General features: G+C 61.4%; 45 protein-coding genes and 3 pseudogenes. 22 read left to right on the top strand and 26 right to left on the bottom strand.

Annotation, left to right across the window (positions count from 1 at the left end; all coding sequences use genetic code 11):
- Positions 1-27: 27 nt before the first annotated feature.
- Positions 28-429: an IS3 family transposase gene (locus RCH11_RS16910; protein ID WP_327058194.1), complete on the bottom strand. Its 402-nt coding sequence runs from the start codon at positions 427-429 to the stop codon at positions 28-30.
- Between RCH11_RS16910 and RCH11_RS16905 the strand changes: the two are divergent.
- A pseudogene (locus RCH11_RS16905) lies at positions 338-532 on the top strand (IS3 family transposase); the annotation flags it as partial. The gene RCH11_RS16910 and the pseudogene RCH11_RS16905 sit on opposite strands and share 92 nt — an antisense overlap.
- A 164-nt stretch (positions 533-696) precedes the next feature.
- Here the strand turns inward: RCH11_RS16905 and RCH11_RS16900 are convergent.
- Positions 697-1,644, bottom strand: coding sequence for an MBL fold metallo-hydrolase (locus RCH11_RS16900; protein ID WP_327058193.1), 948 nt, complete (start codon positions 1,642-1,644; stop codon positions 697-699).
- Positions 1,645-1,759: 115 nt separating this feature from the next.
- On the opposite strand from RCH11_RS16900, the gene RCH11_RS16895 reads away from it, so the two are divergent.
- From RCH11_RS16895 to RCH11_RS16875, 5 genes are read left to right on the top strand one after another with little or no spacing between them, the layout of a single operon-like run.
- Positions 1,760-2,512, top strand: a complete 753-nt coding sequence (locus tag RCH11_RS16895; protein ID WP_327058192.1) for a PIG-L deacetylase family protein — start codon at positions 1,760-1,762, stop codon at positions 2,510-2,512.
- 2 nt (positions 2,513-2,514) lie between these two features.
- On the top strand, positions 2,515-3,210 hold the full coding sequence (locus RCH11_RS16890) for a 4-carboxy-4-hydroxy-2-oxoadipate aldolase/oxaloacetate decarboxylase (protein ID WP_327058191.1): 696 nt from the start codon (positions 2,515-2,517) through the stop codon (positions 3,208-3,210).
- Positions 3,210-3,998, top strand: coding sequence for an NAD(P)-dependent oxidoreductase (locus tag RCH11_RS16885; RefSeq protein ID WP_327058189.1), 789 nt, complete (start codon positions 3,210-3,212; stop codon positions 3,996-3,998). The genes RCH11_RS16890 and RCH11_RS16885 overlap by 1 nt, the downstream gene beginning before the upstream one ends.
- Complete coding sequence (locus tag RCH11_RS16880; protein ID WP_327058188.1) at positions 3,995-5,092, top strand: 4-oxalomesaconate tautomerase; 1,098 nt, start codon at positions 3,995-3,997, stop codon at positions 5,090-5,092. Before RCH11_RS16885 ends, RCH11_RS16880 begins: the two co-directional genes overlap by 4 nt.
- Positions 5,085-6,071, top strand: coding sequence for a VOC family protein (locus tag RCH11_RS16875; RefSeq protein WP_327058187.1), 987 nt, complete (start codon positions 5,085-5,087; stop codon positions 6,069-6,071). The genes RCH11_RS16880 and RCH11_RS16875 overlap by 8 nt, the downstream gene beginning before the upstream one ends.
- 39 nt (positions 6,072-6,110) lie before the next feature.
- On the opposite strand, the gene RCH11_RS16870 is transcribed toward RCH11_RS16875, so the two are convergent.
- Positions 6,111-6,767 carry a GntR family transcriptional regulator gene (locus tag RCH11_RS16870; RefSeq protein WP_327058186.1) on the bottom strand — a complete coding sequence of 219 codons (657 nt, stop codon included), beginning with the start codon at positions 6,765-6,767 and terminating at the stop codon, positions 6,111-6,113.
- A 371-nt stretch (positions 6,768-7,138) separates the two neighbouring features.
- Between RCH11_RS16870 and RCH11_RS16865 the strand changes: the two genes are divergently transcribed.
- Positions 7,139-8,686: an acyl-CoA synthetase gene (locus RCH11_RS16865; RefSeq protein ID WP_327058185.1), complete on the top strand. Its 1,548-nt coding sequence runs from the start codon at positions 7,139-7,141 to the stop codon at positions 8,684-8,686.
- Between the two features lie 10 nt (positions 8,687-8,696).
- Here RCH11_RS16865 and RCH11_RS16860 read toward each other — a convergent pair whose 3' ends face one another.
- From RCH11_RS16860 to RCH11_RS16830, 7 genes are all read right to left on the bottom strand, one after another.
- A complete protein-coding gene (locus tag RCH11_RS16860) occupies positions 8,697-9,155 on the bottom strand; it encodes a MarR family winged helix-turn-helix transcriptional regulator (RefSeq protein WP_327058184.1) in 459 nt (152 codons plus the stop codon).
- A complete protein-coding gene (locus RCH11_RS16855) occupies positions 9,148-10,158 on the bottom strand; it encodes a branched-chain amino acid ABC transporter permease (protein WP_327058183.1) in 1,011 nt (336 codons plus the stop codon). The genes RCH11_RS16860 and RCH11_RS16855 overlap by 8 nt, the downstream gene beginning before the upstream one ends.
- Positions 10,155-11,009: a branched-chain amino acid ABC transporter permease gene (locus RCH11_RS16850; protein ID WP_327058182.1), complete on the bottom strand. Its 855-nt coding sequence runs from the start codon at positions 11,007-11,009 to the stop codon at positions 10,155-10,157. Before RCH11_RS16850 ends, RCH11_RS16855 begins: the two co-directional genes overlap by 4 nt.
- On the bottom strand, positions 11,006-11,689 hold the full coding sequence (locus tag RCH11_RS16845; protein ID WP_327058181.1) for an ABC transporter ATP-binding protein: 684 nt from the start codon (positions 11,687-11,689) through the stop codon (positions 11,006-11,008). Before RCH11_RS16845 ends, RCH11_RS16850 begins: the two co-directional genes overlap by 4 nt.
- Complete coding sequence (locus RCH11_RS16840) at positions 11,676-12,446, bottom strand: ABC transporter ATP-binding protein (RefSeq protein ID WP_327058180.1); 771 nt, start codon at positions 12,444-12,446, stop codon at positions 11,676-11,678. Before RCH11_RS16840 ends, RCH11_RS16845 begins: the two co-directional genes overlap by 14 nt.
- Positions 12,447-12,479: 33 nt before the next feature.
- Positions 12,480-13,691, bottom strand: a complete 1,212-nt coding sequence (locus tag RCH11_RS16835) for an ABC transporter substrate-binding protein (RefSeq protein ID WP_327058179.1) — start codon at positions 13,689-13,691, stop codon at positions 12,480-12,482.
- Positions 13,692-13,903: 212 nt separating this feature from the next.
- Positions 13,904-14,404, bottom strand: coding sequence for a MarR family winged helix-turn-helix transcriptional regulator (locus RCH11_RS16830; protein ID WP_327058178.1), 501 nt, complete (start codon positions 14,402-14,404; stop codon positions 13,904-13,906).
- A gap of 159 nt (positions 14,405-14,563) precedes the next feature.
- On the opposite strand from RCH11_RS16830, the gene RCH11_RS16825 reads away from it, so the two are divergent.
- The 3 genes from RCH11_RS16825 to RCH11_RS16815 are packed head-to-tail and all read left to right on the top strand — an operon-like array spanning position 14,564 to position 16,871.
- Positions 14,564-15,490 (top strand): SDR family NAD(P)-dependent oxidoreductase, encoded by a 927-nt coding sequence (locus RCH11_RS16825; protein WP_327058177.1) that lies wholly within the window; start codon positions 14,564-14,566, stop codon positions 15,488-15,490.
- Position 15,491: 1 nt separating this feature from the next.
- Positions 15,492-16,385 carry an amidohydrolase family protein gene (locus RCH11_RS16820; RefSeq protein ID WP_327058176.1) on the top strand — a complete coding sequence of 298 codons (894 nt, stop codon included), beginning with the start codon at positions 15,492-15,494 and terminating at the stop codon, positions 16,383-16,385.
- 30 nt (positions 16,386-16,415) lie between these two features.
- Positions 16,416-16,871: a MaoC family dehydratase gene (locus RCH11_RS16815; RefSeq protein ID WP_327058175.1), complete on the top strand. Its 456-nt coding sequence runs from the start codon at positions 16,416-16,418 to the stop codon at positions 16,869-16,871.
- A gap of 85 nt (positions 16,872-16,956) precedes the next feature.
- Here the strand turns inward: RCH11_RS16815 and RCH11_RS16810 are convergent, their stop codons facing one another.
- The 5 genes from RCH11_RS16810 to RCH11_RS16790 form a co-directional block, all read right to left on the bottom strand.
- Positions 16,957-18,426, bottom strand: coding sequence for an aldehyde dehydrogenase family protein (locus tag RCH11_RS16810; RefSeq protein ID WP_327058174.1), 1,470 nt, complete (start codon positions 18,424-18,426; stop codon positions 16,957-16,959).
- 17 nt (positions 18,427-18,443) lie between these two features.
- On the bottom strand, positions 18,444-19,427 hold the full coding sequence (locus RCH11_RS16805; RefSeq protein ID WP_327058173.1) for an amidohydrolase family protein: 984 nt from the start codon (positions 19,425-19,427) through the stop codon (positions 18,444-18,446).
- A gap of 18 nt (positions 19,428-19,445) precedes the next feature.
- Positions 19,446-20,078: a quercetin 2,3-dioxygenase gene (locus RCH11_RS16800; protein ID WP_327058172.1), complete on the bottom strand. Its 633-nt coding sequence runs from the start codon at positions 20,076-20,078 to the stop codon at positions 19,446-19,448.
- Positions 20,079-20,113: 35 nt separating this feature from the next.
- Positions 20,114-21,154 (bottom strand): carboxymuconolactone decarboxylase family protein, encoded by a 1,041-nt coding sequence (locus RCH11_RS16795; protein WP_327058171.1) that lies wholly within the window; start codon positions 21,152-21,154, stop codon positions 20,114-20,116.
- Between the two features lie 61 nt (positions 21,155-21,215).
- On the bottom strand, positions 21,216-22,301 hold the full coding sequence (locus tag RCH11_RS16790) for a HoxN/HupN/NixA family nickel/cobalt transporter (RefSeq protein ID WP_327058170.1): 1,086 nt from the start codon (positions 22,299-22,301) through the stop codon (positions 21,216-21,218).
- Positions 22,302-22,493: 192 nt separating this feature from the next.
- Between RCH11_RS16790 and RCH11_RS16785 the strand changes: the two genes are divergently transcribed.
- The 4 genes from RCH11_RS16785 to RCH11_RS16770 all read left to right on the top strand — a co-directional run bounded on the left by RCH11_RS16785 (position 22,494) and on the right by RCH11_RS16770 (position 25,251).
- Entirely contained in the window at positions 22,494-22,760 is a 267-nt protein-coding gene (locus RCH11_RS16785) for a hypothetical protein (RefSeq protein ID WP_327058169.1), read from the top strand.
- Positions 22,723-23,787 (top strand): integrase catalytic domain-containing protein, encoded by a 1,065-nt coding sequence (locus RCH11_RS16780; RefSeq protein WP_327058168.1) that lies wholly within the window; start codon positions 22,723-22,725, stop codon positions 23,785-23,787. Before RCH11_RS16785 ends, RCH11_RS16780 begins: the two co-directional genes overlap by 38 nt.
- A gap of 140 nt (positions 23,788-23,927) precedes the next feature.
- Entirely contained in the window at positions 23,928-24,278 is a 351-nt protein-coding gene (locus RCH11_RS16775; RefSeq protein ID WP_327058167.1) for a hypothetical protein, read from the top strand.
- Positions 24,279-24,933: 655 nt separating this feature from the next.
- On the top strand, positions 24,934-25,251 hold the full coding sequence (locus RCH11_RS16770) for a YnfA family protein (protein WP_442789063.1): 318 nt from the start codon (positions 24,934-24,936) through the stop codon (positions 25,249-25,251).
- A gap of 10 nt (positions 25,252-25,261) precedes the next feature.
- On the opposite strand, the gene RCH11_RS16765 is transcribed toward RCH11_RS16770, so the two are convergent.
- Positions 25,262-26,791 (bottom strand): alpha/beta hydrolase fold domain-containing protein, encoded by a 1,530-nt coding sequence (locus tag RCH11_RS16765; RefSeq protein WP_327058166.1) that lies wholly within the window; start codon positions 26,789-26,791, stop codon positions 25,262-25,264.
- Positions 26,792-26,991: 200 nt separating this feature from the next.
- Here RCH11_RS16765 and RCH11_RS16760 point away from each other — a divergent pair, with 200 nt between their 5' ends.
- The 5 genes from RCH11_RS16760 (at position 26,992) to RCH11_RS16740 (ending at position 32,349) form a co-directional block, all read left to right on the top strand.
- Positions 26,992-27,969, top strand: a complete 978-nt coding sequence (locus RCH11_RS16760; protein WP_327058165.1) for an alpha/beta hydrolase — start codon at positions 26,992-26,994, stop codon at positions 27,967-27,969.
- Positions 27,947-28,966 (top strand): ABC transporter permease, encoded by a 1,020-nt coding sequence (locus RCH11_RS16755; protein WP_327058164.1) that lies wholly within the window; start codon positions 27,947-27,949, stop codon positions 28,964-28,966. The genes RCH11_RS16760 and RCH11_RS16755 overlap by 23 nt, the downstream gene beginning before the upstream one ends.
- Before the next feature lie 66 nt (positions 28,967-29,032).
- Positions 29,033-30,130, top strand: coding sequence for a sugar ABC transporter substrate-binding protein (locus RCH11_RS16750; RefSeq protein ID WP_327058163.1), 1,098 nt, complete (start codon positions 29,033-29,035; stop codon positions 30,128-30,130).
- A gap of 11 nt (positions 30,131-30,141) precedes the next feature.
- Positions 30,142-31,683, top strand: coding sequence for a sugar ABC transporter ATP-binding protein (locus RCH11_RS16745; protein WP_327058162.1), 1,542 nt, complete (start codon positions 30,142-30,144; stop codon positions 31,681-31,683).
- Positions 31,684-32,064: 381 nt separating this feature from the next.
- Entirely contained in the window at positions 32,065-32,349 is a 285-nt protein-coding gene (locus RCH11_RS16740; RefSeq protein WP_327058161.1) for a hypothetical protein, read from the top strand.
- Between the two features lie 501 nt (positions 32,350-32,850).
- Here RCH11_RS16740 and RCH11_RS16735 read toward each other — a convergent pair.
- From RCH11_RS16735 to RCH11_RS16705, 7 genes and pseudogenes are all read right to left on the bottom strand, one after another.
- Positions 32,851-33,117, bottom strand: a pseudogene (locus RCH11_RS16735) (transposase); the annotation flags it as partial.
- Between the two features lie 29 nt (positions 33,118-33,146).
- Positions 33,147-34,133: a glycoside hydrolase family 43 protein gene (locus RCH11_RS16730; RefSeq protein ID WP_327058159.1), complete on the bottom strand. Its 987-nt coding sequence runs from the start codon at positions 34,131-34,133 to the stop codon at positions 33,147-33,149.
- The gene (locus tag RCH11_RS16725) at positions 34,130-35,452 is read right to left on the bottom strand and encodes a family 1 glycosylhydrolase (RefSeq protein ID WP_327058158.1); all 1,323 of its coding nucleotides are present in this window, start codon (positions 35,450-35,452) and stop codon (positions 34,130-34,132) included. The genes RCH11_RS16730 and RCH11_RS16725 overlap by 4 nt, the downstream gene beginning before the upstream one ends.
- Complete coding sequence (locus RCH11_RS16720; protein ID WP_327058157.1) at positions 35,449-36,234, bottom strand: carbohydrate ABC transporter permease; 786 nt, start codon at positions 36,232-36,234, stop codon at positions 35,449-35,451. Before RCH11_RS16720 ends, RCH11_RS16725 begins: the two co-directional genes overlap by 4 nt.
- A gap of 76 nt (positions 36,235-36,310) precedes the next feature.
- On the bottom strand, positions 36,311-37,249 hold the full coding sequence (locus RCH11_RS16715) for a carbohydrate ABC transporter permease (RefSeq protein WP_327058156.1): 939 nt from the start codon (positions 37,247-37,249) through the stop codon (positions 36,311-36,313).
- Positions 37,249-38,391 (bottom strand): extracellular solute-binding protein, encoded by a 1,143-nt coding sequence (locus RCH11_RS16710; RefSeq protein WP_327058195.1) that lies wholly within the window; start codon positions 38,389-38,391, stop codon positions 37,249-37,251. The genes RCH11_RS16715 and RCH11_RS16710 overlap by 1 nt, the downstream gene beginning before the upstream one ends.
- A 181-nt stretch (positions 38,392-38,572) precedes the next feature.
- Positions 38,573-39,580, bottom strand: a complete 1,008-nt coding sequence (locus tag RCH11_RS16705) for a LacI family DNA-binding transcriptional regulator (RefSeq protein WP_327058155.1) — start codon at positions 39,578-39,580, stop codon at positions 38,573-38,575.
- Between the two features lie 357 nt (positions 39,581-39,937).
- Here RCH11_RS16705 and RCH11_RS16700 point away from each other — a divergent pair, with 357 nt between their 5' ends.
- Entirely contained in the window at positions 39,938-40,606 is a 669-nt protein-coding gene (locus tag RCH11_RS16700; RefSeq protein ID WP_327058154.1) for an arabinofuranosidase catalytic domain-containing protein, read from the top strand.
- A 475-nt stretch (positions 40,607-41,081) separates the two neighbouring features.
- Positions 41,082-41,156, top strand: a pseudogene (locus RCH11_RS16695) (hypothetical protein); the annotation flags it as partial.
- Positions 41,157-41,204: 48 nt separating this feature from the next.
- On the opposite strand, the gene RCH11_RS16690 reads toward RCH11_RS16695, so the two are convergent.
- Both RCH11_RS16690 and RCH11_RS16685 read right to left on the bottom strand, forming a co-directional pair.
- Entirely contained in the window at positions 41,205-41,438 is a 234-nt protein-coding gene (locus RCH11_RS16690; protein WP_327058153.1) for a putative immunity protein, read from the bottom strand.
- Between the two features lie 195 nt (positions 41,439-41,633).
- Complete coding sequence (locus RCH11_RS16685) at positions 41,634-42,230, bottom strand: TetR family transcriptional regulator (RefSeq protein ID WP_327058152.1); 597 nt, start codon at positions 42,228-42,230, stop codon at positions 41,634-41,636.
- Positions 42,231-42,317: 87 nt separating this feature from the next.
- On the opposite strand from RCH11_RS16685, the gene RCH11_RS16680 reads away from it, so the two are divergent.
- Positions 42,318-43,076 (top strand): SDR family NAD(P)-dependent oxidoreductase, encoded by a 759-nt coding sequence (locus RCH11_RS16680; RefSeq protein ID WP_327058151.1) that lies wholly within the window; start codon positions 42,318-42,320, stop codon positions 43,074-43,076.
- A gap of 136 nt (positions 43,077-43,212) precedes the next feature.
- On the opposite strand, the gene RCH11_RS16675 is transcribed toward RCH11_RS16680, so the two are convergent.
- Positions 43,213-43,920: a mycothiol-dependent nitroreductase Rv2466c family protein gene (locus RCH11_RS16675; protein ID WP_327058150.1), complete on the bottom strand. Its 708-nt coding sequence runs from the start codon at positions 43,918-43,920 to the stop codon at positions 43,213-43,215.
- Positions 43,921-44,342: the final 422 nt, after the last annotated feature.

Here is a 44,342-nt window from a genome sequence, read left to right as displayed (position 1 = left end):
GGAAATACTCGGTGGCCCCACACCGCGCTACTGACCAGATCGACCAGTGGCCCCGAACGTCAATATCGGTGGCCCCCAAAAGCTCAAATACTCAGGTTTGGTGGAGGCTTCCGTTGACCCGTTCTCTCGGTCGAGGGACGGGGTTTGTGAGTAGTGGATGTCCTCTTTCTCGATAGGTGTGTTGTGGCCGAATTCGCCGTGGAGGCGGCGGCGGTTGAACAAGTCGATGTACTCGGCGACAGCGATCTCGAGATCGTCGATGCCTTTCCACTGGCCACGGTTACGGATCAGTTCGGCTTTGAAGAGCGAGTTGACAACTTTAGGAGCATCAATGCCACAATCGTTCTCCAGCCCGCTGCAGAAGAACCCCCTGGACCGCCGCTCCTGGGCAACCCAGGAGAAGTTGCGAATTGCAATCGTGACCTGCATCGAACGGACCTACCACCGACGCCGCAGGCAGGCCAGACTCGGCCGGTTTACCCCGATCGAATTCGAGGCCATCATGAACACGAAAGCCGCACTGGGTGCGTGACTAAAAGCCGTCCGCAACCCGTGCAGCAGACCCAAGGGATACGTCAGCGCAGCGACCTACACGACATTCAAGGAGAAAGGTCCCAAAGCTAATCACTTGACGTTGCACATATATATAGCGGTCAAAATATGTTGATCAAAGGGTATTGAGAAAGCGGAATGCTTTCATTCGCGGACATGGTCCAAATGTGAGACAAAATGCGCCAGCTGGGTCAGTGCGACACGTCGATGCCGCGAATCCAGTTCTATCCATGGACGACGCCAGCTGAGGGTGGCCGCCCGGTGCCACAGGGATATGGTCGGAGCATGATCGAGCGACGACCGAACCTCAGCCAGCCTGCGCAACAGGTGGGCGCGCTCTACTGCGATGCGCTCCTCGACCTCTATAAAAGGACGGCCATGACCGGGGGCGATCATCGCTGGCCCGATATTGCGCAGGCGCTCAAGCGAGGCCAATTGGTCGCCGAGTGGGTCGATTCCGAAGTCCGCGCCAATTCCAACTCCCACGTGCCGATGGGCGAGAAGATGGTCCCCGGACAGAAGCAACGAGTCGGCGGCAGCCAATAGCGCGAGCGACCCGGCGGTGTGTCCTGGCACACCGACTACCTGGAAGCGCTCATTTGAGAACGGCAGGAACTCGCCGTCGGTTACAAATAAAAGCTTTACGTCCTGCCAGTCCGGAAGCAGGTGAGGAGATCCGAGCATCGCCTTCGCCTGGTCCGTCGGCACGCCCCACTCGCGAAGCTTTCGACTCCTCTGCATTCGCCAGCTGTCGTCTCGAGAAGCCTTGATTTCGGCCGACTCCGCCGGATGGATGATGACTGGCACGTCGTACCTGCGCGCTAAAGCCGGGGCTCCCGCGGCGTGATCGCGGTGGGCATGTGTGACGAAGATCGAGGCGACTGCTGGCGAGCCTGCTGAGGTGAGGGCGCAGTCAACAGCGCCCCGGGCGAGAGAGGATGACTCGCCAGGATCCACGATCGTGACGCTGTCGTTCGCGTGCCGCAGTAGGTATCCACTCGTCTCCGGCTCCGAGCCATCGGTTATCGGGATGCGGATTCGCGTCACTCCGGAAGACAGTAGCGTCCGTCCTGGTTCCAGTTGAGATGCCATTATGGCGTCAACCCTAACGACTCGTGCCGATTTATAAGCATATTGTTGACAATGCTGTCGACATTGTTTAGCGTTACGAAGAACTCTTAGGCGTGTCAATGAGGAGACTTTCGAGATGAGCGGTCCACAAACAACACTCGCAATAACAGCTCACCCGGGAGACTTTGTGTGGCGGGCCGGTGGCGCGATCGCGCTTGCTGTCTCGCGAGGCGAACGCGCGCTCGTAGCGTGCCTGAGTTTCGGAGAACAGGGCGAATCTGCCTCTCAGTGGCTCGCAGGAAAAACCCTTGACGAGGTCAAGGCGGTGCGCCGTGCAGAAGGTGAAGCTGCCGCGGCTGCGTTAGGCGCCGAAATCCGCTTCTTCGATGCCGGCGACTACCCGCTGGAAGAAACGCCGCAGCTTTTGTCCAGCCTGGTCGATCTCTACCGGGAGCTCCAGCCGACGGTCGTACTCACTCACGCTCCGTTTGATCCCTACAATACCGACCACGGTCCGGCGGGTGATATCGCCCGCAAGGCCCGGATCCTGGCCCAAGCTGCCGGTGTGCCGAATAGCGACCGCAGCCTTCCGACCAAAGATGGCGTGCTTGCTGCTCCCCCGGTGTTCTGCTTCGAGCCGCACCAGAGCGAAGTAAGCCTGTTCAAGCCGGACGTGCTCCTCGACATCAGCCCCGTCTGGGACAAGAAGGTCGCAGCGATGAACGCCATGGGTGCACAGGGCCATCTCGTCGACTACTACACGGATCTTGGCAAGCGTCGCGGCAGCCAGGCGAAACGAAACAGCGGGCTCAATCTGGGTCTACCATCCAACACCTTCGGGGAAGCGTATATGCGCGTATACCCACAGGTCACCGACAGGCTGGACTAACGGTGGCCCGAAACATAGTCGTTCGCAACATTGTTCGCGCATCCCCCGAGGTCATCGCGGGCCTTCGCGAAGCCGGAGTCGCGACTGTGCACGAAGCGGCGGGACGGATCGGCCTGCTCGGAACGCGGATCGTACCAAGGATGCCCGGATCAACGATCGCTGGTAGCGCCGTGACCGTTTTGTCGCACCCGGGCGACAACCTGATGATCCACGCTGCCGTGGAGGTCTGCCAGCCCGGGGACATCCTCGTCGTGACCACGACAGCAGACTCCGAGCACGGGATGTTCGGCGACCTTCTCGCCACCTCCCTCAAAGCACGTGGTGTCATTGGCATGGTGACTGACGCGGGGGTGCGCGACATTGCGACGCTACGTCAGATGGATTTCCCGATCTGGTCACGTGCCGTCCATTCGCAGGGTACCGTCAAGGCGACTGCGGGCTCGGTGAACGTCCCGGTGATTGCCGCCAGCCAGTTGGTGAATGCGGGAGACGTGATCATTGCCGATGATGATGGTGTCGTAGCGATCCCCGTCTCCCTCGCCTCCCACGTTTTGGATGCCGCGACAAAACGCATAGCCAACGAGGAAGCAAAACGCGCGCAGTTCGAGCGGGGTGAGCTCGGCCTCGATCTGTATGACCTCCGCCCGCTGCTCGACCAGCTCGGCGTCGTCTACGTGGACGACATCGAGTCTGCCTGATGCCGCGGGTCGCTGTCCTCGGACTGGGCGAGGCGGGGTGCATCTATGCCACCGACCTCGCCAAGAACGCGGACGTGGTCGGATTCGACCCCGCGTGGAGGGGCGAGCCAGACGGTTTCAGCGTGGTTGCGACGGCGGCCGAGGCTGTCAGGGAATCGGACATCATTCTGGTCCTGACTTCCGGGCAGATCGCCATGCGGGTGTTCGACGACGTGGCTGAAAGCGTCCCCGCTGATGCGATATTCGCCGACCTTTCAAGTTCGAGTCCGATGCAAAAACTGGCGCTCTCCCGGCGGGCCGCTGATCTGGGATTTCGGTTCGCGGACGTGACTCTTCTCGCTCCGGTGCCGCGTGCACGACTCTCGACTCCGGCGCAAGCCTCGGGAACAGGAGCGGCGGACGCCGCTAAAATCCTCGCGCCGCTCGGCATGAAGATCGAGGCCGTCGGTGAAATCGCCGGCCAAGCGGCTGCACGCAAGCTCCTGCGAAGCATCGTCGTCAAGGGTATGACCGCGCTGCTTATCGAGGGGATGCGCACGGCGGAATCCCTTGAACTCGGCGACTGGTTCTCCGATCACATCGACGAGACCCTGACGCACCTCGATACGGCTTTCCTCCGCCGTCTTATTGAGGGGACCTCCGCACACAGCGAACGGCGGGTGCACGAGATGCTGGCCACGGTCGAGATGATCGAGGCAACGGGTGGTCGACCGATCATGGCCGAAGCCACAATCAGGGTGCTCGAGACGGTGAGCGAAGGCATCCCGCGCGGGGAAAGATTCCGATGACCCAGTTCGGCATCGACGGAGTAGCCAGCATGATGATGCGTGGCGGCACGTCAAAGGGGCTGTACTTCCTGAGCGAGGATCTTCCGCCGGACGAGGCCGAGAGAGACGACTTTCTCCTTCGCGTCATGGGGTCGCCAGATGACCGGCAGATCGATGGGCTCGGTGGCGCGCACCCACTCACCAGCAAGGTCGCCATTGTGGCGGCCTCGACCGAGCCCGGGTTCGACGTAGATTACCTCTTTCTGCAGGTGCAGGTCGACAAGCCCCTGGTGAGCAGCAACCAGACCTGCGGCAATCTGCTCGCCGGTGTCGGACCGTTCGCCATCGAGCGCGGAATCATCGCGGCGACGGGCGACACGACGGACGTTCGCATCCGCACGCTCAATCCCTCCGGCGGACTCACCATTGCGCGCGTCCCGACCCCGGGCCGGCGCGTCGACTACTCGGGCGATGCGATGATCTCAGGGGTCCCGTTCGCGGCAGCGGCGATACCGCTCGAATCGCCGACGCCCGAAGTGCAGCTGCTACCGACCGGCGCCGCACGCGATACCTTCGACGGCATCGAGGTCACCTGCGTGAACGCTGGGATGCCCGTCGTGCTCGTGCGAGCAGATACAGTCGGGATCACCGGCCTCGAGTCCCCGGCCGACCTGGAAACGGACGAAACCCTCAAGCGAATCATCGAGGGTATCCGGCTGAAGGCTGGTGTGGCGATGGGGCTCGGAGATGTAACGGACGACACGGTTCCGAAGATCTCAATTGTCGCGGCGCCCACCGAAGGGGGCAACCTCTCGACGCGAACATTCATCCCGCACCGAGTACACACCTCGATCGGTGTCGTCGGGGCGATCTCGGTTGCTGCCGGAGCGCTTATACCCGGCTCGGTCGCCGCCGACCTGCTCGAATTACCCGACGGTGAAACTCGCGTTCGTATCGAGCACCCGACCGGTTTCTTCGACGTCGACGTGGAACTCGACACCGCCATCAATCCACCGATCGTGCGTCGCAGCGCGGTCGTCCGCACCGTCCGCAAACTGTTCGACGGTCTCGTGTGGCCACGAACGACAACGGAAACGGAAGAACGCAATGACTGAACCCAACGTTGAGCCCGACAACCCGCCCATCGACTGGCCTCGCGATATCGCGCACGTCGGCCCTGTAGAGCTGTTCACGCCCACGCTCGAGGAGACTCGCGACTTTTTCGTCGACCTCATGGCGCTCAGTGAGGTCGGCAGGGACGACAGCAGCATCTACCTGCACAGCTGGGACGACTACGAGTCGTTCACGATCCGTATCATCGCTCGAGAAAAGGCGGGCATCGGACGAACCTACTTACGGGCCGCAAGTCCCCCCGCACTCGAGCGACTGGTATTACGCATTGTGGCCAGCGGCTACGGCGAGGGCTGGGTCGATGACATCCGCGGCCTCGGCGCCACGTTCCTGTTCACCGATCCTGACGGACACGCGATGGGCGTGTACTGGGAGGTCGAGCGATTCGTCGCAGATGACAGCAACCGGCCTGCTCTGAAGAACCAAGCGGCACGGTATCCGGGCCGCGGCGCGAACATCCGCCGACTCGATCACGTCAATTACCTCACCGGTGATGTTCCGTCGACCTCAGCCTTCTTGGTGAATGTGCTCGGCGCATGCTGCACCGAGCGCATCGCGAAAGCGGACGGGAGCGGATACTCGGGAGTGTGGTACTCCGTGACGAACAAGTCGTACGACCTCGTCTACACGGAGGACTGGGCAGGCGCCAACGGGCGCCTCCACCACCTCGCGTTCGCGACCGACAGCCGCGACGATATCCTCCGAGCGGCCGACGTGTTCCTCGAGGCAGGCGTGCACATCGAGACCGGCCCGCACAAGCACGCCATCCAGCAGACCTTCTTCCTGTACGTGTGGGAGCCCGGCGGAAACCGGATCGAGCTATGCAACGCCGGCGCTCGCCTCATCCTCGAACCCGACTGGAAAACCATTACCTGGACAGCCGAGGAGCGGGCGAAAGGGCAGGCCTGGGGCCTCCAGACCATCTCCACGTTCCACACCCATGGAACCCCGACTCTCGACTAATGCCACCTGTCAAGATGTGCCGTCGATCGGCTGGTCAATCTACCGGCGCTGCTGATTGAGCACTTCCGGCGGAAGCGGTAGCCGCAGGGTCGCAATAACGAACTCGAGGTGTGTGCGCATCAGTTGTTCCGCACGATCCGGATCGTGCGCGGCGATGGCATCGACGATCGCCCGATGCTCCTCGAACGACTTGCGGGGTCTGTCGGGTTGAAGGATGGTCCGGTAGTGATAGCGCACAAGGTGCGTATTGAGCCCACCGACCAGGCGCTCTGCAGTCGAATGCCGGGCGATCCGGATGATCGTCGAGTGCAGCTCGGCGTTGAGATCCGACGCTTCAATGAGATCTCCGGCATCCAACTTCTGCTGGATTGCGCCGAGCAGTTCGCGCAGGTGTTCGACATCCGTTTCTGTGCAAACGATTGCGGCTTTGCGGGCTGCGAGGCCTTCGAGCACGGCCCGGGTCTCGTAGATCTCCGTTGCCTCCAGTTCGCCGATGAGCCGAACCTTCGCGCCGTGGTTACGCTTGTGTTCGACGAGCCCCTCCTGCTCAAGCCGTACCAGCGCAGTTCGCACGGCGGTTCGGCTCGCGCCGAACCGAGCGGAGAGATCCGCCTCGACCAGCCGCTCGTTCGGATGCATCTCCCCACCGGCGATCGCGGCGCGAATCTGCTCGTACGCTACATCCTCGATAGCCAACTGGGTCCCCTCAGGCAGGTTTCGGCGACGATCCAATCTCAGCGACGCCGATAGATCACAAACTACCAATGCTCGTAGCCGAGGAGCAGGAAGTGAGCCGCATTTCGTCAGCGCGCTGCGCCACAAGCACCATGCGCATCATCATCGCGGTGTTCTCGGGTGGAACCACAAATGGTTGAGGCGTTGGTAGTGTCGCAACTGCGGCGCGACTGACCCGCTTGTACCTTCTCGGATCCAGAACGCAAGGGAATCACAACAGTTGGACAAATTAACTAAATCCCGTAATCTGAATACACTCGGTGTACCTTTTCCCGAGAACAATGACGTTCGAAGTTGCCTACGTGGTGCGCAGGTGAAGGGTGGCCGTTTCAATGCTGAACAACGGGATCGGTTCGTGGATCCATCGACGAGTTCTGGGATCCGGCGCTAAGCCAGCGGTCATCTTCGAAGGCCGCGCGCTGTCCTACCGTGAGTTGGACACCCGGATAACCGGGCTTGCGAATGCATTGCGCGAGCGCGGCATTCAGCAGGGCGACCGCATCGCCTATCTTGGCGACAACCATCCCGCTTTCCTGGAAACGCTCTTTGCGGCCGGGACACTTGGATGCGTTTTCGTGCCGATCAACACCCGGCTTGCCGAACCCGAGATTCGCCTCGCGCTTGCCGATTCAGGCTCCGTAGCGTTCCTTTTCTCTGAGGCTCTCGGCAATATCTCCCGGAAGGCTGCAGCTGGCGTCGGCGTCCAACTGCTGATCGAGATCGGCGGCCACCGTTCGCCCCTAGACAACGTGGTCGGCTACGAAAAACTCGTGTCCGTGGCGTCCACCTCCGTTGTTGACGTCGAGGTTGGCCTGGATGACGACGCTATGATCCTGTACACCTCCGGTACCACTGGGCGCCCGAAGGGCGCAGTCATTTCGCACGGTAACATGACATGGAGCTGCCTCAACGTCCTCGCCGAATACGACCTGGTCAGCAGCGATGTAGCTCTCATGATCTCGCCGCTGTTCCACGTCGCGTCACTAGGCATGGGTACCCTTCCCGCATTCCTCAAAGGTGCGACGGTCGTTCTGGAGTCCCGCTTCGACCCCGGCGTCGCCCTCGAACTGATTGAGCGTCACCGAGCTACGTGGATTAGTGGCGTGCCCACGACATTTCAGATGATGGCCGAGCATCCTGACTGGGCTCGACGTGACATCAGCTCCCTGCAGAAGCTCACCTGCGGGGGCTCGCCCGTTCCGCTGCGTGTCATCGATGCCTACCAAGATCGGGGCCTCTCCTTTACGGGTGGCTACGGGATGACAGAGGCCGGCCCCGGCGTGACCACTCTTCATCCGGAATGGACGCGCGAAAAAATCGGTTCGTCAGGGGTCCAACACTTCTTCACCCAGATGCGCATCGTCAACGACACCAGCGAACCTGTCGGCATCGGCGAGATGGGCGAGATTCAGATTTCCGGCCCCAACGTCATCCGACGGTACTGGGGCTTCCCCCAGCTCCCTCTCGAGTCGATCACCCCCGATGGCTGGTTCCGTACCGGCGACATGGGTTATCAGGACAGCGACGGATTCCTGTTTATCTCCGATCGACTGAAAGACATGATTATCTCCGGTGGCGAGAACGTCTATCCAGCAGAAGTCGAGAAGCTCATCATCGAGTTGCCCCAGGTCGGATCCGTTGCCGTCATTGGTGTTCCCGACGACAAATGGGGCGAGGTGCCCGTCGCGGTTGTCACTGCGCGTGACGGCGCAGTGGTGACGGCGGAAGATGTTCAACGCCACCTGGCGGGGAAGATCGCACGCTACAAGACACCGAAGTCGATCATCATCGTCGAGGAGCTTCCGCGGACAGCGAGCGGTAAGGTCCGCAAAGCCGTCCTGCGCGCCCAGTACAGTTCGCTGAGCACGCCCGCGAATTGACCGAAAGCAGTCAGCGCGGGCCGGTTCCGGTCAGCGCAACGCGACAGGCATGGAGACTGTGTCGAAGTCCCTCGATGTCCTGCTGCGAGAGCACGGAGATCATCTTGTCTTCGACCCCCGCAACCGGTTCACGCACCCCATCCAAAACTTTCTGCCCCTCCGAGGTGAGTGAGATCAGAACCTGTCGTCGATTGTTGGGGTCACGATCGCGATGGATGAGGCCCTGCTCTTCGAGCCCGGTGACGAGTTGAGCCATGGACTGTGCACGAACGAAGGAATTCCGTGCCAGTTCGGCCGCCGTTATCCCTGGGCGTCGCTCAAGGACCGTCAGGGAGGTGTACTGCGGAAGTGTCAGCCCCGCCGCGTTCACGACACCATCCATCTGGGAGCGGACAGCCGACTCGACCTGCTTAATCAGGTAAACGAGAGTTACGGCAGATGCTGCCGCCTCGGTGCGATCTTCAGGCATGCTGATCAGAATAGTCAGCTTGACTGCCTTTTACTCGCTTCGCCAGTCGCCGTTTCACGGCATCGCCCACCGTCGGCCATAGGCCGCGGGGCATGTAGAGCAGAAATAGAATGAGGATTATTGCATAGGCCGCGTACTGAAGGATCGTGCCGACGATGGGCGGCGTGCCCGGAACGTTGCTGATGGTGTTGAGCGCCTGGACGAGAACGGACACGAGGACCGTTCCGACCACACCGCCCCACAGCGTCCCGAGGCCTCCGATGACGGCCATGATCACGTAGGTAAACGACATGGACGGCGGGAACGATTCTGCGCTTACGTAGGGGATGAAGAACGCAGTGATGCCGCCAACGAGCCCCGCGCACCCCCCGGCGAGGGCGAAGACGGCGAGCTTGGTCCGAAGGACCGGAACACCGGATGACGCTGCTGCTGACTCGCTGCCCGCGACTGCTCGCACCCCGCGCCCGAACCTGCTCGAGATGACGTTGTGCGAGACGACCATTGTGATGGCGAGCACTGCGAGGGCAAGGTAGGCGAAGAACAGCTGGCCAGTCACTACGAGACTCCCGATGCCGAGACTAGGGATGCCGACGATACCCGCGCCGCCGCCCAGGATGGGGACCCCGCCCATCAAGGCGCCGACGAGCAGCAATACGGCGAGCGTTCCGAAGGCCAGGTAATGGCCACGAAGCCGCAGCAGCGGTAGCCCCAGAAGATAGGCGAGCCCGGCCGAAATGAGTGGTGCAGCTATGAGAGCAATAAGCGGCGGCACGTGGAGGCTGACCGTCGAGACGGCGACCGTTAGCGCACCAATTGCGACGAACGCACCCTGGCCGAGCGACGCCTGGCCCGCGTATCCCATGAACAGCGACAGACCGACCACGACGACAGCGGCGAGCACGGTCTGCACGTAGAAGGTTTCGTCGTTCAGGAACAGCGGGATGAGAATTGCGATGAGAGTAACCACCGCCGTCGGGATCGCTCGCTGGATAGACCGGTTCACTTTGCCTCCTCGGCGGAGAGGCTCTTGTGCCTCGCTATCATTACGACGAGCAGCATCACCAGGGCCGCAACCGTTTGGTATGAGCCGCCGAAGTAGCCGGCGACGAGTTGGCCGCTGATCCCCAGCACGAGGCCACCGACGACGGTGAGCCACGGGCTGGAAAGACCACCAAACACGGCCGCCGCGAATCCACCGAGCGCGAGCGGGAGATCAGACGAGAAAGAAATCGGACTGAACGGGGCGGTCACCACACCGGCCAGGCCGCCGAGCATCCCCGCGATCGCGAAGGCGATAAAGCCCATCCGGCGCGAATCGATTCCAACGAGCGCCGCTGCGCGGGGATTGGATGCGGCGGCTGTCATCCCCTTGCCGAGATAGGTGCGCCCGAAGAAGATGCCGAGCAGGATGAAGGCGACCACCGCGATCCCTGCCGTGAGCAGGCGCTGGTTCTCAATCGACGCACCGAGGATGACCGTCGTACCGCCGAGTCCCTCGGGCGCTATCGGCGACTGACCCCAGATCGTCACGAAGATTCCCTCGGAGAGGATTGACAGGCCGAGGGTGATGAGCAGTGCGGTGAGCGGTGGCGTTCCCTTTTTTCCAATGGTGACAAAGCCGAAGGCGAGGCCGATAAGGCCAGTCAGGACCACGGCGAGTACCTCGGCGAGCCCATGGGGGATCGAAAAGCTAAGGAACGAGTACGAGACGAGCCCCCCAAACACTGCAAGAGTTCCCTGCGTGAAGTTCACGACATGGGTTACCCGGTGGACTACGACGAACCCGCTGCCGACGAGTGCGTAGGTCGCACCGATCGTGATGCCGGAGGCTACGTAGATGAGCAGGGCGTTCACTTGGTTCTCTTTCGATCTGCCGAGGTTTCGATGCCACCGAGATAGGCCGCGCTGAGGTGTGGATCGGCCGCCAGGGTTGCGGAGGCTCCGGACGCGACGATCTTGCCCGCCTCAAGGACATACGCTCGCGCACACATCCGGAACGCTAGGTCCACCTCTTGCTCGATCAGCAGGATGGTCGTTCCGCGTGAGGCGTTGAGTTCGATCAGGTAGTTCGCGAGGTTGGCGACAACGAGTGGCGCCAAGCCAAGAGAGAGCTCGTCGACGAGCAGAAGGTCCGGGCCGGCCATGAGTGCCCGACCGACGGCGACCATTTGCTGCTGGCCGCCTGAGAGCGTGCCGGCCTTTTGGTCTTTCATTCGAGCCAGATCGGGCAGGAGTTCGTAAATGGCCGCTGGGTTGCGGTCCTTTACCCGCCAGGCACCGAGTCGCAGGTTGTCATCGACGGACATGTCGGCGAACATCTGCCGGCCCTCGGGTACCTGGGCGCTCGGGCCATCGACAGTGATCATCCCGGATGCGACGGGAATAACCCCGCTGATCGCGTTGACAATCGACGACTTGCCCGCGCCATTGGGCCCGACCAGGGCGACCATCTCGCCCTTCTCAACCGAGACGCTGACTCCGTCAACTGCGGTCGCGGTTCCGTAACGAATGACGACGTCCTCAAGAGTGAGCACGGGATACTTCCGTTCCGAGATAGGCGTCGATGACGCGCTGGTTACTGCGCACCTCATCGGGTGTGCCGTCGGCGATGACCTCACCCAGGTCGAGAACGGCGATGCGGGTCGCGAGCCTCATGACCATCGTGACATCGTGCTCGATAAGAACGATGGTCATCCCCTCGTCGTGCATCTGCGCGATGAGGTCGGAGAGGTCGCGGCGTTCGGCGGCGCGAAGGCCGGAAGCCGGCTCATCGAGCAGGAGAAGTTTGGGTGCTCCCGCGAGGGCGCGGGCGACTTGCACCCGGCGCTGCTGGCCAAGTGGCAGGGAGTCAGCGGGTCGATTTGCCCAGTCGGAGAGACCGACCCTCGCGAGAGCGGCGACCGCTCTCTCTTTGATGTCACGTTCCTCGCGACGCTGCGCGGGAAGCCGCAGGGCGGCCGCAAATGCTCCGGAACGTGTGATCGAGGTCGTTCCCACCATGACGTTCTCGAGCACCGTCATTCCGGGGAAAAGTCGTGCCCCTTGGAAGACGATAGCGATCCCGAGCCGCGCTCGACGATGTGTGGGGAGTCGTTCGACCCTCCCACCGTCAAAATCTATCGACCCGCGGAGGGGCTGGGTTTGCCCGCTGATGAGGTTCATGAGCGTGGATTTTCCGGCGCCGTTGGGGCCAATGATGCCCCGCAGCTCGCCCCGCTCGACAACGAGGCTGACATCTCGCACGGCGAATACCCCGCCGTAGGAGCGCGATAGTGCGGTGATGGAAAGCATCTGAGTCTCGTCGTCGAGTCGTGGAGATGGGTGTTACTTGGGCGGGTCGGCTGCGAACTGCTTCTTCGTGTACGGCGTAGCCACGAATTTGCCGTCTTGGATCTCAACGATCGCGATATCCGAGGCGTGGAGGCCCGAGTGGTCTGTCGCGGAGAACGTAAAGCGACCACCCACCGTCAGCGTGTTCAGCTTTTCGAGTGCGTTGCGGATGGAGGTACGGTCCGATGAGCCTGCGGACTTGATGGCGGCCGCCGCAAGCTGCACAGCCGTCGCGGCGTCGAAGGCGAACTGGGGAGGGAATGCTCCGCTGTGCCCCTTTTCCCACGCGGTGACGAACTTGCCGATTTCGGTCTTGTAGGCACCCGCGGGCATTGCCTCGTACGCCATTGCGCCGCCGCTTGAGAGCACGACGCCGTTGGAAGCTGTGCCGGTCGGCTTCGTGTAGAGCGATGATGCTTGCGCGCCACTCATGAACAGCTTGACGCCAGATCCCGCGATCTGCTTGGTGAGAATAGCCGGTCCGGCGCCCGGGCCCCAGACCATGAGCGCGTCGGCCCCGGACTGCTTGACGTGCGTGATGAGCGGCGTGAAGTCGGTTGCCGTGACGTCGAAGCCCTCGCTCAGCACGACCTGAATGCCCAGTTTCTTAGCGGCAGCGGCAGTTGCATTTGCGGCCGGCTGCATTGCGGAGCTTTGCGTGAGATAGGCGAGGGCCAGCTTCTTCACGCTGACCGACGCGAAGTACTTCGCGAGGACATCGCTCACTTTGGCCGTGGGAGCTGACACGCTGAAGGCGTACTTGTTACTGCCATTCGCGTACGAGTCGACCGGGCCAATAGCCAACATTGGTATGGCAGCCGTCTGGGCGCTCGGTCCTACCGCCGCGGAGTTTGCGGCGCTGACGGACGAGAGGATGATCGATGTCGACTTGTCGGCGGCCAGCTGGTTGAACAGCGTGACCGACTGGGTGACATCGGACTTATCGTCGTTGACGATGAGTGTGAGCTTACTTCCGTTTACGCCGCCGGTTGAGTTGATCGTCTGGATCATAAGTTGCGCAGCCTCTTGGGCGGGAACGCCCAGGCTGGACAGGTTGCCGGTCAGCGGGCTGAGCATGCCGATCTGGATCGGGCCCGAGCTGGCGGTGGAGCCCGTGCTGGTGGGGGAACCCGTGTTGGCCGAGCAGCCAGCGAGGGCGAGCGTGGCCGCCACGGCGACGACCCCCAGAATTTTTTTGTGCTTCATTGCAACTCCCATTTTTGCCTCGTTGAAAAGTTGGGTGGATCCTGCCCGGCCGCGCTAAGTCGGACACAAGCGACGGGGGAAACATCTCCTGCTGAGGCCACCTGATAGTCAGGCTGCCTGTCGGTCGATTATGAATGCAGGTAGCCTGATTGTCAAGGGACGGAAGACGAGGAGGATCCGCCGTCGATAAGGGCGGGGGGCGGGAAGAGCAGCTAGCTACCCTCATCGAAGGCGATGCGCCCTAGCAGGGTCCGTAGCTGCTCGCGCTCGTCGGCGCTCAGTGTGCGCAGGGAAATGTCGTCGGCCTGCTGGACCGCGACGGTCGCCCGGACGTAGAGCCGACGGCCCTCGGCAGTTGCGCTGATTATCTTGGATCGTCGGTCGCTGGGATCCGGGGCGCGCTTCAGTAGTTTTCGAGCCTCGAGGCCATCTACCAGCGCGACGATCTGGCTCGGATCGAGACTGAGAAACTCTGCGAGCTCACGCTGGGACGGACCCTTGCCGCTGCAAGCGAGCGCCAGGATCGAGTATGAGCGCACTTTGAGGTCGAGGGGAGCGAGCATTTCGTTGGCCCTTGCGCTTCCGAGAGATCTGGCGCGCGCAGCGAGAAACTCGATCTCGTTGACGAGATCAGTAGCGCGGAGGCGGATGTCGGGCGTCGCCGGATGAGCGCTGCGTATGGGTGCAGCTGGCCGACTAATCTCGTCCTCCATGCCGAAATCATATCGTCGAAGAATCTGGCACAGCGGACACCGCCGACAATTCGTAGGTGTTTATCTATTGTTGATCTTTTTAACTAATCGTGTTCTACTCGACTCTGTTCGCGCGAAACTCACGGCGCGATCCCTTTCTTATCAACGTCGAGGAGAACCATGAGCCTGGCAGGCAAAGTCGCGATTGTGACCGGAAGCGGCAGGGGGCTCGGCCTCGCTTACGCGCTCGAGCTCGCGGCTCAGGGCGCATCCGTCGTGGTCAACGATGTCGACGCTACGATCGCAGCGGAAGCAGTCCAGTCCGTGCGGGACGCCGGAGGGAACGCCGTTGCGCTCGTTGCACCGGTGGGCACCACTGAAACCGCGAAGGCCCTGGTCGCCGCGGCGGTGGAGAATTTTGGACGCCTCGACATACTTGTCACGAACGCCGGTGTTTTGCGCGACACCGTGGTCTGGAAAATGTCGGACGAAGATTTCGACACCGTCATCAACGTCCATCTCCGCGGGACCTTTGTCTGCGTTCGTGAGGCCGTCATCCAGTTCCGTGCACAGGGTGAGGGCGGGCGCATCATCTGCATAGGTTCGCCAACCGGCCAGCGCGGCAACTTCGGCCAGACGAACTACGCGGCTGCAAAGGCTGGCATCGTCGGGATGGTGCGAACCTGGGCGCTCGAGCTGAAGCGCGCCGGCATCCTCGTGAACGCGCTCATACCGGTGGCCGCTACGGCCATGACTGCAACCATCCCCTACTTTCAGAAAGCCGTCGAGGCTCAGGCAGCCGGAGAGCCCATTCCGAACTTCTTCCGTCACAAGCTTGGCTTTGGAACGGCCGCGGATGTCGCGGGAACGGTCGCCTTCCTCGCCTCGGACGCCAACACGGTTACCGGCCAAGTCATTGGCGTCGGTGGTGACCGGATTCAGCTGTGGTCGCACCCCGATGCGATAGCAAGCGAGTACAGCACCGGAGGTTGGAGCTACGACGAACTGATAGCGCAGTTCGACGACCTCTTCGGCGGCAAGCGCGAGACGGTCGGAGAAAGCTTCCCCGACGTTCCCGCCGACCTCGCACCGGTGCCAGCGTCCTGACATGGCCTATGAATATGGCCTGGCCGTCAACGACCTGATCGCCATCGACACGCACGTGCACATCGAGGTCGACGAATCAGGGCACAACGCACTCCCCCAGGTTCTAGTCGACGCCTCCAGCAAATACTTCAAAGCGAATGCCGATCGCCTGGGTCTCGACTCGATCGCAGAGCTTTACCGTGAGCGCAAGATCGCGGCAGTCGTGTTCACGGTGGATGCTGGCACCCGGCTGAAGCACGCCGCCAATAGCAGTGAGGAGCTTGCGCTCGGTGCCGCGCGCAACAACGACGTGCTCATCCCGTTCGGGTCTGTCGACCCCCACACGGGCGATGCCGCAATTACCCGCGCGAGGATGCTCGTCGAGGAGTACGGCGTGAAGGGCTTCAAGTTCCATCCGACCGTGCAGAACTTCAACCCATCGAGCGAGTGGCTTTACCCGCTATACAGTGAAATCCAGCGTCTCAGCGTTCCCGCGCTTTTTCACACCGGCCAGACCGGAATCGGAGCCGGGCTCCCCGGCGGTTTTGGGCTCAAGCTCGGGCTGTCGAATCCGATGCACCTTGACTCAGTCGCGGCGGACTTTCCCGACCTGCAGATCATCATGGCCCATCCATCTGTTCCTTGGCAGGACGAAGCGATCTCCATTGCAACCCACAAGGCAAACGTGTGGATCGATCTTTCCGGCTGGTCCCCGAAGTACTTTCCCGAGAGCCTCGTGCGGCAGGCGAACTCACTGCTGCAGGACAAGGTGCTGTTCGGGTCGGACTATCCCCTGATCCACCCCGATCGCTGGCTCGGCGACTTCGCCGCCCTTCCGTTGAAAGACGAAGTGCGCCCCAAAATCCTCAAAGCCAACGCGCTCAGGCTGCTCGGTCTTTCGTCAACTTCCGGCTGAGCCACATCTACCGCTAGTCAAGGAGCACCAATGAGTACGACAGAAATCGAATTCGCCGACATCGAAAACGTGAAAGGGAGAGACCTCGGCTTCACCGAATATCGTACGGTGACGCAGGAACAGGTCGACACCTTCGCCGATGCCACCGACGACCACCAGTGGATACACACCGACCCCGAGCGCGCCAAAAGCAGCCCGTTCGGCGGTCCCATCGCTCACGGATTCCTGACGCTATCGCTTGCGATCCCGTTCTGGACGGAACTGCTCGAGGTGAAAGGGGTGGCGACGAAAATCAATTACGGCCTGGATAAAGTACGGTTCCCGGCCCCGGTGCGCGTCGGCGCACGCATCCGAATGACTGCCACCGTCGCGGATGTCGTCATTCTGCAGGGCGGCGTGCAACTGTCTGTCGACCAGGTCATCGAGATCGAGGGCCAGCCAAAACCGGCCGTCGTGGCGCGCGGTCTCTACCGCTTTTACGCCTAGGAACCAAGGGATGCGGATGCCCCCGGGTCGCGAGATCCGGGGGCATCTCCGTCGGGCTCTGCGCTAGCGCCGAGCGGCTGAACGTTCAGCCGAGCGAGATGACGACGGACTTCGTTCGCGTGTATTCGTCGATGGCCTCGTGCCCGTTTTCGCGGCCATACCCCGAGCTCTTGACCCCACCGAACGGAACAGCAGGATCAAGCATCGCCCAGTCGTTGACCCAGACGATACCGGCCTCCAGCTGGGCGGCGACCCGATGAGCGCGCGCGATATTCGTCGTGTGTAGACCGGCAGCCAGGCCATACGGAGTGCCATTGGTCAACACGATCGCCTCAGCCTCGTCGCGGAATGTCTGCACCGTGATCACCGGACCGAAGATCTCCTCTTGGACGATGCGCGAGTCGTTGGCGACCCCTGTGATCACTGTCGGCAAGTAGTAAAAACCACCATTGAGCTCCAATCGCTCACCGCCGGTCAGGACCACTCCCCCTGACTCGATTCCGAGCGCGACATATTTCTCGACGTTGCGCACGTGTCGATCCGCCGCCATCGGCCCCATCCCGGTGTTCGGGTCAAAAGGGTCGCCAACCGGAACGTGAGCGAGTTCCGCGAGCAGAGCATCCACCACATCCTTCTCGATGCTCGCCTCAACCAGAAGCCTGGGGGCGCCCATGCAAAACTGCCCGGCGTTGAAGACCATGCCCTTGACGATCGAGGGGATCACGCGAGCCAGGTCTGCGTCGGCGAACACGATCTGCGCGCCATTACCGCCGAGCTCGAGGCTGATCGGCTTGAGACTCTGTCCGGCGCTCGAGGCGATGAGACGACCGACTGCGGTGGATCCGGTAAACGCGATCTTGTTGATATCAGGGTGACGAAGCATGGCTTCACCGAGCGCAGGTCGCCCTCCCGTGACCACGTTGACGACGCCAGCGGGTATGCCGGCCTCCTCGAAGATGGCGGCCATTGCGAGTGCTGAAAGCGGAGTGTCCGGTGCTGGCTTATGCACGACCGAATTGCCCGCAGCGAGGGCCGGGGCGAGCTTGTTCGAACTGAGGACGAGGGGGAAGTTGAACGGGGTTATCGCACCGACTACGCCGTGTGGCTCGCGGCGGGTATAGGCGAACGCGTTCATCGGGGTGTCGCGAACCGAACCGTCTATCGTCTGCGCGAGGGCGGAGCAGTACTCGAACTGGTCTGCGGAGTTCAGCACGTCGACGGGCCGACAGAACGTGACGGGCTTGCCAACATCCATGCTCTCAATGGCCACAAGCTCGTCGGCACGCTCGCGCATGAGGTCAGCTACCCTGTGCAGCGTCCGCGCTCTCTCCCGCGCGGGAAGGCGCGACCATGAGCCTCGCTCAAAGGCTGTGCGAGCGGCAGCCACCGCGGAATCGAGGTCGCTATCAGCAGCATCCGCCACGGTGCCGACCACAGTGGCGGTCGACGGGTCGATGACCTCCATTGTTGCCGAGCCCGCGGCCTCTCGCCACCCACCGTCGATATACAGCAGGCCGGGCTTCAGAACAGGGCGGACGAGAGCAGCTTCTGGCATGACGCGTACCTTTTTATCTAGTGTTTGTGGGCGAATTGCGGGAATAGGACCTCTGCCGTGTTTCGATCGAGGAGGCGGTGCGCCTCCGCATCCAAGATCTCCGACCGCTCATACGCCGCCACCTGCCCGAGTACCGTGGGTTCGACGGTGTAGGGCCAGTCGGTCCCGAACAGCAGTTTGTCCGGTCCAACGAGGCCGAGGACAGACAGGATCTGCCTCGGAAAGGGAAATCCGGCGATGTCGTAATAGAAGGACCGTAGCGTGCCGAGAAAGTCGACCTCGTTCGCCGGTGGCGGTAGGAGGCGGGAGCTGATCTCGGCGACGCGATCAGCGATCGAACTGAGAGCGCCGCCAGCGTGGGGCAGGACGACAGTGGCACCCGGGTGACGATCGAGAACTCCGGAGAGCACCAGGTTCGTCACCGCACGCGTCGTGTCGAGGGGGAACTCGAGGATGGGTGCGGGACGACCAAGTGTGAGCGCTTCGCCACACACTGGCGTAGTCGGGTGGATAAAAATCGTCGACTTTCGCGCAGCGACCGCTGCGATGAGGGGGTCCATGCGCGGGTCGCCGAGGTACATGCCATCGGTGTTGCTGAACAGTACAACGCCGACTGCGCCAAGTTCGTCAATGGCGTAGCTCACCTCAGCGACGGAGTGATCCACGTCGGGAAGCAGCGCCGAGGCGAAGAAACCGAAGCGGCCCGGATAGGCGGCTGAGATCCCGGCGCCAGTTTCATTCACACGGCGTGCTAGCTCGATCGCAGCCTGGTCGTTCCCGAAGTGGACACCCGGGCTCGAGATCGAAAGGATCGCAGTTTCGACACCCGCCCTATCCATGAAACGTAGGTGGTCCTCCGCGCTCCAGGCGGGCAGGCGTGGCATGCCATCCGGCTGGCTGTGGCCGGCGGCCGCGGCGGCCGCAGAATAAAAGTCCGGCAGGAAGTGCGCGTGGACATCGATGCGCCCCCGCCCGCTTGCCACGGCGTTGTCGTGGTTCATTCGGTGCGCCTCACTCGCTTAGTGATCGTGATCACCGTGTGAGTGGTTGTGACTGTCGTCACCGTGCGGATGTTCGTGCGGTTCGAACAACGACCCGTCGTTGGTCGGCATGGCGCCATACAGGCGCTTCGCCGCGATCACCTCATCCGGTGTGAGCTGACGATGTTCGGTCGACGGCAACTCGTACGCGGTCGCCGGGCTGCTGAGGGCTTCGAAGTACTTTTCGAAACCGCCGGGAGTCGTGATGAGCAAAAACTTCGCGGTCTCCGACGTCACGCGAAACTCGTGCCGTGTCGAATGCGGAACATAGGCGAATCCACCAGCGACGATGCCTTCGTACACCGTGTCGCCAACGGCGAAGTCCATCACACCCTCGAGCACGTAGAACGCTTCAGTGGTGTTCGAGTGGGTGTGTGCTGGAGCGGCGAACCCGCGCGGAGCGAGCTGCTCGACCACCGAGAACTGGCCGTTGGTATCGAGGGCACGAGCCTTCATGGTGAACAGCGCCTGCATAAACCAACTGGCCGGCCCGGCGCCTGCGGGCAACACGTAACCGGGCGCCAGTCCCTCGGGCGTCCCCCCGGAATGCGTGGTGGACACGGGATCATTGACATCGATTTCGACCGGGGGCTTCAAGTACGACAGGGTCATGGCTCCTCCTTTGGAGTCTGTTGGGGCGGTGGTTATTAGGCGGGCGATGCGGGGAGCAGGCCGTCCTCGATGAGGATTCGCTGCACATACTGCAGCGCACCGAATGCTCGCGGAAGTCCGGCGTAGAGCGCGAGATGCTGAAGCACTTCTTGGAGCTCCTGTACCTCGAGACCGTGTCGGAGACCGGCTCGCACATGGATGCCGATTTCGTGCTCGGCGCCGAGGGTGACGAGGGAAGCAATGGTGGCGAGCGAGCGGTCGCGGCGGCTTAGCTCGGGCCGCGTCCACACCTCGCCCCAGCAGTAACGCGTGAGGAAGTTTTGGAACGGTTCGGTGAATTCGGTGATGCCGGCGATCGTCCGATCGACGTGGGCATCGCCGAGCGCGACCCGCCGGCTCGCGTATCCAACCTCCAACGTCGCCGCAGATCCAAAATGTTCGAGCAGCAGGCGGGACAGGATGGCCGGCTGCTCCACCGCGACGAGGTGGGCGGCTCCCGGTACGACGACGATCCGGGCATCCGGGATTAGAGAGGCGAACGCGCGCACGGCATCGGCCGGCGCGAGGGGATCTTCGGCGCCCGCAACCACGAGAGTGAGCGCCGCGACGCGACCGAGGTCTTCGGCAAGAGCGCTGGAGTCGACTTCAGCGATCTCGCCCACGGTATCCATCTGCGCCTGAAGGCCGGCCACGAGAGCTGCATCCCTGCCAGCAAGGGCGGGCGTGATCCAAGTATCGACAGCCGAGCCACTGGAAACGCCCAGGGCCGAGCCAACGAGCGCGATGCGGCTCACGCGCCGCGGCTCGTGGATCGCGAGCCAGACGGCGGTGAGACCGCCGATACCGGCGCCTGCAATGTAGGCACGATCGATTGAGAGCTCGTCGAGCGCCGCGATGACCTGAGCGCCCAGCTCATCAAGCGTGCCGCCCTTCGGCGCGAGTGCGACGACGCGGAACTGCTCCGCAAGTGGGCTGACGACGGAGTCCCACGATGCTGCTGTGGCCCCGGCCGTTGCGAGGAGGATGAGAGCCTGTGCCCCATCGGGTCCGGTTATGGTCTCGGTGACGTTAGGCATGATTCTCTCCACAGCTCTGTGTTGGTCGCGTTTTCAGCGGTGTGTGTCTTAAACATACAGTTTACCTGTCAATCTGTAAACTGCGTGATCCGGCCCAACGGTTCTCGACGCGACCGAATTTCCACACGGCGACGGCAACAATCCAGGTAAGAACGAATAAAACGACCACGGCCACACCAAGGTCGCCGAGACTTACGCTCTCGACCCAGCGCCACAGCGGCCCGACAAGACCGAGCTGGCCACCGAGCAGTCCCAGGAGCTCCACCGTGCCGATACCGAGCGCGACAATCACGGACAGTCCGGTGACCGTCATGTTGTAGTAAACCTTCCGTACTGGCCGCGCCTGCGCCCAGCCGTAGACAAAATTCATCAACGAGCCGTCGAGCGCATCGAACAACGACATCCCGGCAGCGAAGAGTATGGGCAGGCAGAGCACCGCATACCACGGCAGTCCGCTCGTCGCACCAGCGCCCGCGAGCACCAGCAGGGCGACCTCTGTCGCGGTGTCGAAGCCGAGCCCGAAAAGAAGACCGATTCCGTACATCTGGCGTGGATTCTTGATGGAACGCATCAGGCGGCCCAGGAGCCTATTTGCAATGCCGCGTTTTTCCAGTTGTCCCTCGAGTGCCTGGGGATCGTAGCTGCCGGTTCGCATCCTCAGAAACACCTTGACAATGCCCACCAGCACGACGATGTTCACGGCCGCGAGAAGGTACAAGAATAGTCCCGAGACGATCGGCCCCACGATGCCCGTGACCTGATGGAGCACAGATCCACTGTCGTGAACGGATGTAACTAGCCCTCTCACCCCGAGCGACAGCAGGATGGTGAGCATGAGAACTACGCTCGAGTGTCCGAGCGAGAACCAGAATCCGACTGTCAGTGGTTTCTGCTTATCGGCGACGAGCTTTCTGGTTACCCCATCGATGGCCGCGATGTGGTCGGCGTCGAACGCGTGCCTCATACCGAGAGTGAAGGCAGTGATGCCGATGCCGACCCCGAACGTCTTAGTCCCGAACTGGAGGTGTGCCGGTACAACTGCAATGAGCAGGGTTCCCCAGCCGAGGACGCACAGCCCGAGGATAGTCGCCACCATTCCGAACACCCCCGTCGCTCCCCCACGATTGAGGCGAGGCATGGATCTCATCAGCGGGATCTTTCGGTCGGGGATCGTTGGCCCTCGGCATTCTCACAACGATTCGTGCGGAATTGGGCGCCGACTGGCCGTTGACTTGATATTCAGTTTACCTGCCTATCGGCGAATTGCAAGCGAGCGACGAGACTCATCTAAAGTGCTCGCGAAATGGGGTGCGTGCCTCATTTGGTAACTGCTCGCGAAATGTCGGTCATCGCCTGGGTGCTGCGGTGTGCTTGGCAGATGGGTCACACGTTGTCGATGAGCGCGCGCCGAGAGATCACGAAGAAGCACGCGGCCGAGTATGCGAAAACTTCGAAGAAGGCCAAGGGTGTGATGCTTGATCAGCTGGTTGCGACGACGGGCTGGTCGAGGGCGAACGCGCGGCGGGCGTTGACGGTGGCGGTGAAGCCGGAAGGGGTCAGCGAAGGCGGTGAAACGCAAGCCCCGTGGTCGGACGTATGGCTATGACACGCTGAAGCTGCTGGTCCAGGTGTGGAACCTTGCCGGGCGTCCATCGGGGAAGTATCTGGCCGCAACGATGAGCATCTGGCTGCCGAAGCTGGAGCAACATCACGAGCTCGACGGGAAGCGGTTGACCGAGCACACGCGGGCGCAGCTGTTGACGGTGTCCGGGGCGACGATCGACCGGCTGCTGAAACCCACTCGCGATGGTGCTCAGCTGGTGGGCCTGTCGGGGACGAAGCCGGGACCTTTGCTGCGCAACTTGATCCAGGTTCGCAAGGCCGGAGACGAACACGAGAAAGCTCCCGGGTTCGTGGAGGCAGACCTGGTCCTGCACTGTGGCCCGACGCTGCAGGGCGAGTTTGTGCACACGTTGACGGTGACCGACGTGTTTACCGGCTGGACAGAGAACATGGCTTTGAAAAATGGTGCCCACCGGTGGGTGATCGAGGCGATGACGCAGATCGAGGCCCGTCTACCGTTCCCACTGGTCGGGCTGGACACCGACAACGGGGGCGAGTTCATCAATCACGCCTTGATCAAGTGGGCCGGGGACCGGAACCTGTTCTTCACCCGGTCGAGGCCCTACAAATCGAACGATAACGCGCACGTCGAGCAGAAGAACGGCGACGTGGTGCGTCGCCACGCGTTCCACTACCGCTACAACACGACCGTCGAGTTGCAGCTACTGAACGAGCTCTACTTGCTCGTGCGGGTGCGGTTGAACATGTTCACCGCGACGACGAAAGCCGTCGACTGGCGATCGCACAAGCATGGCAAGAAGACGCGCGTCTATGACAAACCTCGCACCCCTTACCAGCGTGTGCTGAAGTCCGGAGTCCTCAGCGCGGAGAAAGTTGCCGAGCTTGACACAGTGTTCGAGGCCACAAACCCGGCAGAACTGACCCGGCAAATCACCGCGATCCAGACCCGCGTCATCACCCTCGCCACAGACAAAACCAGAGCGATCACCGCTGCCGTTTCGCGAGCAAAAACAAATGAGGCAGGGAATCAACTTTCGCGAGCATCTTAACGTGAGGCACTACGGCGAGGACCTGATACCCAGTTCTCTGAAGTCACCCGCGGAAGCCTTTCGTGTCAGATTGGATGAGGCCAGCACCTCAGAGCAAGTCCACCGTCTGATGTACGGCGAGAACCAGGAATACCCCGATCATGTCCAGCTCCTCCCTGTCGGTTCTGCGCGACGAAGGACCCGTGCCCAACACCAGCCCGGGCCCCAGCGCTGGCGACCGCGAGGCGGGCGTGGTCGTCGATGAGCTGGAAGATCACGAATTTTCGGCCCCCACTCAACCCATATTCGGTAAGGATGCCCGCGAAATTCTCGCGCTGCTGAAACTCGAGGGTCTCGACGTGGCGATTGCGGCGGAAGTCCTCGATCGCGCTTCCAGCGTTGATAAAAAGAAGCTGCCCGCCATGATAAGTGAAGCATTCGACCTGATCCGCACGATCCTTCTGCTGACGAAGGCCGACCAGAAGTTCATAGCTGCGGCGATGAAGTTTTAGGTGCGCGAGCTGGAGCGCCGAGGCGCAACTGCAAACCGAACGCCCTCAGTTATGGATCGATGCCATCGCGATTCGATCCCGCGCCTCTCCCACGTTGCCTCGCACAGCTCAGATCCCACCAAGATGGGATTAACCGCGAGCGCAATCGGCAAGGTGTTCAATCGGGTGGGAGTGAAGACGCGCAGATCCACAGCCAATAGCCGGAATACGGGGGGGCTGACCCCATGCTGGCGACGACGAGCCAGCACGGCCTCGCGGACCGTCAAAAATGTTTTATTTCGCCGATGAGCCAATCGGGATCTTGCGGAGCGGAACCGTCTGTCCTCGGCGAAGCGTGACCGGTCATATAACGAGAGGTGACTGTGATTCCGAGGTCGACGGACGCGATGTCCGGTTCGTCAGGTCTGTCAGTTTGGAGAGGCGTTGCGTTTGCACAGCCCTACGATGACGAGTCCCAACATTGGTCAACAGTGAAACACCCTGGGTTTGGCGACCGCCTTTGGATGGCCACACATCGTGCTTGGGGTTCTGATCGGTGCGCTCAATGATGATGCCGCTCGCGCGGTGTGGCGCGCAGCTCGCGCAGATCGATTCGGCATCACCCTCGCTGACGCCAGCCCACCGGTCCCACCGTGTGGCCTACGACAATCGCTGGATGATCATCCTTCGAATTGCCGTCCCTTTCGTCTCAGCTGCCGCCGCTGAGATAGGCGGCGCGTGGCCGATTTGGCAGTCGGTCAGGGAGAACCGACCCTGGTGGTTTGCCAACCTTGGCGCGACGGCGCTCGGTGCTAATGGCTTCATCGCGTCACTGCAGCCCGCAGCTAACTTCAGCCGCGTGCTTGCGGCGTACGGTGGCATCTTCAACGCTGGATCCCTCGCTTGGTGCATTACAATCACGCCCCTACTGTGGCTTGGACTTCAGCAAGCTGATGCTCTCGTCAAGGTACGAGGCCTCGTGATTTTGCCCTAAACGGTTGCGACTAGCTGCTCGCGCGGAGGCTCTTGAGCCACTCAATCACCGGACCGGCGAGGAGTGTCTCGAACTGGTGATCAGCGTGGCTCGCACCCTTCAGAATCCGCACTACGACCTCGGCACCTTTCGCGCGCAGCGCATCGGCGAGGATCATCGTCTGTCGGTACGGGACGAGACGGTCATTTGTCCCGCTCGCGAGGAAGAATGCCGGTAAGTCCGGTGTTCCTTCTAGGTATGTGATTGGATTCGCACGCGCAGCGACTTCGGGTACATCCTGGATCGAAGCTCCGAGAAAACGAGATTCGGGCGAGTTGGCTGGGTTGTGCGCCTGCGCCAGGGGACCATCCCCGCTCGGCGGTTCTGCCGCAAACTGGTCGTCCATGACGAGGAAATCAGATGGGCCGTACCAGTCGATGACGGCTGAGACACTCGAGTCGTCTCCTGGCTCGTCGAATTCAGTAGTTTGCCCGCTCGTGACGCCGAGCATTGCTGCTAGGTATCCGCCGGCAGATCGGCCCCAGGCCGCGATGAAGGTCGGATCAAGGTTCCAGTCGGCGGCGTTCTTTCGAAGGAACGCCGTTGCATGTTTGACATCGTTTATCGCAGCAGGAAAGGGCGCTTCGGAGGAAAGGCGATAGTCAACGGATGCGACGGCGAATCCGGCATCGAGCAGATCGGTGACGGATTCGAGTTCCCACGTCCGATCTCCCATCATGAATGCACCCCCGTGAATGCTCACGATCAACGGGAACGGACCTGGTTTGTTCTCTGGCAGATAGATGTCAAGAACCTGGCTGGGAGAGTCGTTGCCAAAAACGAGGGACACCTTCGGAGTCACCCGCGGAGAATTCCTTGATGATCGCGGCTTGACCTTGCGCGCGAGCTCCCGGATTCCGGACGTGGAGGCGATCCCTCCGTCCCGGAATGTCTCGAGGGTGGAGATCACGCTCCTCATGTGCGATCGCATGGCCGCTTCAGCCGCTTCAGGATCGTGGGCGCACACTGCCTCGATTATTTCAAGGTGTTCGCGCAATGCGACCGCGGGGCGCCCGGGAACCAAGGCGAGTACGAATTGGTGCCGGACGACTTGAGCGTTGAGTTGTTCGAGAATGCGCGTGACTTGTTCGTGGTTCGCGATGCTCCTGAGTGTTGCATGAAGAGTGACGTTCACATCCGAATAGTGGATGACCTCGAATCGTTCGACAGCATCCTGCAACTCCGCAGCCACTGCTCGAAGTCGCGCCACATCTTGGGGCTCGGCGCGCTCGGCGGCGCGAGCGGCGACGAGCCCCTCAAGAACCATGCGCGCTTCGGTGAGCGAGATGGCCTCTTCTACCGTGATCTCTCGGATTCGCGCACCGCGGTTGGGCTGCAACTCGACGAGGCCTTCGGAGGCGAGCTGCACAAGGGCCTTTCGCGCGATGAACCTGCTCGTCCCATAGTCAACGGCCAGCTCTGCCTCGACCAGTCTCTGCCGGGGCGAATATTCACCGCGAAGGATCGCGCCGCGCAAATCACTCAAGATCGCGTCGGACACAGCCGCTCCTCGTCTCCGGCCGCCAGCCGATCCCGGTTAACAATAGTGCTGCCAATTCTGTCAGCAGGATTGGTGGCGCCAGTTCCATAATTCTTGATCCTCAGTCTCCCGCTCACGCTCTTGTCGATACGGAATCAATCGTTACCTATTTTGTCAGTGAAAGTGTTGACAATCTTGTCGACACTAAGGATGATCGTCTTGTGCAATGGCGAACAGGACGGGATCCCCTCAGTGACGAGGCGTGGGCCAAGCTCGACGAGCATCCGCTACCCGACTCGCTCCTGATGAACGGAATCGCCACGAGACTCGGTGTGGTCTACTCGAGCCCGCCTGGCTATCGCCCACTTGAGCTCGATCTGTACATGCCCGACGAGCCGAGCGTCGGCGTACTGGCACGCCGCCCCGCGATTGTGTGGATCCACGGCGGGGCGTTCGCCATGGGTTCGAAGCGTCTCCTTCCGGGCTTTCTGAGTGAAAAGGACTTCTTCGTGCGACTTGCCCGGGCGGGCTTCGTAGTGGCGTCGATCGACTACCGGCTTTCTGCGGAGGCCCTGTGGCCGGCTCAGGTCATTGACGTTCGGGCAGCAATTCGCTGGATGCGGTCTCGAGCGGAGGAACTCGCACTCGACCCGAGTTCCATCGCGGTGTGGGGCGAGTCGGCGGGGGGGAATCTCGCGGCAATCGCTGGAGTTCTCGGATCACAAGAGTTCCAGGGGGATGCGCGGCACGAATTGCCAGAAGTTGCCGCCGTTGTCGACTGGTACGGCCCGACGGATTTCGCTGCCATGGACCGTCAGGCCCCCGCGAACTCCGCAATGCAGCACGACGACGCCGAGTCCCCCGAATCGCGACTACTGGGCGCACCGATCCAAGACGTCCCCGATCTTGTACGAGCAGCCGACCCTGCGTCCTACGTGCGGCGAGACAGCCCTCCCATGCTCATTAGACACGGACGCATCGATCGTCTTGTGCCCTTCGGACAGAGTGAGGCCTTCGCTGCGGCGCTGGAACGGGCGGGGTCAACCGTGAGGTTTCGGCCGGTGGACAATGCAGACCATGTTTTCGGCGGGCATCCCGACCCGTGGATCTTTGTCGAGGAAGCCATTGAGTTCTTGCGCGAGGTCCTGCCCGCGCACGCTAACGAAGGAGCCAGCAATGACAAAGTTGGAACAAACTGAATTGACGCCATCGTCGAGGTTTGCCCCCGTCACCAACCGGTTGCGATGGCTCGTTGGCGCCGATTGGTTCAGCGCGATCTGCGCGTTGGGGGCTCTCGTTGTTGTCGTTGGTGTGCTGCACCCCGCGTTTGTCGGTCCGACTCAGTTGACCAACATTGTCCAACAGTCCGTCTATGTTGCACTGATGGCCGCGGGCATCTCGTTCCTGCTCACCCAGGGCGAGGTCGACCTCTCTGTTGCGGGCAACTATGTGCTGGCCTCCATAACCGCGGCTCTGCTCATTCACAACGGGGTGAATCCATGGCTAGCGGCGGGAATCGCGATCATTCAGTCGGTTATCGTCGGCGCCTTCAACGCCTTCATCGTGCTGGTGATAGGTATCCCATCCCTCATCGCCACTCTCGCGATGGGATGGGTACTTCGAGGTCTTGCCTCCGCGGTCTCTGAGGGAAAGCAGGTCGTGGGCATGCCAATCCACGATTCCTTCTTCGTGATCCTCGGCGGCGGTAGTTTCTTAGGCCTGCCCGTGGCGATTTGGGTACTGATTCTCGCGGTAGTCATCCTTACGGTTGTCTTGAGAGCAACGCCATTCGGCTACCGCGTGCGCCAGATCGGGTCCAATTTGGACGCCGCTCAGTTCGCGGGTATTCCCGTCGGGCGAACAAAGGCGCTCGGCTTCCTGTTGTGCGGTGGGATAGCGGGCGTAGCCGGGATGCTCGGACTCGCGTTCTTCACCAGCGGTGACCCGACGAGCGGCGGCGGTTTTGAGTTGTTCGCGGTTGCGGGAGCGGTGATCGGCGGGAACCCGCTGACCGGTGGCACAGCCACGATCTTCGGAGCGGTGATCGGGGCGATTCTCCTGAACACGGTGAGCGTCGCGCTCGTGTTCTTCAACATTCCGGCGGTGTGGAGTCAGTTCGCAACGGGCGCGGTGATCATCATCGCTGTCTCACTGGATGGCCTTATGCGTCGTCGGCGCAACCGCAACCGACTGTGACCCCTGCTGCACATCCCTCAAGCAGAACCCCCAGCACCATCAATGCTCCAAAGGAGGAGAAGCACTATGAACAGTCACATCAATTCACTATCGCGTCGAGGTCGTCGGGTGACGATCGCGCTAGTGGCGGCCGCTGCGTCCGCTCTCATGCTCGTCGGCTGCTCGACGTCGGCGCCGGCTGGCGATACCGCCAAGAATGCGGCACCGGGCTCGGTCAAGCTTGGGATTGCGTACTGGGAGACTCGCACCTACGCCTTCCAGCTGATGCTCAAGGGCGCTCAGGCAGTTGCCTCGGTCGATCCCGCGATAGACCTGACCTCAGCGGCACCGGATGCGGGCGACCCGTCGAAGCTGCTGCCGTTGTTCCAAGCGATGGCACAAACGCAGAAAGCCGGCATCGTGCTCCAAACGCTTGCCGCTGACCCCTTCTTTCGCCCTGTGCAGCAAATAACCAGCAGTGGAACACCGGTCATCGCGATCGACGCGCCCCCGCCAGCCGACGCAGGAGTTGACCTCTTCATCACCAACGACAACGTTGCCCTCGGCAAGATGCTTGTCGACGAGATCATCAAGGGGATCCCGGTCGACGCCAAGGGCGAAATCGTCATTGGTACCAACGGGCCGGCCGTGCCGCCGCTGATAGCCCGCGTGGAGGGCATGAAGGCCGCTCTCGCTGCCCAACGGCCTGGAGTCACAGTTGTCGGGCCCGTCTCCACCTTCGGTACCTCGGGATCGAGCCAAGAGAACTACAGCGCGTGGGACGGAATCTGGCGCCAACATCCGACGGCCCTCGCATATCTTTCGCCAGCGGCGCAAGATGCTGTTTCACTCGGATTACTGCAGCAACGCAACAAGGTCAAGCTGCTGGCCGGCGGAATGGACCTCGAACCGGGCGCGCTGGAAGCGGTTCAGAACGGGTATATCACCGCGCTGGTTTCTCCCGAGCATTGGCTCAAGGGCTACATCGCGACGAAGCTTCTCGCGGCGCACGCCGAGAAGGGGACAGCGATTCCTAAGGGGATCTGGAACACCGGAGGACTTGTGGTCAACGCCGCGAATATCGCCGCGATTGTCGAGCGTCAGGCGAACGACGGCGCGCTACTGAAGGCTCTTGGTCCGGTCGGCGACGACCAGATTGCTAACTCCACCAAGTACCTGAAGTAGGAAATACACACGTGTATGCCCTCGAGGCGCAGGAGATCCGAAAGAGCTACGGCGGCGTTGTCGCCCTGAACGGGGCAGGCATTGCCGTTCGGCCTGGCTCAGTGCACGCGTTGCTCGGCGAGAATGGGGCAGGCAAATCCACTCTGGTCAAGATCATGACTGGAGCAACCCGCCCCGACTCGGGAACCCTGCGCCTCGATGGGCGCGATACCAAATTTGAATCGACTGCGGACGCCGTCGCGACCGGAGTCGCAATGGTCGCACAAGAACTCAGCCTCTTCCCCCACCTCTCCGTGCTCGCGAATCTATTTCCCATGCGAGAGCCGCGGTGGGGCCTGTTCGTCGACCGTCGGCGGATGCTTGAACGAGCCAAGCCGATCCTTGAGCAATTGGGCGTGACTGCCGACCCGTCGATAAAGGTGATGGAGCTCTCGCTTGCTGATCGGCAGCTCGTTGAAATCGCCAAGGCGCTTGTTGCGCAACCGCGAGTGTTGTTGCTCGACGAGCCGACATCCGCCCTGGAGGGACGCGCGACCGATCGGCTCCTCGGGATTCTCAGAGTATTACGCGAACGAAACGTCGCTGTTGTCTTCGTCAGTCATCTTCTCGAAGAAGTGATGAGCGTGTGCGACGAGGTCACTGTCCTCCGAGACGGCAAGGTTGTGATTCGCGGCGAGCAGATCAGCGACCACACGGTCCCATCACTGGTGCGAGCAATGATCGGGGACAAGCAGATCGCGGCGTACGAGACCGAAACCAGAGGGGTCGCTGAGCTAACAGTCGGCGCAGAATCGGGGCTTCACGCCACAGCGGTGGGACTCGGCGACCGGTTGTCGGAGGTCACCTTCACGGCGAATCCCGGCGAGGTTGTCGGCCTCGTGGGACTCACCGGCTCGGGGCCAACCGAGATGCTTCGGGTACTGGCAGGAATCGAGCGTCCGACATCTGGATCAGTCACGCTTCCTGGGGGGGTCCCCGCACCGCGGGGGCAGCGGCGGCATGTTTCTGCGGGTGTCGCCTACGTTTCTGGCGACCGCCGAAGACTTGGCCTCATGCTTGACAAACCTATCTGGGAGAACATCGTCCAGGTTCGGTCCATGGCGATGGCTCGCGATGGGTGGTTGCTGCGCCAGCCCCGATTGGCCGCTCGTGCTGAGCAACACATGGGACGCTTAATGATCAAGGCGTTGTCGTCATCCGCCCTCGCCGGGTCATTATCGGGCGGGAACCAGCAGAAGGTCGTTCTTGCCAAGTGGCTGGACAACGCGCCCACCACAATCCTGCTTGATGACCCCACTCGCGGAGTTGATGTGGGAGCGAGGGCCGAAATCCACCAGTTGCTGCGAGGTTCGGCCCAGGCTGGCGGTGTCGTGTTGTTGTACTCGACCGACCTCGAAGAACTGGTGACTTCCTGTGACCGGGTTTTGGTTTTCTATCGCGGGTCGATCTGCGCAGAACTTCGGGGGGCATCGAAGAGCTCCCGGGTGATGCTGCAGGTTATGAACACGGGACGAATGCAGGACGATTCGACCATCCCACTGGAGGGACAGTGACAGAGCAGGGGCCTGTTGCACGGTTAGGTGTCATCTGACTTGGCTTGCCTGGGAGGGTGGCCTGGAAGGATGGCATCGTGCCCAAGCCCTATCCGAGTGAGTTCCGTGACCACGTCGTTCGCGTCGCGAGGAAACGTGAATCTGGTGTGACGATCGAACATATCCCGAAAGACTTCGGCGTTCACCCGATGACGTTGCAGAAGTGGTTGCAGCGAGATGTGGTCGACGACGGAGCCAGGCCCGGCCAAACGCGAGCGGAGAGAGCAGAACTGCGTGAAACTCGAAAGCGGATCAGGCTCCTGGAGCAGGACAACGAGGCCCCCGGCGGGCGGCGGCATATCTGTCGCAGGCGAACCTGCCGGGAAAAGGTTCTACCCGCTCGTGAGGGAGCTCGCCGTCTCGGGGATTCCCGGGACAGTGACGTGCCGGGTTCTCAAGCTCTCTCGCCCGCCCCACCACCGGTGGCCGGTGTCTCCGGTCACCGATAGCGAGGTGGTGGAGGCGCATCGGGCGAACGCGCTACTCGACGCGCATCCAGATGACCCGGAGTTTGGGTATCGGCCCCTGGCCGATGAGGCTCGCGATGCGGGTGAGTCGATGGCGGACCGCACCGCGTGGCGGATCGCGTCGGCCAACTGGTGGTGCAGTGCGTTCGGGAAGAAGTGAGCGCGCAACGGCAAGAAGCCGTGACCCGCCGTGCATGACAACCATTGCACCGTTACCGATGAGAACGGTCGCGTCCGGCACGAGTTCACCACAGACGGCCCGAATCAGCTCTGCTTGACGGACATCACCGAACACAAAACCGCTTGGAAGGAAAGCTCTACCTCTGCACGATCAAGGACGGGCGGTTTCAAGGGGCCAGCGCTGCGTTGAGTCATCGTGGGATTTTCGGGGGATTTTCGTTTTTCTGGCCCGAATATGGGTTGCAGCCTGCTGTGCGAGTCACTTGTCACGGCGCAAACATGACTGGGTTTTCTCACCCACACTGGACCGGTGCATCCCGGCTCCGGATCGCCAGTTGGCTAATCAAGTTCGCAACATAATCTGGACTACAAAAGAACCGGTGGTCAGCACCTGCTTTTGCATTCGAAGCGATTCCTCAAGAGAGAGCGGGGATCTCGTTTTTGGACTCATCCGAATCTGCTTCACTCCCCAGATATTTACGATCGTCTGCGTGGCGCGGGTGGCGATTACCCGGCGGACCGGCTCAATCTTCCACGGCGAACTCGACACGAACTTCTGCAATTGCAGAAAATCAACACCCAGACGCTCCGCCATGGGCTGCATCGATTTACGTTTCCCATCGAGCATCAACCCGCGCAAATACAGGGACCCCTTGGCGCGTTGCTCTGCCCTGGGCAAGGACTTGAACACGTCCTCCACGAACCCTTCAAGCTCGGCCCGAACCGCCGCGATATCGACTTCCTTCATTCACGGAAATTAACAGAAACGCGCACCGATCAACAGTCGATACACCGAGATAACAAAGTACTGATACATGGTTCTTGCGGTGAGGATGGGCCCCGGATCGGGCCGCCGACCCGGGGCCCATCCGGTTCGAAGGAGATGAAGTTGAGATGCATGCGCCGCATGGCTACTCCCTCATCCCAGGAGTGGAAGGCGATGATGTCCCTACCGGCGAGATCGCGGGTGAGGGAGTTGTGCCCCGGGCCGATCAGTCCTCCGGTCGTCGATTGCAGCAACCGACCGTCTGCGAGCGGCGCAGGCGTCCATGGGCCGAGGGGTGATCCTGCACTGGCCCATGACACCGCGTAGTCCGGCCCGGTCCAGGCGCCACCGGAATAGGTCATCCAGTACTTGCCCCTCCGGTAAACCACGGATGGTCCCTCGAGCGTGTGCCAGTCGTAGACGCCGCTGTACATCGGGCGCTGCCGTTCATAAATCTGCCAGTCGGCGTTCGGGGCGAGCACAGCGGAGGGTGGTTCGGAGGGCCCGGTGGGTGACCTCATCGGCATGACCGCGAGATGGGTTCCCGGGCGTTCGGACTCGAGCACATCGCGAGCGAAGTAGAGGTACAGAGTGCCATCCTCTGCCCGGAATGGATGCGGGTCGATCGCGAAGGATTCGTTGGGTGTGAGGTTCAGGCCAAGATCGTGAAATGGTCCCAGGGGCGATTCGGATCTAGCGACTCGGAGGTGATGCCCGCGAATCCCGTGTCCGACTGAGTAATACATCCAGTACGCGCCGCCGTCCTGAATGACTTCTGGTGCCCAGTAGGCGTCCCCGAGGGCAGGATCGCCTCTTTCGAGCACCGGCCCGACGGATTTCCATTCGAGTAGATCCGCTGACGTGTAGGCCTCTACGATCAGCTGTGCAATGCCCTGAGCTGCGGGATCTGCCGAGCCGTACGCGATGAAGCTGGCGTCGGGCAATTGCAAAACGAAGGGGTCGGCGAAGTAGGTGTCGATGGCTGGCGCGTCCCTCATGCTGTGCCTTTCGACAGTTGCACGTACTGGAGTGCCGCGGGCGTAACAACCCGGGTGAGCTCGCCGTCAGGCTGTTCTTCGAGACGCACAAGGCCCATGCGGCGCAAGAACGCCGATTTGCCGTCGGCAGGGATGCCGAGCGAGGGCGCCGGGCCGATGAAACTGGTGCCCCCGTCCCCGGATTGGGCAACGATGAACTCTTCAACGTTCGCGCCGTTTGCGGCCCAGGACCAGTCGACGAAGTCGAACAGTGGCCACCAGGTGTATCCACGAATATCGATGCCTTCTTCGACGAGCTGCTTCACCTCGACGACCGAGTCGACGAGCCAACGCGATCGGAGTTCATCGTTGCCCTCGATGCTGGTTTCGGTGAGTGCGATTGGAAGGTTGTACCGATCGGCGAATGCGGTTAGCACCTCACGAAGCCCAGCGGTCCACTGATCGTGCGAGAGCTGGGTTACATTTCGGTGATCACCCCCGAGCCGACGGGGAGTCAGGTCGGGGTAGTAATTCACACCGATGATGTCGGGTGAAGACGGATTCGAGACAAGCCAATGCAGGTCGCCGATCCGTGCACCGTGTTTCAGCAGCCAATGGTGGGCGGGGTGGGCTGGACCCACCCGACCGAGAAGCAGGTCTGTGGCGAGCCAACCGACCATACGGAGCAGTGCCGCGTGGTCTTCGAGCTGAGCGTCGAGGTTGACGACGAGAGTTGCGGCCTCGACGTGGATGATCACAGCCTGAGGATTAGCCTGCCTAATCGCTGAGATCGAGCGAGACATCCCAAGCACCATCGGTATGGCGACCGCGACCCAGCCTCCCCACCCGCTCAGCGCCGGCGGCCACACCCCCCGTAGCCCGCAAAAGGACGCGGTCGTCACTGGCTCATTGAGGGGGGTGAAGTGGTTCACCCACTGGCGATACCGGTCAGCGAAGGCGGCCGCGAACTCCTCGATCGCGGCGGGGTAACCAGGATCGGCGAACGAGTGCTCCAGCCAGACGGGAGTCCCGTAGTGCACAAGATCGACGACGAGGGTGAGCCCGGCCTGCTCAGCGGCAAACGGAATGGCGTCATCCAGCTCAGCCCAATCGAAGACGCCGGGAGCTCGGTGAGCGAGCGGCCAGCTCACGCCGTAGCGAAGACCCTTCGCGCCGAGATCCCGGGCCAGCAACAGGTCAGAATCGCGGTTGGCGTTGTGACCGGTCAACTCGTGCTCGTCTAGTTCATGGGTCACTCCGTCGCGCGGGTAGACGCAGGTGTCTTCGATCCCGAGAATCCACGAGACGGCACCCTCGGCGAACAGCGGATGCTCGGTCACTTGAGACCCGTCGTTGCGACACCCTGAACGAAGAACCGTTGCGCCAGGAAGAAGGCAAGAGCGAGGGGCAGCAGTGAGATCGTGGCACCGGCCAGAAGAACCGCATGGTCGGTAACGTGCTGGCCTCCGAACAGCGTGAGCCCGGCAGGCAGGGTGCGCATATCTGGTGAACTCGTCACGATAAGCGGCCAGAGGAGGTCGTTCCATAGCGTCATGAAGTGGAGCACCGCGAGCGTTGCGAGGGCCGGCTTCGACAGCGGAAGGATGATTCGCGCATAGATGCGAAGGTGTCCGGCTCCGTCGATGCGAGCGGCCTCATCGAGTTCGCGCGGGATGGAGATGAATGACTGGCGTAGAAGAAAGATGCCGAATGCGCTGGTCGCGCGGGGGATAATCAGTCCCTGGTAGGTGTCGAGCCAGCCGAAGTGAAAAAGCTCGATGAACACCGGAATAAGGGTCACTTGGATCGGTACCATCAGTGTCGCGATTACGAGCCAGAACAGCAGTTTCGATCCGCGAAATTTTAATCGGGCGAGCGCGTAGGCGCACATCGAATCGAACAGAAGCAGCAACACGGTCGTGCCGCCTGCGAAAATCAACGTGTTGAGGAGCAATCGAAGAAATGGCAGCTGCTGCCAGATGGCGGTGTAGCCGTGCAGCGTCCAGGAGGTCGGGAACAGGCTCGCGGGATTACCGAAGAGATCAGCCTCGGAACGAAACGATCCCGACACCATCCAGACGAACGGCACCAGGGCGATAACGATCCCGATCGAAATGATCATCCACACCGTTGTTTTGCCAAGACGACGCCGAATCGACCCGCCCCGTGGGGATCGTACTCGGCCGATCGCGCGAAGGTCAGTCGACATCGTTGTACCTAAAGAGTCTGAGTTGGAACGCGGCGATGATCATGATCAGAGCGAATAGCACCCAAGCAATTGCCGACGCGTAGCCGATGTGGAAGTTCTGGAATCCCTCGCGGAAGAGTTGGGTCACGAGTGTGTCCGTGGAAAACAGCGGTCCGCCTCCGGTCATGACATAGACAAGGTCGAAGACCTGAAGCGAGTTGATCGTCAGGATCAGTGTTGTGAAGAGGATTGTTGGCCGGATGGTGGGGATTGTCACGTGCCACGTCAGCTGCCTGGCATTCGCACCGTCGATTCGCGCCGCTTCATAAAGGTAAGCAGGAACCGCTTTGAGCCCGGCGAGCAGCAGGACCATCGTGAATCCGAGGTTCTTCCAAACACTGACGAAGATGACGCTCGGTAGTGCAAGCGAGGTGCTCTGCAAAAAGTCGATCGGCTCCGCACCGATGGTATGAAGGATTCCGCCGACCAGACCGATGTCGGGATCAAGAAGGAATCTCCAAACCAAGCCGATCGTAGTGAGCGCAACAATCGTGGGAAAGAAAAAGATGGAGCGGGTGACCCGGTTGATCCAGGTGTCCCTGGCCAGCGCAGTTGCCAGCAGGTACCCGACAGCGAGTTGGGATGCGACGGAGACAACCGCAAAGGTCGCAGTTACCCTCAGGGCATTCCAGAACAGTTCGTCATGAAACAGTTTGACGTAGTTGCCGAAGCCAACCCACTCCTGGTTCGTTGCGCCGATCTGCCAGTTGAACAGGCTGTACCACAATGATTGCGTGATCGGGTAGACGATAAAGATGAGAATGATGAGCACGCTTGGTGCGATGAAGAACCACGCTGGCTGCAATCGGATGCCGAGTAATCGGAAGCCGTCCCCCCGGCCGCGCGGGCGAGAAGCTCGCGCGGCCGGGGTAACTTCAGTGCTTGTCATTAGCCCCTGCAGCCGGTGATCGCATCGATCTTCTTTGCCGCGTCGGCCGCTGCTTTGGCAACGTCCTCTCCGCGGGTGATCTGCCCGATGAACGGAACGTAGATTTCGGAGTCGACCTGGGTGGCTCCGGTAACTCCCGGGAGGTACAGGCGAGCGGTGGGCAGTGCTGCCGCGAAGGACGAGACAATTGCGTTCCCGCTCAGTTGTGCGTCCGCTCCGAGATCAGTGCGCACCGGCGGGAACCCAGACGCGAGTGCGAACTTCGTCTGCGCGCTTTTACCGGTGTACCAGGCGAGGAATTCCTGCGCCTCTTTCGGGTGCTTTGTTGATTTACCGATGGCGAGCGGAACGGTCGACGCAAGCGTCACAGTGCCATTGACTCCTGCGGGTATGGCGGCCACACCAAAGTCGACCCCGGCCGACTTGAATCCGGCCGCAGCCCATGGTCCGTTGATCTCCATCGCGGCCTTACCCGCACTGAACAAAGAATCGGCTTCGGCACCCGTTTTCCCGACCGGTGCGACCTTGTCTTTTGTTACCAGGTTCGCCCAAGTGGTCAGGCTCGAAACGCTCTTGGCCGAGTCGATTACCGCGCATCCCTTGGTATCGACGATGTCGGCTCCATCCAACCATTGCAGCACCGGCCACATCTGAATCGTCTCGTGGTCGGCAAGAGCCAGCCCGTAGTTACCACCGGCCGTCAGCTTCTTGGCATCGTCCTGGAACTCGGTCACCGTCTTTGGGGCGTCAGCGATACCGGCGGCCGCGAAGGCCTTCTTGCTGTAGTAAAGCTGCAGGGTCGCGATATTCGCCGGCACGGCATAGAGCTTGCCCTTAGCGGTGAAAGCCTTGATCGCTGACGGAGCGAGCTTGTCGACGTTGATGTCAGTTGCGCCGTTGCCCGTCGCCTCAAGAGGCAGGAGGGAGTTCGTCTCCAGGTACTTCGAGATCACATTCGGGTCGAAATTCGGGGTAGCCAAATCCGGCCCCTGGCCCGTAGCCCATGCGGCGGGTAACTTTTGAGCAATGGTGTCCCATGGCTGGACATCCATCGTCACCTGGATATTTTTGTGAGAAGCGTTGAAGTCGCTGATCAGAGCCTCGTAGGCTGGCCGATCACCGCCGGTGAACCCGGTCCACATACTCAATTTGACTGGACCAGAACTGGCCGGGGTTGCGCTGCTGCAACCTGTTAGTGCGATAGCTGCAACAAGACCGCCTGCTACGAGCACCGGTATTTTCCTCATAATATTGCTCTCCTTTGGGCTTTATGGGGTCGTGATTTCTTGGTGGAAGACAGATCGGCCCTGTCTGGTTGTGCGATCAGCATCCGCAGGACTGCCGCTCAACGAGCGTCACCGGGAGGATCGCATGCGCGTCCTGTGGGGTGACGGTGTCGCCAGCGATAAGTCCGAACAGACGTTCGGTCGCAAGCCGCGCCATTTCTTCAACGGGCACGTGCATTGTGGTGATCGAGGGAGACGTGACCCGGCTCAAGCCGAAATCGTCGAATCCGATGATCGAAATCTGGGTGGGTACCGCACGCCCGAGTTCTGTGAGTCGGGTCATCGCACCGAAAGCCATCTCGTCGTTGGCTGCGAATATGCCGTCCACGGTATGGCGGATGGTGCGTACTGCTTCGACGGCAACTCGTCCGGAATCCTCGCTATAGTCGCCGAGCACGACCTCGGCCATAACGTCGTGCCGGTCAGCCGCGGCGATAAAACCGTTTCGACGGTCGATGGCGCTCTGGTGGTCGAGCGGCCCGCTGAGGTGCAGAAGGCTTGTGCGGGAGTGGGCGAGGATCAGGTGCTCAGTCGCCGCATAAGCGGCCGCTTCATCATCGACCCCGACGCTGACGGCCTCCGGAAAGTATGGGAATCGACCAACCAGTACGACCGGTATGCCGCTGGAGAGAAGATCTCCGATGTTGTTGTCCTGCACCGCTGCGCTGGTGACAATCGCTCCGTCTACCGATCCTGAGCGGATTACTCGTTCGTACGCGGCCATACCGTGTGACTCATCCGGGTTGGTCGAAATGATCACCTGGGCGTCTTTTTCGTTGGCAACCTGTGTCACGCCCGTCAGGACGTGCATGAAGTAGGCGTGCCCGAAAACATGCTGACCCGTGTTCGGCACGATCACGGCAATCGCACCGGCAGCTCTCACCCGCAGCGCCCGGGCTGCTGAATTGGGAACATATCCGAGGGTTTTCGCCATCCCCTTCACTCGCAGACGAGTGTCGGTACCAATTCGCGGATGATCCTGCAACGCCATCGAAACGGCGCTAACTGACAGATTAACCTTTTCCGCGATATCGCGAAGTGTCACGCCCGAACGCGCCCTGTTGGGACCAGGCACCACCGTCACCGCCAATCACTCGCTAAATTATGGTCAATCGTTCAAGCACCGATTTGTTGCTTCTAAACCAAATGCTGAATCGTTGTAGCAGACGCTATGCCAATTAATTAGCACTGTCAATCTCGGCCAAGGATTTCGGAAAAAAGTCTTTTCTCATGTAGGAAATTATTTTTCAGCGGTATAGTCAGCGAATTGGTTTGGGTGCGATAGAGCCGGGCTCTATTTTTTTAATGGAGTGCTTTAACGTTAAAGCATTAACGAGCGCATCCTCTCTTATCCAGGTCACCACACGGTCCGAGCAACGTTGCTGAGGGAAAGAAGCACAGGATGAGCACTCGATTCACGTCACCGCGACTCAGAGGGAAAGAAAGACCTTGGCGAATTGCCGCAGCCTCGCTGTTGGGAGCTATCACTCTCTGCGTTGGATCTCTGTTTGGTGGCACCATTGCCGCTCAAGCGTTGACTCCTTTGCCTTGCGATATCTATGGGAGTGCGGGAACGTCCTGTGTGGCCGCCTACAGTTCCGTCCGTGCTCTGTACAAGGGCTACAGCGGACCCTTGTACCAGGTACAGCGCGCATCAGACAACGCGACCTCCAGCGTGTCGGTTCTTGCGGCAGGCGGCTACGCCAACGCTGCCGGACAAGACTCGTTTTGCGCAGGAACGTCCTGTCGGATCACGGTGATATTTGACCAGTCGCCACAACATAACGATCTGACGATAGAGCCGGCCGGGGTGCAAGGGCCTGCGAACGTTGGCGCTATCGCCAATGCTCTTCCCACGACGGTCGCTGGGCATGCGGTCTACGGGATCTTTCTGCCACCCCAGACCGGATATCGCCGCAGCGCGACCTCAGGCATCGCAGTCAACGGACAGCCCGAGACAATGTACGAGGTGGCAAGCGGCACAAACGTCAATAATGGCTGCTGCACGGACTTCGGCAACGTTGAAACCCAGGAAGTGGATACGGGCGCGTCCCACATGGCCAGACCCTGAGCGACGGCACCCTCCTGCGAGCGAACTGCTTAGCATCGAGAGCGGTTGCACACCCCACCAAGCGGCGACGGTGCCATCCCAGGAGCAGAATCCGCCGGTCGGCACCTCTGCCGAGAGCCGCGATAGGCTCACAGCTTGCGCTGCGGCCTCGGCGGGATCCCCGCCGGGCTCGGCGGCGGGGCTGTTCAGGTTCGTGGCGCAAAGACCCGGGGCGAGAGCGTTGACCTTGAAGGATCCGTGCGCGGCTAAAGCCTGTGCACAACCAACGGTGAGAGCAATGAGGGCAACCTTCGAGGAGCGGTATGCCGCCCCAGCCCCACCCATCCGGTAGTCGAACTGCGGGTTCAGCCCAGTCCACACCGGGCCAGCAAATCGGCAACAGGCCGACATCTTGACCGCTGGCGTCCGGAGCGAGGACCTCTACGTCGACCACGATATCTCTTGAGCTCAAGCATCACGACCGAATTTCGACCGCGTGCTTGACGCTCTCGAGGCTGGCGACACTCTCGTCATCAAGACTCTGCACCAGTTCGGGCGATCGACGCAGACGCACGCTTTCGCCGAGGAGTTCCGCGGCCTCGGCGTCGGTCTCCGCGTATTAAATCCGGGCGGCGACGGCGGCAGCATCGCCAGCAGCCGGGGCCGCATACTCCCCGGCTGCGCCAGCCACATCTTTCGCCGCGCGATGCGCATCCCGGGCCGTAACACGCTGCAACGTCGTTCGTTTGGCGCCGTGCGCAAACTCCCAGGCCGACACGATAGTCAACCGCGGCCGCAAATCTTCCGATTTGGCCTGCTCAAACAGGGGAAGCACTGCTTGTGTGCTCGCCACTGCGTATCGACTACAACTCGCAGCTCTTCCATACTCAGCTCGAAGTCACTTTTCCTCATCGGCATGCGTCTACTCTGGCCCATGACCACTCGAAAGCCGGACGGTCAACGCGGCCGGCGTGGAGCCACGCCACGCTATGGCTAAGCGCACTGACGCCGTGTCCGCTGGGGATTGTTCAGGGGGCAATTCTGCCCGTCACAGACGGGATGGAGACGCGATTCGCCTTGCTGCCTCGACGACGAAGCGGCGACGTGCTAACCGCTCCTGCTGGTCGTGGGGTCCTGCGCCGGTGAGCATCTCGGCCAGCTGAGGTACGGTCTGCCACCAGGCGGCCAGGGCGATCAGAGCAAAGACGAGATGTGCAGGATCGATGTCGCGATCGAGTAGGCCGTCACGCTGAGCGGTGGCGAAGCGTGCCACCTTCTCCCGGTAGTGCGTCGTACGCACCTGGGCGTCGGCGGGCGGGCCGTCTTGTAGCCCCTCCCACTGCAGCAGGCGGCCCAGTTCGGGATGGGCCGCGTGGTAGTCGTATGTGGCGCCGGCGAACTCACCGATGTCGTCTAAACCGACCCCGGTGAGTTCGACTGCTACGGCAAGGCGCTCCAACTCCGTCGCCAGCACGAGTCCCCAGAGAGCCTTCTTGTCGCCGAAGTAGCTGTAGAGCCTTTCCTTATTCACACCGGACCGAGCTGCGATCGAGGCCACGGTCGTGCCCTCGAACCCCCGAGCGGCGAATTCCACGAGTGCGGCATCACGAAGCCGACGCTTTGTCCCATCCGTATCCCAGGCCATCTTCAAAGATTACCAACACTTGAGTTGGAGATGAGATGGATCTCTGGTAAAGTTCCAACTACATCGTTGGAGTTGGAGAGGAATATCATGACAGACACTAACCGTCTTCCTGCAGAGGTCCGTTCACCCGGACCGGGCATGGTCGCACTGGTAACTGGAGGAAACAGCGGCATCGGATTCGAGACGGCGCGACAGTTAGTCGATCACGGCGTGACCGTATGGATCGGTGCACGCGACCTCGACAAGGGACAGCGGGCTGCGAATGAACTCGGCTTCGCTGCGCGCGTCGTGCAACTGGACGTCACGGATCCGTCATCGGTCGCCGCGGCCGTTCAGCAGATCGGCGAGCTGGACATCTTGGTCAACAACGCGGGAGTGAATCCTGGCGGCGAAGACATTACCGGTGCCACCCTTGAGCAGCTGCGGACAGCGTACGAGACCAACGTCTTCGGTCTCATTTCCGTCACACAGGGGTTCCTTCCCGCGTTGCAGAGATCGGCGCACCCTCGTATCGTCAACGTATCCAGCGGGACCGGATCACTCACCTGGAACAGCAGCCCGAACCCGCAGTTCGACTGGGAACGGGTGAAGGGTGGCGGCTTGGCCTACCGGAGCTCGAAGACCGCCGTCAACGGCGTCACAATGCTGACAGCTCAAGCCCTCGGTGAGAAGATCAAGGTGAATGCCCTGGCGCCGGGTCTGCGCCTCACCAATCTCATTGCCGGTATGTCCGTCGGCGGTGACCCGGCCGAAGCCGCTACGGGAGCCGTCCGTCTCGCGCTCCTGCCTGACGACGGCCCCACGGGAGCCCTCTGGTCTTGGGATGGCACACGCGCCCCCTGGTAGTGAAAGAACCGCGGGTGTCTGACGAGCCAAGCCAAGCCAATACGGGTTTAACGCCGAGCGCTAAACGTACTCAAATACGATGACCGTTGGACGAACCCTAAGCGGGGTCGTTTCTTCTGCCGCCGCTGCTACCGTGTTAGTTCTCCTGCTTTGCGTCCGTGTCGGCATCGACACCGAATGCGGCTAACTGTGGCGGCTCGCGCAGACTGCGTTTAAGCTCGGCGAAACCCGCGAAGCGCGCCAACCCGACCACATGGTCCCACAGCTCGGCCGCCGCGTCATCGCGTGGCAGTCGGCTGATCACCGGCCCGAAGAAGGCCAAACCGGCGGGTGGTTCGAAGTGGATGATGGGCGTGCCGACGTCTTTTCCCGTCAGCGAGAGCGCCTCGTCCGTCTCCTGCTGAATTTCCAGATCCCATGACTCGTCGTCGAGAGCCTCCGCCAGCCCGAGTGGTAGGCCCGCCTCGGCGAGGATCGGCTCCGCGAACTCACGCGTCCCGCAAAGCTCACGCACCTCACCCTCGGTCCGCTGGTCGTCTGGGTTCGGGGCAGTGTCGAAGATGTGGGCCCCGAAGGCGGCGTATAACGGCGCGATCACCTCGCGCCCGTGCTCCGCTCGCGCCCGGGCAGCTACCCGCAAGAGCCGGAGCCCGGTGGTGTGGCCCGCTTCATACTCCGGAGGGAAGTGCGCGTCGTAGCCGACCTGGGCATTGATCAAGCGCAAAGAGATGAACCGCCAGTCCACGGTGTAATCGCGCTGCTTCTGCACCTGCCTCACCCACTTGCTCGTCATCCAAGAGAAGGGGCAGACCGGATCGAAGTAGAAGTTGATGTCGGCGTCCATGTTTTCCTCCTAGGTCAGGGGCACAGACAAGACTGAGGTTGTGGCTTTTCAATTCAGATGCCAGCAATTCTTCTGAACTAAAGGGCCGCATAGCTCCCGGGGTTGCAGTGGTGGTCGGTGCCAATGCCCAGAATAAGCTCCCGACCACATCTAATCAATCGATCGAGTTGACTCATAGGAAACCTCCGCGTAGTCGTATTCGTTGTCTCAGATGAGGTTCTCCGCTTCGGTGTGGTGTGCGACTCAGGGGTCGGATAAGGGTCACGCCCGTTTCTATGAAGCTGACAATGACGTAGCGGCAGGCTGTGACGAAGAACAAAGCACTCCCGTATCGGGCCGCTTTTCGGGCCGGTAAGAGCCGGATCCTGAATGAAATGGTGGAGCTGACCGGGTTGGTGGAGCTGACCGGGTGGCATCGTGAA

Source organism: Glaciihabitans sp. GrIS 2.15 (assembly GCF_035984695.1).
Classification (GTDB): Bacteria; Actinomycetota; Actinomycetes; order Actinomycetales; family Microbacteriaceae; genus Lacisediminihabitans.
The sequence above is the reverse complement of the archived record's forward strand: the minus strand, read 5'-3'. Positions and strand labels throughout refer to the sequence as shown.

Excerpts from the sequence above, each read along its gene's own strand:
- RCH11_RS16910 (WP_327058194.1), bottom strand. The coding sequence starts at position 429 with ATGCAGGTCACGATTGCAATTCGCAACTTCTCCTGGGTTGCCCAGGAG.
- RCH11_RS16900 (WP_327058193.1), bottom strand. The coding sequence starts at position 1,644 with ATGGCATCTCAACTGGAACCAGGACGGACGCTACTGTCTTCCGGAGTG.
- RCH11_RS16895 (WP_327058192.1), top strand. The coding sequence starts at position 1,760 with ATGAGCGGTCCACAAACAACACTCGCAATAACAGCTCACCCGGGAGAC.
- RCH11_RS16885 (WP_327058189.1), top strand. The coding sequence starts at position 3,210 with ATGCCGCGGGTCGCTGTCCTCGGACTGGGCGAGGCGGGGTGCATCTAT.
- RCH11_RS16880 (WP_327058188.1), top strand. The coding sequence starts at position 3,995 with ATGACCCAGTTCGGCATCGACGGAGTAGCCAGCATGATGATGCGTGGC.
- RCH11_RS16875 (WP_327058187.1), top strand. The coding sequence starts at position 5,085 with ATGACTGAACCCAACGTTGAGCCCGACAACCCGCCCATCGACTGGCCT.
- RCH11_RS16865 (WP_327058185.1), top strand. The coding sequence starts at position 7,139 with ATGCTGAACAACGGGATCGGTTCGTGGATCCATCGACGAGTTCTGGGA.
- RCH11_RS16860 (WP_327058184.1), bottom strand. The coding sequence starts at position 9,155 with ATGCCTGAAGATCGCACCGAGGCGGCAGCATCTGCCGTAACTCTCGTT.
- RCH11_RS16840 (WP_327058180.1), bottom strand. The coding sequence starts at position 12,446 with ATGCTTTCCATCACCGCACTATCGCGCTCCTACGGCGGGGTATTCGCC.
- RCH11_RS16835 (WP_327058179.1), bottom strand. The coding sequence starts at position 13,691 with ATGAAGCACAAAAAAATTCTGGGGGTCGTCGCCGTGGCGGCCACGCTC.
- RCH11_RS16830 (WP_327058178.1), bottom strand. The coding sequence starts at position 14,404 with ATGGAGGACGAGATTAGTCGGCCAGCTGCACCCATACGCAGCGCTCAT.
- RCH11_RS16825 (WP_327058177.1), top strand. The coding sequence starts at position 14,564 with ATGAGCCTGGCAGGCAAAGTCGCGATTGTGACCGGAAGCGGCAGGGGG.
- RCH11_RS16820 (WP_327058176.1), top strand. The coding sequence starts at position 15,492 with ATGGCCTATGAATATGGCCTGGCCGTCAACGACCTGATCGCCATCGAC.
- RCH11_RS16815 (WP_327058175.1), top strand. The coding sequence starts at position 16,416 with ATGAGTACGACAGAAATCGAATTCGCCGACATCGAAAACGTGAAAGGG.
- RCH11_RS16810 (WP_327058174.1), bottom strand. The coding sequence starts at position 18,426 with ATGCCAGAAGCTGCTCTCGTCCGCCCTGTTCTGAAGCCCGGCCTGCTG.
- RCH11_RS16805 (WP_327058173.1), bottom strand. The coding sequence starts at position 19,427 with ATGAACCACGACAACGCCGTGGCAAGCGGGCGGGGGCGCATCGATGTC.
- RCH11_RS16800 (WP_327058172.1), bottom strand. The coding sequence starts at position 20,078 with ATGACCCTGTCGTACTTGAAGCCCCCGGTCGAAATCGATGTCAATGAT.
- RCH11_RS16795 (WP_327058171.1), bottom strand. The coding sequence starts at position 21,154 with ATGCCTAACGTCACCGAGACCATAACCGGACCCGATGGGGCACAGGCT.
- RCH11_RS16790 (WP_327058170.1), bottom strand. The coding sequence starts at position 22,301 with ATGAGATCCATGCCTCGCCTCAATCGTGGGGGAGCGACGGGGGTGTTC.
- RCH11_RS16785 (WP_327058169.1), top strand. The coding sequence starts at position 22,494 with ATGTCGGTCATCGCCTGGGTGCTGCGGTGTGCTTGGCAGATGGGTCAC.
- RCH11_RS16775 (WP_327058167.1), top strand. The coding sequence starts at position 23,928 with ATGTCCAGCTCCTCCCTGTCGGTTCTGCGCGACGAAGGACCCGTGCCC.
- RCH11_RS16770 (WP_442789063.1), top strand. The coding sequence starts at position 24,934 with ATGATCATCCTTCGAATTGCCGTCCCTTTCGTCTCAGCTGCCGCCGCT.
- RCH11_RS16755 (WP_327058164.1), top strand. The coding sequence starts at position 27,947 with ATGACAAAGTTGGAACAAACTGAATTGACGCCATCGTCGAGGTTTGCC.
- RCH11_RS16750 (WP_327058163.1), top strand. The coding sequence starts at position 29,033 with ATGAACAGTCACATCAATTCACTATCGCGTCGAGGTCGTCGGGTGACG.
- RCH11_RS16730 (WP_327058159.1), bottom strand. The coding sequence starts at position 34,133 with ATGAGGGACGCGCCAGCCATCGACACCTACTTCGCCGACCCCTTCGTT.
- RCH11_RS16720 (WP_327058157.1), bottom strand. The coding sequence starts at position 36,234 with ATGATCATTTCGATCGGGATCGTTATCGCCCTGGTGCCGTTCGTCTGG.
- RCH11_RS16715 (WP_327058156.1), bottom strand. The coding sequence starts at position 37,249 with ATGACAAGCACTGAAGTTACCCCGGCCGCGCGAGCTTCTCGCCCGCGC.
- RCH11_RS16710 (WP_327058195.1), bottom strand. The coding sequence starts at position 38,391 with ATGTGGACCGGGTTCACCGGCGGTGATCGGCCAGCCTACGAGGCTCTG.
- RCH11_RS16700 (WP_327058154.1), top strand. The coding sequence starts at position 39,938 with ATGAGCACTCGATTCACGTCACCGCGACTCAGAGGGAAAGAAAGACCT.
- RCH11_RS16685 (WP_327058152.1), bottom strand. The coding sequence starts at position 42,230 with ATGGCCTGGGATACGGATGGGACAAAGCGTCGGCTTCGTGATGCCGCA.
- RCH11_RS16680 (WP_327058151.1), top strand. The coding sequence starts at position 42,318 with ATGACAGACACTAACCGTCTTCCTGCAGAGGTCCGTTCACCCGGACCG.
- RCH11_RS16675 (WP_327058150.1), bottom strand. The coding sequence starts at position 43,920 with ATGGACGCCGACATCAACTTCTACTTCGATCCGGTCTGCCCCTTCTCT.